This window comes from Pseudarthrobacter albicanus, assembly GCF_018224015.1.
In the GTDB taxonomy this organism is placed as follows: domain Bacteria; phylum Actinomycetota; class Actinomycetes; order Actinomycetales; family Micrococcaceae; genus Arthrobacter; species Arthrobacter albicanus.
Genome location: NZ_JAGPOT010000013.1, coordinates 1 through 57671, shown reverse-complemented (window position 1 = coordinate 57671; position 57671 = coordinate 1). Strand labels below are relative to the sequence as shown.

The 57671-nt window shown below is 65.9% G+C and carries 50 protein-coding genes and 2 tRNA genes (1 of these 52 running past the window's edge); 43 read left to right on the top strand and 9 right to left on the bottom strand.

Annotation, left to right across the window (positions count from 1 at the left end; genetic code table 11):
- From ilvN to metG, 6 genes are all read left to right on the top strand, one after another.
- Positions 1-57: the 3' end of an acetolactate synthase small subunit gene (gene ilvN, locus J9611_RS04795; RefSeq protein ID WP_211878190.1), read on the top strand. Its footprint begins 456 nt before the window's first position; 57 of the gene's 513 nt are visible here — the last part of the coding sequence; the start codon falls outside the window, past its left edge; the stop codon is at positions 55-57.
- Positions 58-148: 91 nt separating this feature from the next.
- On the top strand, positions 149-1174 hold the full coding sequence (ilvC, locus tag J9611_RS04790) for a ketol-acid reductoisomerase (protein WP_211878188.1): 1026 nt from the start codon (positions 149-151) through the stop codon (positions 1172-1174).
- A gap of 126 nt (positions 1175-1300) precedes the next feature.
- A complete protein-coding gene (gene serA / locus J9611_RS04785) occupies positions 1301-2890 on the top strand; it encodes a phosphoglycerate dehydrogenase (protein WP_211878186.1) in 1590 nt (529 codons plus the stop codon).
- Positions 2891-3108: 218 nt separating this feature from the next.
- A complete protein-coding gene (locus J9611_RS04780) occupies positions 3109-5898 on the top strand; it encodes an ABC transporter permease (protein WP_211878185.1) in 2790 nt (929 codons plus the stop codon).
- A complete protein-coding gene (locus J9611_RS04775) occupies positions 5895-6662 on the top strand; it encodes an ABC transporter ATP-binding protein (protein WP_211878183.1) in 768 nt (255 codons plus the stop codon). The genes J9611_RS04780 and J9611_RS04775 overlap by 4 nt, the downstream gene beginning before the upstream one ends.
- A 9-nt stretch (positions 6663-6671) precedes the next feature.
- Entirely contained in the window at positions 6672-8231 is a 1560-nt protein-coding gene (gene metG / locus J9611_RS04770) for a methionine--tRNA ligase (protein WP_211878181.1), read from the top strand.
- A 200-nt stretch (positions 8232-8431) separates the two neighbouring features.
- Here the strand turns inward: metG and rfbA are convergent, their stop codons facing one another.
- Positions 8432-9304 (bottom strand): glucose-1-phosphate thymidylyltransferase RfbA, encoded by an 873-nt coding sequence (gene rfbA, locus J9611_RS04765; protein WP_211878178.1) that lies wholly within the window; start codon positions 9302-9304, stop codon positions 8432-8434.
- A gap of 55 nt (positions 9305-9359) precedes the next feature.
- Between rfbA and rfbB the strand changes: the two genes are divergently transcribed.
- The 7 genes from rfbB (at position 9360) to J9611_RS04730 (ending at position 16214) form a co-directional block, all read left to right on the top strand.
- The gene (gene rfbB / locus J9611_RS04760; protein ID WP_211878176.1) at positions 9360-10358 is read left to right on the top strand and encodes a dTDP-glucose 4,6-dehydratase; all 999 of its coding nucleotides are present in this window, start codon (positions 9360-9362) and stop codon (positions 10356-10358) included.
- A gap of 3 nt (positions 10359-10361) precedes the next feature.
- A complete protein-coding gene (locus J9611_RS04755) occupies positions 10362-11768 on the top strand; it encodes a sugar nucleotide-binding protein (protein ID WP_211878174.1) in 1407 nt (468 codons plus the stop codon).
- A gap of 9 nt (positions 11769-11777) precedes the next feature.
- A complete protein-coding gene (locus J9611_RS04750) occupies positions 11778-12041 on the top strand; it encodes a DUF2304 domain-containing protein (RefSeq protein ID WP_211878172.1) in 264 nt (87 codons plus the stop codon).
- A 123-nt stretch (positions 12042-12164) separates the two neighbouring features.
- Positions 12165-13217 carry a 3-isopropylmalate dehydrogenase gene (locus J9611_RS04745; RefSeq protein ID WP_211878170.1) on the top strand — a complete coding sequence of 351 codons (1053 nt, stop codon included), beginning with the start codon at positions 12165-12167 and terminating at the stop codon, positions 13215-13217.
- 114 nt (positions 13218-13331) lie between these two features.
- Positions 13332-14444, top strand: a complete 1113-nt coding sequence (locus J9611_RS04740) for a branched-chain amino acid aminotransferase (protein ID WP_211878169.1) — start codon at positions 13332-13334, stop codon at positions 14442-14444.
- A gap of 194 nt (positions 14445-14638) precedes the next feature.
- Positions 14639-15427: an MBL fold metallo-hydrolase gene (locus J9611_RS04735; RefSeq protein ID WP_211878168.1), complete on the top strand. Its 789-nt coding sequence runs from the start codon at positions 14639-14641 to the stop codon at positions 15425-15427.
- 10 nt (positions 15428-15437) lie between these two features.
- Positions 15438-16214 (top strand): fumarylacetoacetate hydrolase family protein, encoded by a 777-nt coding sequence (locus tag J9611_RS04730; RefSeq protein WP_211878166.1) that lies wholly within the window; start codon positions 15438-15440, stop codon positions 16212-16214.
- A gap of 182 nt (positions 16215-16396) precedes the next feature.
- Here J9611_RS04730 and J9611_RS04725 read toward each other — a convergent pair whose 3' ends face one another.
- Complete coding sequence (locus J9611_RS04725) at positions 16397-16585, bottom strand: hypothetical protein (protein WP_211878164.1); 189 nt, start codon at positions 16583-16585, stop codon at positions 16397-16399.
- Positions 16586-16891: 306 nt separating this feature from the next.
- Between J9611_RS04725 and J9611_RS04720 the strand changes: the two genes are divergently transcribed.
- The 7 genes from J9611_RS04720 to J9611_RS04690 all read left to right on the top strand — a co-directional run bounded on the left by J9611_RS04720 (position 16892) and on the right by J9611_RS04690 (position 23792).
- On the top strand, positions 16892-17503 hold the full coding sequence (locus tag J9611_RS04720; RefSeq protein WP_211878162.1) for a PadR family transcriptional regulator: 612 nt from the start codon (positions 16892-16894) through the stop codon (positions 17501-17503).
- An 84-nt stretch (positions 17504-17587) separates the two neighbouring features.
- The gene (gene gltX / locus J9611_RS04715) at positions 17588-19123 is read left to right on the top strand and encodes a glutamate--tRNA ligase (protein ID WP_211878160.1); all 1536 of its coding nucleotides are present in this window, start codon (positions 17588-17590) and stop codon (positions 19121-19123) included.
- Positions 19124-19125: 2 nt separating this feature from the next.
- Positions 19126-19860 carry an HAD family hydrolase gene (locus tag J9611_RS04710; protein WP_211878224.1) on the top strand — a complete coding sequence of 245 codons (735 nt, stop codon included), beginning with the start codon at positions 19126-19128 and terminating at the stop codon, positions 19858-19860.
- Between the two features lie 135 nt (positions 19861-19995).
- Positions 19996-20067: transfer RNA gene (locus J9611_RS04705), tRNA-Gln, on the top strand.
- A gap of 128 nt (positions 20068-20195) precedes the next feature.
- Positions 20196-20268, top strand: a tRNA-Glu gene (locus J9611_RS04700).
- A 141-nt stretch (positions 20269-20409) separates the two neighbouring features.
- Complete coding sequence (locus tag J9611_RS04695; protein ID WP_211878158.1) at positions 20410-22182, top strand: dynamin family protein; 1773 nt, start codon at positions 20410-20412, stop codon at positions 22180-22182.
- Complete coding sequence (locus J9611_RS04690) at positions 22179-23792, top strand: GTPase (RefSeq protein WP_211878156.1); 1614 nt, start codon at positions 22179-22181, stop codon at positions 23790-23792. Before J9611_RS04695 ends, J9611_RS04690 begins: the two co-directional genes overlap by 4 nt.
- Before the next feature lie 45 nt (positions 23793-23837).
- On the opposite strand, the gene J9611_RS04685 is transcribed toward J9611_RS04690, so the two are convergent.
- Both J9611_RS04685 and J9611_RS04680 read right to left on the bottom strand, forming a co-directional pair.
- Entirely contained in the window at positions 23838-24374 is a 537-nt protein-coding gene (locus J9611_RS04685; RefSeq protein WP_211878154.1) for a DUF1697 domain-containing protein, read from the bottom strand.
- An 18-nt stretch (positions 24375-24392) separates the two neighbouring features.
- Entirely contained in the window at positions 24393-25112 is a 720-nt protein-coding gene (locus J9611_RS04680) for an IclR family transcriptional regulator (RefSeq protein ID WP_211878152.1), read from the bottom strand.
- Between the two features lie 124 nt (positions 25113-25236).
- On the opposite strand from J9611_RS04680, the gene leuC reads away from it, so the two are divergent.
- From leuC to J9611_RS04650, 6 genes are all read left to right on the top strand, one after another.
- Entirely contained in the window at positions 25237-26691 is a 1455-nt protein-coding gene (leuC, locus tag J9611_RS04675; protein WP_211878150.1) for a 3-isopropylmalate dehydratase large subunit, read from the top strand.
- 26 nt (positions 26692-26717) lie between these two features.
- Positions 26718-27320 carry a 3-isopropylmalate dehydratase small subunit gene (gene leuD / locus J9611_RS04670; RefSeq protein WP_211878148.1) on the top strand — a complete coding sequence of 201 codons (603 nt, stop codon included), beginning with the start codon at positions 26718-26720 and terminating at the stop codon, positions 27318-27320.
- A 158-nt stretch (positions 27321-27478) separates the two neighbouring features.
- A complete protein-coding gene (gene murA / locus J9611_RS04665; protein WP_211878146.1) occupies positions 27479-28804 on the top strand; it encodes a UDP-N-acetylglucosamine 1-carboxyvinyltransferase in 1326 nt (441 codons plus the stop codon).
- An 11-nt stretch (positions 28805-28815) separates the two neighbouring features.
- Complete coding sequence (locus tag J9611_RS04660) at positions 28816-29610, top strand: lysophospholipid acyltransferase family protein (RefSeq protein WP_211878144.1); 795 nt, start codon at positions 28816-28818, stop codon at positions 29608-29610.
- Positions 29607-30659: an NAD(P)H-dependent glycerol-3-phosphate dehydrogenase gene (locus J9611_RS04655; protein WP_211878142.1), complete on the top strand. Its 1053-nt coding sequence runs from the start codon at positions 29607-29609 to the stop codon at positions 30657-30659. The genes J9611_RS04660 and J9611_RS04655 overlap by 4 nt, the downstream gene beginning before the upstream one ends.
- A gap of 2 nt (positions 30660-30661) precedes the next feature.
- Positions 30662-31810, top strand: a complete 1149-nt coding sequence (locus J9611_RS04650) for a D-alanine--D-alanine ligase family protein (protein WP_211878141.1) — start codon at positions 30662-30664, stop codon at positions 31808-31810.
- Positions 31811-31862: 52 nt separating this feature from the next.
- Here J9611_RS04650 and J9611_RS04645 read toward each other — a convergent pair whose 3' ends face one another.
- Positions 31863-32324: a DUF3515 family protein gene (locus J9611_RS04645; protein WP_246527382.1), complete on the bottom strand. Its 462-nt coding sequence runs from the start codon at positions 32322-32324 to the stop codon at positions 31863-31865.
- A gap of 388 nt (positions 32325-32712) precedes the next feature.
- On the opposite strand from J9611_RS04645, the gene J9611_RS04640 reads away from it, so the two are divergent.
- From J9611_RS04640 to J9611_RS22460, 9 genes are all read left to right on the top strand, one after another.
- Positions 32713-33297 carry a hypothetical protein gene (locus J9611_RS04640; RefSeq protein ID WP_211878137.1) on the top strand — a complete coding sequence of 195 codons (585 nt, stop codon included), beginning with the start codon at positions 32713-32715 and terminating at the stop codon, positions 33295-33297.
- A 74-nt stretch (positions 33298-33371) separates the two neighbouring features.
- Entirely contained in the window at positions 33372-34556 is a 1185-nt protein-coding gene (locus J9611_RS04635) for a glycosyltransferase family 4 protein (RefSeq protein ID WP_246527379.1), read from the top strand.
- Positions 34557-34559: 3 nt separating this feature from the next.
- Complete coding sequence (locus tag J9611_RS04630; protein ID WP_211878133.1) at positions 34560-36308, top strand: glycosyltransferase family 4 protein; 1749 nt, start codon at positions 34560-34562, stop codon at positions 36306-36308.
- 59 nt (positions 36309-36367) lie between these two features.
- Positions 36368-37195, top strand: a complete 828-nt coding sequence (locus J9611_RS04625) for an ABC transporter permease (RefSeq protein ID WP_211878131.1) — start codon at positions 36368-36370, stop codon at positions 37193-37195.
- Complete coding sequence (locus J9611_RS04620) at positions 37182-38069, top strand: ABC transporter ATP-binding protein (RefSeq protein WP_211878129.1); 888 nt, start codon at positions 37182-37184, stop codon at positions 38067-38069. Before J9611_RS04625 ends, J9611_RS04620 begins: the two co-directional genes overlap by 14 nt.
- Entirely contained in the window at positions 38069-39976 is a 1908-nt protein-coding gene (locus J9611_RS04615) for a glycosyltransferase family protein (protein WP_211878127.1), read from the top strand. The genes J9611_RS04620 and J9611_RS04615 overlap by 1 nt, the downstream gene beginning before the upstream one ends.
- Positions 39963-41237 (top strand): UDP-N-acetyl-D-mannosamine dehydrogenase, encoded by a 1275-nt coding sequence (wecC, locus tag J9611_RS04610; protein ID WP_211878125.1) that lies wholly within the window; start codon positions 39963-39965, stop codon positions 41235-41237. Before J9611_RS04615 ends, wecC begins: the two co-directional genes overlap by 14 nt.
- Before the next feature lie 72 nt (positions 41238-41309).
- Complete coding sequence (locus tag J9611_RS04605; protein WP_211878123.1) at positions 41310-43178, top strand: glycosyltransferase; 1869 nt, start codon at positions 41310-41312, stop codon at positions 43176-43178.
- A gap of 188 nt (positions 43179-43366) precedes the next feature.
- Positions 43367-44710, top strand: a complete 1344-nt coding sequence (locus J9611_RS22460) for a glycosyltransferase (protein WP_211878121.1) — start codon at positions 43367-43369, stop codon at positions 44708-44710.
- Positions 44711-44828: 118 nt separating this feature from the next.
- Here J9611_RS22460 and J9611_RS04595 read toward each other — a convergent pair whose 3' ends face one another.
- A complete protein-coding gene (locus J9611_RS04595; protein ID WP_211878119.1) occupies positions 44829-46178 on the bottom strand; it encodes an endonuclease/exonuclease/phosphatase family protein in 1350 nt (449 codons plus the stop codon).
- A gap of 337 nt (positions 46179-46515) precedes the next feature.
- Here J9611_RS04595 and J9611_RS04590 point away from each other — a divergent pair, with 337 nt between their 5' ends.
- Positions 46516-47325 (top strand): fibronectin type III domain-containing protein, encoded by an 810-nt coding sequence (locus J9611_RS04590; RefSeq protein WP_211878117.1) that lies wholly within the window; start codon positions 46516-46518, stop codon positions 47323-47325.
- On the opposite strand, the gene J9611_RS04585 is transcribed toward J9611_RS04590, so the two are convergent.
- Positions 47322-49562 (bottom strand): helix-turn-helix domain-containing protein, encoded by a 2241-nt coding sequence (locus tag J9611_RS04585; protein ID WP_211878115.1) that lies wholly within the window; start codon positions 49560-49562, stop codon positions 47322-47324. The two genes, J9611_RS04590 and J9611_RS04585, sit on opposite strands and share 4 nt — an antisense overlap.
- On the opposite strand from J9611_RS04585, the gene J9611_RS04580 reads away from it, so the two are divergent.
- On the top strand, positions 49551-50888 hold the full coding sequence (locus J9611_RS04580; RefSeq protein ID WP_211878113.1) for an endonuclease/exonuclease/phosphatase family protein: 1338 nt from the start codon (positions 49551-49553) through the stop codon (positions 50886-50888). The two genes, J9611_RS04585 and J9611_RS04580, sit on opposite strands and share 12 nt — an antisense overlap.
- Positions 50889-51214: 326 nt before the next feature.
- On the top strand, positions 51215-51337 hold the full coding sequence (locus J9611_RS22275) for a hypothetical protein (protein ID WP_281414523.1): 123 nt from the start codon (positions 51215-51217) through the stop codon (positions 51335-51337).
- 59 nt (positions 51338-51396) lie between these two features.
- Here J9611_RS22275 and J9611_RS04575 read toward each other — a convergent pair whose 3' ends face one another.
- Complete coding sequence (locus tag J9611_RS04575) at positions 51397-51636, bottom strand: hypothetical protein (RefSeq protein WP_211878111.1); 240 nt, start codon at positions 51634-51636, stop codon at positions 51397-51399.
- A gap of 967 nt (positions 51637-52603) precedes the next feature.
- Here J9611_RS04575 and J9611_RS04570 point away from each other — a divergent pair.
- The 3 genes from J9611_RS04570 (at position 52604) to J9611_RS04560 (ending at position 54641) form a co-directional block, all read left to right on the top strand.
- Positions 52604-53518 (top strand): GT-D fold domain-containing glycosyltransferase, encoded by a 915-nt coding sequence (locus J9611_RS04570; protein ID WP_211878109.1) that lies wholly within the window; start codon positions 52604-52606, stop codon positions 53516-53518.
- A gap of 195 nt (positions 53519-53713) precedes the next feature.
- The gene (locus J9611_RS04565; protein ID WP_211878107.1) at positions 53714-54430 is read left to right on the top strand and encodes a hypothetical protein; all 717 of its coding nucleotides are present in this window, start codon (positions 53714-53716) and stop codon (positions 54428-54430) included.
- Positions 54431-54494: 64 nt separating this feature from the next.
- Complete coding sequence (locus J9611_RS04560) at positions 54495-54641, top strand: hypothetical protein (protein ID WP_211878105.1); 147 nt, start codon at positions 54495-54497, stop codon at positions 54639-54641.
- On the opposite strand, the gene J9611_RS04555 is transcribed toward J9611_RS04560, so the two are convergent.
- Entirely contained in the window at positions 54638-55939 is a 1302-nt protein-coding gene (locus J9611_RS04555) for an ISL3 family transposase (RefSeq protein ID WP_211878103.1), read from the bottom strand. The genes J9611_RS04560 and J9611_RS04555 overlap by 4 nt on opposite strands.
- A gap of 64 nt (positions 55940-56003) precedes the next feature.
- Here J9611_RS04555 and J9611_RS04550 point away from each other — a divergent pair, with 64 nt between their 5' ends.
- The gene (locus tag J9611_RS04550; RefSeq protein ID WP_372447761.1) at positions 56004-56666 is read left to right on the top strand and encodes a glycosyltransferase; all 663 of its coding nucleotides are present in this window, start codon (positions 56004-56006) and stop codon (positions 56664-56666) included.
- A gap of 250 nt (positions 56667-56916) precedes the next feature.
- Positions 56917-57671 (top strand): IS21 family transposase (gene istA, locus J9611_RS04545; protein WP_211878099.1); only part of this gene is annotated, 755 nt, incomplete at its 3' end.

Genomic DNA, 57671 nt, shown 5'->3' with positions numbered 1-57671 from the left:
CTGGCCGTGGGGCGGGGATCCCGCTCCATGAGTGACAGGGCCCTACGCAGCGCGTAAAACACCGCGTAAGGCACCGCGTAAGCCACCGCACCACCGAAGTTCCCCGATAAGCACCACAACACGAATCCACTCAAAAGGAGACACCCCAGTGACTGAAATGTTTTACGACGACGACGCCGACCTGTCGATCATCCAGGGCCGCACCGTCGCCGTCATCGGTTACGGCTCCCAGGGCCACGCCCACGCCCTCAGCCTCCGCGATTCCGGGGTTGACGTCCGCGTCGGCCTGAAGGAAGGCTCCAAGTCCCGCGCCAAGGCCGAGGCCGAGGGCCTGCGCGTCCTCAACGTCGCCGAGGCCGTCGCCGAAGCGGACCTCATCATGGTCCTCACCCCGGACCAGGTCCAGCGCCACGTCTACGCCGAGGACATCGCCCCGAACCTGCAGCCCGGCGACGCCCTGTTCTTCGGACACGGCTTCAACATCCGCTACGGCTACATCCAGCCGCCGGCCGACGTCGACGTCGCCCTCGTTGCCCCCAAGGGCCCGGGCCACATCGTGCGCCGCGAGTTCGAAGCAGGCCGCGGCGTGCCGGACCTGATCGCCGTCGAGCAGAACCCGTCCGGCAAGGCCAAGGAACTGGCCCTGTCCTACGCCAAGGCCATCGGCGGCACCCGCGCGGGCGTCATCGAGACCACTTTCACCGAAGAGACCGAAACCGACCTCTTCGGCGAGCAGGCCGTTCTCTGCGGCGGCGCTTCCCAGCTGATCCAGTACGGCTTCGAGACCCTCACCGAGGCCGGCTACAAGCCGGAGGTCGCCTACTTCGAGGTGCTGCACGAGCTCAAGCTCATCGTGGACCTCATGGTCGAAGGCGGCATCGCCAAGCAGCGCTGGAGCGTCTCGGACACCGCGGAATACGGCGACTACGTCTCCGGCCCGCGCGTTATCACCCCCCAGGTGAAGGAAAACATGAAGGCTGTCCTCAAGGACATCCAGGACGGCACCTTCGCCAAGCGCTTCATCGACGACCAGGACGCCGGAGCTCCGGAGTTCAAGGCGCTGCGCAAGAAGGGTGAGGACCACCCGATCGAGGCCACCGGCCGCGAGCTGCGCAAGCTGTTCTCCTGGATCAAGAACGAGGACGACTACACCGAAGGCTCGGTAGCCCGCTAAGGCTGCCGTTCAGGCGCCATTCACGAGGCAACAGTGAGGCCGGGTCCACGCTTAACAATGTGGGCCCGCCCTTTCCGTCAGCCTAGACTTGATTTATCCCCCGGACTGCAACGCAGAGGATCAGCCGTGTCAAAACCCGTAGTACTGCTCGCCGAAGAACTTTCGCCCGCCACAGTCGAGGCCCTCGGCCCGGACTTTGAAATCCGCCAGATCGACGGCGCCGACCGCTCCCAGCTGCTCTCTGCGATCGCAGACGTCGACGCCATCCTGGTCCGCTCCGCCACCCAGGTGGATGCCGAAGCCATTGCCGCCGCGAAGAACCTGAAGGTCATCGCCCGCGCCGGCGTCGGCCTGGACAACGTGGACATCAAGGCCGCCACGCAGGCAGGTGTCATGGTGGTCAACGCGCCCACCTCGAACATCGTCTCCGCCGCCGAACTCACCGTCGGCCACATCCTGAGCCTCGCCCGGCACATCCCGCAGGCCAGCGCCGCCCTCAAGGACGGCGAGTGGAAGCGGTCCAAGTACACCGGCATCGAACTGTTCGAGAAGAAGATCGGCATCATCGGCCTGGGCCGGATCGGCGCCCTCGTCGCGGCCCGCCTGCAGGGCTTCGATACCAAGATCCTCGCCTACGACCCCTACATCACCTCCGCCCGCGCCGCCCAGCTCGGCGTGCAGCCGGTGAGCCTGGACGAGCTCCTGGCGCAGTCGGACTTCATCACCATCCACATGCCCAAGACCCCCGAGACCGTCGGCATGCTCGGCGCCGAGGCCTTCGCGAAGATGAAGAAGACGGCCTACGTCGTCAACGTCGCCCGCGGCGGACTCGTGGACGAGGAGGCCCTCTACACCGCCCTCCAGGACGGCGAGATCGCCGGTGCCGCCGTCGACGTCTTCGTCAAGGAGCCCAGCACCGACCTGCCGTTCTTCAAACTCGACAACGTCGTGGTCACCCCGCACCTGGGCGCCTCCACCGACGAAGCGCAGGAGAAGGCCGGCGTCTCGGTCGCGAAGTCCGTCCGCCTGGCGCTGGCCGGTGAACTGGTGCCCGACGCCGTGAACGTCGCCGGGGGCGTCATCGCCGAGGACGTCCGCCCGGGCATCCCGCTGATCGAGAAGCTCGGCCGCATCTTCACGGCCATGACCCACGCCTCGCTGACGCAGGTCGACGTCGAGATTGCCGGCGAAATCGCCGCGCTCGATGTCAAAGTGCTGGAACTGGCTGCCCTCAAGGGCATCTTCGCCGACGTCGTGACCGAGACGGTTTCCTACGTCAACGCCCCGGTCATCGCCGAGCAGCGCGGGATCAATGTCCGCCTCATCACCACGTCCGAGACGGAGTCCTACCGGAACCTCCTGACCCTGCGCGGCGCGCTGAGCGACGGCAGCCAGATCTCGGTATCCGGAACCCTGACCGGGCCCAAGCAGGTGCAGAAGCTCGTGGGCCTCAACGGCTTCGAGGTGGAGATCCCGATCAGCGAGCACCTCGTGGTGGTTGCCTACGCGGACCGCCCCGGTGTGGTCGGCACGATCGGGCACATCCTCGGCATGAACAACATCAACATCGCCGGCATGCAGGTTGCGCGGCAGACGGAGGGCGGCCAGGTGCTGGCCCTCCTGACCGTCGACAGTTCCGTGCCGCAGCAGGTCCTTGAAGCGATCAAGGCCGGCATCGGCGCCGAGATGGTCCGCGAGGTTGATCTGGAGGACTAGCCCTTCCGCGCGGACGCGCGGCGCTGCACTGCCGGAAGCGGCTGCCGCCGTCGCGCGTCCGCGGATGGGCGGCCGGTCTGCGTACAATGGCTAGGTCCGAATTTTCGGAACCTGGCCGGCAGACCGGCCTTTACTTTTGCACGCCCGGCAGGGGACGCCTTCATTTCCGCTCGGGATGAACTGCGGCGTGCGCACGCAATCCAGCTTTCAGGAGCCCAATGAACGCCGTCCAGAGGTTCATCAGAAGCAGAGTGCTTCTGCTGACCGCGTCCATCTTGATCGCGGCCATGTGCCTGTCGGTCCTGGTCCAGGGCCAGTCGCAGGCGGCACTCAACCGGACCGTTGACCAGAACTCCCGGGGACTCTACGACATCCTCGTCCAGGTCAAGGCCAGCGACAACGCAGGGCTCATGCAGCCGGACATCGCCAACGGCCAGGGCGGCATCGGCTTCGACCAGCTGGATGCCATCCGGAAGCTGTCCGGCACATCGGTGGCAGCGCCGATCAGCCTCGTCTCACGCGTCACCCAGAACCTGGAATCCCCGCGCCTGGACGCCACGGACTACCTCGGCTACAACGCCGGCCTCGCAGGCACCTCGGGGGACCCCACCGCCACCGACCCGAGCAAATGGCCGGCCGCCGAGTCGGTCCTGAGCGATGCGCCCAAAAAGTACCGGCTCACCGCCAGTGCCGTCAGCTCCGATGGCGTCTCGGACCAGACCCTGTTCAAGACCACGGCGGAAGGCTCCCTCGGCAAGGCCAAGCTCATCCAGGAACAGGTCGCCGGCGGGAAGAACGTCCGAATCGCCGGCCCGGCCGGGGAGACCGGCATCAAGTTCCCGGCCCCGGCCGGCGGCTCCGAACACACCCTCTTCAACCTCTCCGTCTCGCTGCCGATGGCCCCGCAGGTGACCGAGTCCGTCGTCGCCGTCGACCCCGTCTCCGAACGCGCCCTGCTCGGCTCCGCGGGCGACTTCCTGGCCCCGCTGGAGAAGGCCCCCGCGGCGGACGCCCGCAACGCCGGGGCGGTTGGCCGGCACTTCGAGAGCCTCTTCAGCAGCGGCATCGGCATGGACCAGCTGAAGGAGGGCCCCGACTTCCTCGGCGTCAAGCTCAAGTACTGGGCCCCGCTGATGAGCCAGTACCAGCAGGCCAAGCGCAGCGGCCAGCTCACCGCCGACTCCCAGGCGATCCCGCTGATTGTCCGCTCCGGCACCTCGCTGGACCTGAAGTACTCGGTCAAGATCGAGGAAATCGACGGTTCCGGCAACGTCACCAAGGACGTCGGCACCGTGTCCCGTTCGCTGGACAAGGACTACCTGCCGTTCGTCTCCAAATCCCCGTTCGCCCTGGCCTGGCCCGGCTCCAAGGACCTGTCCCAGCTGCTGGGGGACACCGGCAGCTTCAGCCAGGGACTGTACAACCCCGCCACGTGGAGCACCGACTTCGCCGCCGCCCCCAAGTACACCGACGGGTCCACCGCCGCGAACGGCGCCGTCGGCAAGTCGGCCACGCCCGGGGAATGGGTGACCGTGAACCGGCTGCCGGAGAAGGCCGCCAACGGCGCACCCGTCGACCAGACCCAGCGCAACCCCGTGGACGAGCGGTCCTACCGGGACAACCTGGACACCGGCAAGAAGCTGGCCACACCGCTCGCAATGGTCTACGGCACCTTCGACCCGGCCAAGGTCCGGGAAGCTGCCGGCGACGTGAACCGGCTCCCCCTGGGCGGCTACGACCCCACCCCCTTCACCCTCACCAAGGACGCCGCCGGCAAGGACGTCGCACCCACCGGCCTCAAGCCCTCACTCAGCGCCACGGGCCTGGCCAGCCAGTCCGCCGGCGCCATCACCGACTTCTACGGCCTCGCCGCAGCCCGCGGCTTCGACCAGAACGCCTCGGTGATCGACGCCATCCGCGTCCGGGCCAAGGTCCCGGGCAGCTGGAAGCAGGCGCAGCCCGACGTCGAGCAGCTCGCCAACGAGATCAGGGACATGGGGCTGCAGGCGACCGTTGTTGCCGGCTCCGCCCGTGAGGACGCGAGCATTTTCGTCCCGGGGTACTCCAAGGACGACGCCGGCAAGGAGTCCGCGCTGGGCACCGTCCAGCAGTCGTGGGTCCGGCAGGACGCCGCGGACGCCGTCTCCGCCTCGCTCACCGGGACCAACCTGACCCTGCTGTTCCTGACCCTGTGCGGCGCGGCCCTGCTGACCGGGGCCTCGACCGTCAGCTACGTCCGCAAGCGGCGCAGCGAGGCAGGAACGCTGCGTGCCATGGGCTGGACCCAGCGCCGGATCCGCTCCTGGGTGCTGGCCGAATTCGGCGTCGGCGCAGCCTTCCTGGCCGTGGCCGGAACGGTCCTCAGCCTCGTCAGCTGGAACCCGGCCACCGCCATCGTCTCGGCCTCCGTCCTGGCACTGTACGTCGGCGCCGCGTACTTCGCCGCGCAGCAGCTGCGCCACCGCGAGGAAGTGGACCAGGAACCGCAGCACGACGAACGCCTGATCCCGGTCGATTCCGCGCTCACCTTCGCCAACCGGCAGCTGAGCACCAACAAGTTCAACACCGGAGCCCTGGCTGTCGCCGTCGGCGTCTTCGGCGCCGCGGCGGGCGGCCTGGCCGCGCTGCTGATCGACATCCCCCGGGCGGCCGGGGCCAGTGCGCTGTCCGGGCTTGCCGCGGCCAGCATCGTGCTGCCAAGCATCATCCTGGCCCTGGCCGGGGTGGCCGTAGGGCTCGTGCTGACCATGGTCACCGGCCGCTTCGAGCTGCAGGCCAAGCGCCAGTACCTCGGCACGCTGCAGGCGATGGGCTGGAATCCGGACATGCTGGGCCAGGTCCGCTTCTTCGAAAACGCCATGGTGGGGACCATCGCGCTGCCGCTGGGTGTCCTGGGCGCCCTCGGCATCGGCCTGCTCCTCGCCCCCTACGCCGCACTCTGGGCCGGTCTCGCCGGACTCGTGGCCGTACTCTGCTGGATTCCCATTGCAACGAAAGTAGTCAAATGACTAACGAGCTGAACCCTGACCGGGCGGCCCACGACCGGATGACCGCCAGCACCCGGAAGAGTGCACACAAGACCCGTGCCAACACCATCGTGAAGGCCGCGGACCACGCCACGCCGCTCGAGCTGAGCAACATCACCATCCACTACGGCGGCGGCAAGGGCGGTGCCGAGACCGTCGACGTCGTGGACGACTTCAACCTGACGCTGCACGCCGGCGAGATGCACTGCATCGCCGGCCGCAGCGGCTCCGGCAAGACCAGCATCCTGACCGTCAGCGCGGGCCTGACCCTGCCGACGTCGGGCCGGGTCTTCTGGGAAGGCGATTCGCTCGAAACCATGGGCGACGACGAGATCGCCGACCGCCGCCGGGCGCTGATCGGCTACGTCGACCAGGGCGGGGCCCTGATCGACGGCATGAGCGCGCTGGAAAACGTCCTGCTGCCGGCCGTGCCGGACGGCGAGGTGGACCAGCGCCGCGCCATGGCCAAGGACCTCCTGGACCTCGTGGGCCTCGGCCGGCGGATGCGCCACCGTCCCGCCCAGCTCTCCGGCGGTGAACGCCAGCGCGTGGCGATCGCCCGGGCGCTGATCCTCGGCACCCGCGTGCTGATCGTGGACGAGCCCACCGCCAGCCTGGACCGGGCCTCGGCCAACCGCATCATCAGCATCCTCAAGGACACGACGTCGGACGGAATCGCCGTCCTGGTCGCTTCACATGACCACGAACTCGTCCGGCAGACCGATACCCTGACCGAACTGATCTAGGTTTAACCAGTGACTTCAACTGACAAGACCCCGTTCTACATCACCACGGCCATCACGTACCCCAACGGGGTGCCGCATATCGGCCACGCCTACGAGTACATCGCTACCGATGCGATGGCACGCTTCAAGCGCCTGGACGGGCACGACGTCTTCTTCCTGACCGGAACGGACGAGCACGGCATGAAGATCGCCCAGGCCGCCGAGAAGGAAGGCGTCACGCCCAAGGAGCTGGTGGACCGGAACGCCGGGATCTACAAGGCGGCGCACGCGGCCCTGGGGATCTCCTACGACCGATTCATCCGCACCACCGACGCCGACCACTATGCGGCATCGCAGGCCATCTGGAAGAAGATGGAGGCCAACGGGGACATCTACCTGTCCAAGTACGAAGGCTGGTACTCGGTCCGCGACGAGGCGTATTACGGCGAAGACGAGACCGTGGTCAAGGACGACGGCCTGCGCTACTCGCGCGAATCGGACACCGAGGTCACGTGGACGGCCGAGGAGAGCTACTTCTTCCGGCTCTCCGCCTACCAGGACAAGCTGCTGGCGCTGTATGAGGCGCACCCGGAATTCGGTGCACCCCAGTCGCGGTTCAACGAGGTCATCAGCTTCGTCAAGCGCGGCCTGGAGGACCTGTCCATCAGCCGGACCACGTTCGACTGGGGCGTTCCGGTGCCGGGCAACGACAACCACGTCATGTATGTGTGGGTCGATGCGCTCACCAACTATCTCACCGGCGTCGGCTACCCGGACGTTGAGTCGGAATCCTTCAAGAAGTTCTGGCCGGCCGATGTCCATGTGATCGGCAAGGACATTTCCCGGTTCCATGCCATCTACTGGCCCGCCTTCCTGATGTCCGCCGGGCTGGAACTGCCCAAGCGGGTCATGATCCACGGCTTCCTGCAGAACAACGGCGTCAAGATGTCCAAGTCACTGGGCAACGTGGTGGCACCCGCGGACTTCGTGTCCCAGTACGGACTGGACCAGGTGCGGTTCTTCTTCCTCCGCGAGGTCCCGTTCGGCGCGGACGGCAACTACAACCACGAGGCAATCGTGGGCCGGATGAACTCCGACCTCGCCAACAACTTCGGCAACCTGGCCCAGCGTTCGCTGTCCATGGTGGCGAAGAACTGCGAAGGCCGCGTTCCCGTCCCCGGCGCGTTCTCCGCCGAGGACGCCGCGCTGCTGGGCCAGGCGAAGGGCCTGCTGGAAATCTCGCGCGCCGCCTTTGAGAAGCAGGAATTCAGCCGCGCCCTGGAGGCAATCTGGGGCGTCCTCGGTGACACCAACGCCTACTTCGCCGAGCAGGCCCCCTGGGTGCTGCGCAAGACCGACGTCGAGCGCATGAACACGGTCCTGTATGCCACCCTGGAGGTGCTGCGGATCGTGTCGATTCTGGCGCAGCCGGTGATGCCGACGGCGGCCGCTGCCATCCTGGACACGCTGGGCCAGCCCGAGGGTGAGGCGCGCCAGTTCGCGGCTCTTGAAACGCCCATCGCCGCGGGCACGGCCCTGCCCGCCCCGGCCCCGGTCTTCCCGAAGTACGAGGAGCCCGCCGAGGCCTAGAGATATGAAGGTAGCCCCCGGTTTGGGGCTGGAACCTCCGGTTCAAAGAGAGTCGTGGGTTGCCGTGTGAATCATGGTTTCGCTGGTAGAGCCACATTTGAATTTTTGGAGGTTCCAGCCATGTCCCAGACTACAAGCCATGGCCGGTCACCGGGGGCTCACACTGGGGAATACCGGTTCATGAACCGGTGCAGGAACCGCTAGGAGGCGGCGCTGCGGAGGAGTTCCAGCAGGTAGGTTCCGTAGCCGCTCTTGACCAGGCCTTCGGCGCGCACGCGCAGTTCGTCATCGCTCAGGTATCCCAGGCGCCACGCGATTTCCTCGGGGGCGCCGATCTTGAGTCCCTGACGGTTCTCGGTGGTGCGGACAAAGTTGGACGCATCGTTCAGGTCACTGAACGTACCGGTGTCCAGCCATGCGGTCCCGCGGGGCAGGATTTCGACATGGAGCTTGCCGCGTTCCAGGTAGGTGCGGTTCACGTCGGTGATTTCGAGTTCACCCCGGGGTGAGGGGCTCAGGTTCTTTGCAATGTCAACGACCTCGTTGTCGTAAAAGTACAGCCCCGGTACCGCGTAGTGGCTCTTGGGATTCTCCGGCTTCTCTTCCAGGGAGATGGCCTTTCCGGAGCCGTCGAATTCGACCACCCCGTACGCCGTCGGATCCGAAACCCAGTACCCGAAGACAGCGCCGCCGTCGATGTCCCCGAAACGTCGCAGCTGCGCGCCCATGCCGGGGCCATAGAAGATGTTGTCGCCCAGAATCAGGGCAACAGGTTCGTTGCCGATGTGCCCGGCGCCCAGGATGAAGGCCTGCGCCAGTCCGTCGGGCGAAGGCTGCTGCACATAGCTGAGGTTGACGCCGAACCGGGAGCCGTCGCCCAGCAGCCGCTGGAACTGCTCGGCGTCCTGCGGGGTGGTGATGATCAGGATGTCCCGGATGCCGGCGAGGATAAGGGTGGACAGCGGATAGTAGATCATCGGCTTGTCGTAAACGGGGACCAGCTGCTTGCTCACTCCCATGGTGATGGGATGGAGTCGGGAGCCGGTACCGCCGGCAAGTATTATTCCGCGCATGCCCCAATCATTGCCGTCACTAACGGCCGCAGCAAATCGGGTACCGTAAGGAATTATGCAGCGACTTCTCGTCACCGGCGGCGCCGGCTTCATCGGTTCCAACTTCGTGCACTATGTCATCGAAAACACGGGCCACAGCGTAACCGTTGTGGACAAGCTCACCTACGCGGGCAACCTGGAATCCCTGGCGGGGCTTCCGGTAGGGCGGTTCCGGTTCGTGCAGGGCGACATCACCGACGCGGAACTCGTCGACGGGCTGGTGGCGGACAGCGACGTCGTGGTCCACTACGCGGCCGAGTCACACAACGACAACTCCCTGCACGATCCGCGCCCGTTCCTGGACACGAACATCATCGGCACGTACACGCTGATCGAGGCCGCCCGGAAACACGCCAAGCGCTTCCACCACATCTCCACCGACGAGGTCTACGGCGACCTGGAACTGGTTGATCCGGAGCGGTTCACCGAGAGCACCCCGTACAACCCCTCCAGCCCGTACTCGTCGACGAAGGCGGCCTCCGACCTGCTGGTCCGGGCCTGGGTGCGGTCCTTCGGCCTGCAGGCCACGATCAGCAACTGCTCGAACAACTACGGCCCGTACCAGCACGTGGAGAAGTTCATTCCGCGCCAGATTACCAACGTCATCGACGGGATCCGCCCCAAGCTGTACGGCAAGGGCGAGAACGTGCGGGACTGGATCCATGCCAACGACCATTCGTCCGCTGTCCTGGCCATCATCGCCAAGGGCCGGATCGGCGAGACGTACCTGATCGGCGCCGACGGCGAGCAGAACAACAAGGACGTCGTGGAGCTGATCCTCAAGCACATGGACCAGGCCCCGGACGCCTATGACCATGTGGTGGACCGCCCCGGCCATGACCTGCGCTACGCCATCGATTCCGCCAAGCTCCGCACCGAGCTGGGCTGGGAGCCGCGGTTCTCCAACTTCGACGCCGGCATCGAGGACACCATCGCCTGGTACCGGGACCACCAGGACTGGTGGCGTCCGCAGAAGGCGGCAACGGAAGCCAAGTACACGGAACAGGGACAGTAGAGCATGCCGATCGAGTTCTCCAAACAGCTCACCGCGCACGAAACGTCAATCCCCGGCGTCGTCCTCTACGACCTTCCGGTCCACGGCGACAACCGCGGCTGGTTCAAGGAGAACTGGCAGCGGGAAAAAATGGTGGCCCTCGGCCTGCCGGACTTCCGCCCGGTGCAGAACAACATCTCCTTCAACGAAAAGGCCGGGACCACCCGCGGGATCCACGCCGAACCGTGGGACAAGTTCATTTCCGTGGCCACCGGCCGGATCTTCGGCGCCTGGGTGGACCTGCGCGAGGGCCCGTCCTTCGGCGCCGTCTTCACCGCGGACCTCGACCCCAGCCAGGCCATCTTCATCCCCCGGGGTGTGGGCAACGGGTTCCAGACCCTGGCGGACAACACCGCCTATACCTATCTGGTCAACGACCACTGGTCCGCGGACGCGCAGGGCCAGTACACCTTCCTGAACCTCGCGGACGAGTCCGCGGACATCGCCTGGCCCGTGCCGCTGGAGCAGGCCGAGCTCTCGGATAAGGACAAGGCCCACCCCCGCCTCGCGGAGGTGGTCCCGATGCCGGCGAAGAAGATCCTCGTGCTCGGCGCCGACGGCCAGCTCGGCAAGGCCCTCCGGGACCTGTACGACGGCGACGCGTCCGTCGAGTTCGCCGGCCGCAGTGAGTTCGACCTCGGGGCTGAGGCGTCGTTCACCACCAGGAACTGGAAAAACTACTCCACGATCATCAACGCGGCCGCCTACACCGCCGTCGACGCCGCCGAATCGCCGGAGGGGAGAACCGCTGCGTGGGCCATCAACGTCACCGCCGTCGCCAGGCTGGCCAGGACCGCCGTCGAACATGACCTGACCCTCGTCCATGTCTCATCCGACTATGTGTTCGACGGCGCGACCGGGAGCCACGCGGAAGACGAAGCACTCTCGCCGCTGGGCGTGTACGGCCAGACCAAGGCCGCGGGCGACGCCGTCGTCAGCGTCGTGCCCCGGCACTACATCGTGCGCACCAGCTGGGTCATCGGCGAAGGCAACAACTTCGTCCGCACCATGGCGTCCCTGGCCGACCGCGGCATTGAACCGTCCGTCGTCAACGACCAGACCGGCAGACTCAGCTTCACCCGGGACATCGCAGCCGGGATCCGTCACCTGCTCGAGACGGGCGCGGAGTTCGGCACCTATAACCTGTCCAACGACGGCGAGCCCCAGTCATGGGCGGATGTTGCCGCGGACGTCTATGAGCTGTCCGGCGCCGCCCGCACGGATGTCTCGGGCGTCAGTACGGCAGAGTACTTCGGCGGCAAAGACGCCGCCGCCAGGCCGCTGAACAGCGTGCTTGAGCTCGGGAAAATCCAGGCCACGGGATTTCGTCCGCCCAGCGCCTCCAGCCGTTTGGCCGCCTACCTGGACTAGCAGGCGCCGATGCGCGGCGGATCCAACGCAAGGCACCTGGCTGTGCGGCGCATTTTGCTGATGATGTTCGCGGTCGCGGCCGCCCTCTCCGTGTTCTTCCCCGAGGCACTCACCCGGGTGGCGACGTTCCTTGGCATCGGACGCGGAATCGACCTCGTCCTCTACGGTGCGGTCGTCTCATTGTTCGTTTTTATGGCAATCACGTACCAGCGCTTCCGCCAGGCCGAAACCGCCCACCGACGCTCCCTCACGTCTCGCCGCTCCGGGGATTGACCTGCGAAACCTGAGGGAGCGTCGGGGATTGACCTGCGAAAGCTGAGGGAGCGTCGGGGCCCGGGATGTTCGGATGGTGAGACAACTTGACCAGAATGTGGATCCCTTGGCTACCCTGAAAAGATGAGCGCATCCACGATTGACCTGGCAGTTATCCCCGGCGACGGCATCGGCCCGGAGGTCATAGCCGAAGCCCTGAAGGTCCTCGAAAAGGCTGCCGCCGCCGAGGGGATCGTGCTGGCGCAGACGCACTACAAGCTCGGCGCGGAGCACTGGCTCGAGACCGGCGAGACGCTGCCCGAGGAGACCCTCGCGGACCTTCGCACCCGGGACGCCATCCTCTTCGGAGCGGTCGGCGCGGCCCCCGGCGACACCCGGATACCCTCCGGCATCATCGAACGCGAGATGCTGCTCAAGCTGCGCTTCAGCCTGGACCACTTCGTCAACCTGCGCCCCTCCCGGCTCTACGCCGGCGTCGGCAGCCCGCTCGCCACCCCTGGCGAGATCGATTTCATCGTCGTCCGCGAAGGCACCGAAGGGCCCTACGTGGGCAACGGCGGGACCCTGCGCGCCGGCACGCCGCACGAGGTCGCCACCGAGGTGTCCCTGAACACCGCCTATGGCGTGGAACGGGTGGTCCGGGACGCCTTCCGCCGCGCCAATGACCGGCCGCGCAAGAAGCTGACCCTCGTGCACAAGCACAACGTCCTGGTTTTCGCGGGCCACCTCTGGAAGCGCACCGTTGAGGCCGTGGCCCAGGAATTCCCGGACGTCACCCACGACTACCTCCACGTCGACGCCGCCACGATCTTCCTGGTCACCGACCCGGCCCGCTTCGACGTGATCGTCACGGACAACCTCTTCGGCGACATCATCACCGACCTCGCGGCCGCGGTCACCGGCGGCATCGGCCTCGCCGCATCCGGGAACATCAACATGGAACGCACCGCGCCGTCCATGTTCGAACCGGTCCACGGGTCCGCCCCGGATATCGCCGGCCAGCAGAAGGCCGACCCCACCGCCGCCATCCTTTCCGCGGCGCTCCTGCTGGACCACCTCGGCCATGCCCGCGCGGCCAGGAAGATCGAGGCGGCGGTCGTCGCCGACATCGAAAACCGCGACGGCGGCTTCCGCAGCACGAGCACCATCGGTGACGCCATCGCGGCCGCCGTGTAGGCAGCGCCTGCGGCGTCTCGCAACCGGCGTAAGCTTGTTTCGAATCACCAAAATGCTGCCGCGGCCCGACGATGAACCACCTATGTACACCCGGCAGCCGACCGTGGAGGAACCATGACCCAGACTGCCCATGGCGTCGAATTCACCCAGCAGCTTTCGGCGACCCCGACGCCCGCTGAAGAGCGTGCCGCCATCCTGGCGGCCCCTGGTTTCGGCAACTACTTCACCGACCACACCGCGATCGTCGACTACAGCGTCGACCTCGAGGGGAAGGGCGGATGGCACGATGCGCGCGTCGAAGCCTACGGTCCCATCTCCCTGGACCCCTCCGCCGCGGTGCTGCACTACGGGCAGGAGATCTTCGAAGGGCTCAAGGCCTACCGCCACGCCGACGGCTCCATCTGGACGTTCCGCCCCGAGGCCAACGCCGCCCGGATGAACCAGTCCGCGCGCCGCCTGGCCCTCCCCGAAATCCCGGAAGACTACTTCCTCGGGGCCATCCGCCAGCTGGTCTCCGTGGACAAGGAATGGGTACCCTCCGGCGACGGCGAGGCCCTGTACCTGCGGCCGTTCATGATCGCCACCGAGGCCTTCCTCGGCGTCCGCGCGGCCCGTGAGGTGTCCTTCCGCGTCATCGCCTCGCCGGCGGGCAACTACTTCGGCGGCGAGCTGAAGCCGGTGTCGATCTGGATCTCGCGCGAGTACGCCCGCGCCGGCCGCGGCGGCACCGGTGCCGCCAAGTGCGGCGGCAACTACGCCGCCTCGCTCATCGCCCAGCAGGAGGCCGAGGCCCACGGCTGCAAGCAAGTCCTCTTCCTCGACCACTTCAACGACAACGCCGTCGAGGAGCTCGGCGGCATGAACGTCTTCTTCGTCATGAAGGACGGTTCGCTCGCCACCCCGGCGCTGACCGGGACCATTCTTGAGGGCGTCACCCGGTCCTCCGTGATGCAGGTGGCCAGGGACATGGGCCGGGCCGTCGCCGAGCGGAAGATCACCCTGGACGAGTGGCGCGACGGCGTGGTCTCCGGCGACATCGCCGAAGTCTTCGCCTGCGGCACCGCCGCCGTCATCACCCCGATCGGCGTCCTGAAGGACAATACGGAGTTCATCGGTTCCGAGGACGCCAAGGCGGGGGAGACCACCATGGCCATCCGCGCGACCCTCCTCGGCATCCAGACCGGCACCGTGGAAGACACCCACGGCTGGCTTACCCGCCTCGCCTAGGCAGTCTTCCAGGGTTTTTAAGCGTCCGACGGCGGCTCCCGCCATCCGGTGTACCACCGGAAGCGGAGGCCGCCGTCGCCGTTTAAGGCCCCGGTGAACGCACCGTGACATCACCGTCCAGCTGCTGGCGTAACCTGGCCGGCCCGCACGGCCGGCCCCGTGCCCTGCGGCCCGCCGGGTGCAAAAATGGAACCGTGACCACGGACAACCCTAGAATCCTCCGCAGCAGCGAACTGACGCGCTTCCGGCTGGCGCCCAATCCGGGACCGATGAGCCTGGCCGGCACCAACTCCTACCTGATCGCGGCCCCCGGCGCGGCAGGGACCGTCGTGGTGGATCCGGGGCCCCTCGACGAGGAGCACCTGCAGGAGCTGGCGCAGGCCGGAGCCGTGGAGCTCATCCTCATCACGCACCGGCACGCAGACCACACCGCCGCCGCCGCCCGTTTCGCCGAAATCACCGGCGCCCCCGTGCGCGCCGCGGACCCGGCCCACTGCCACGCGGGCAGCCCGCTGCGGGACGGCGAGGTCCTGCAGGGGGCCGGGGTGGAAATCAGGGTGCTGGCGACTCCGGGCCACACCTCCGATTCCGTCTCCTTCCACCTGCCCGACGACGGCCCTGCCGGCTCGGTGCTGACCGGGGACACCATCCTGGGGCAGGGGACCACGGTCCTGGATTACCCCGACGGCACCCTCGGCGACTACCTGGACTCCCTGGACCGGCTGGAGCGCCTCGGGCCGGCCATGGTCCTGCCCGCGCACGGTCCCGTGCTGCCGGCACTGGACACCGTGGCCCGCGCCTACCGTGACCACCGGCAGGAACGCCTCGCGCAGATCCGGGCCGCCCTGGAAATCCTCGGCCGGGACGCCGCGCCCGAAGCGGTGGCCGACGTCGTCTACGCCGACGTCGGCCCGGCGGTGCGCCGGGCGGCGGAACTCTCCGTGGCCGCCCAGCTCGACTATCTGCGGTCCCGCAGCAGGTAGGCTTGGGGCCATGCGCATCGCCCGGTTTGTAGTCGATTCTGATCCCCTCTACGGCATTGTTGACGGTGACCCCGGCAGCGAGGAAGTCACCGTCATCAAGGGCGACCCCTTCTTCCACGGCGTGGAGCGGACGGCCGAGACGCACAAGCTGGAGGACGTCCGCCTCCTGGCACCGATCATTCCCCGCAGCAAGGTCATCGGCGTCGGCCGCAACTTCGTGGAGCACGCCGAGGAACTCGGCAACGAGGTCCCGCAGCAGCCGCTGCTCTTCCTGAAGCCGAACACGTCCGTGATCGGCCCCAACGATCCGATCATCCTGCCGGAGTTCTCCGAGGAAGTGTCCTTCGAGGCCGAACTGTGCGTGGTCATCGGCCGGATCTGCAAGGACGTGCCCGAGGAGCGGGTCGACGACGTCGTCTTCGGCTACACCTGCGGCAACGACCTCACGGCCCGCGACGTCCAGAAGACGGACCTGCAGTGGGCCCGGGCCAAGGGCTTTGACACCTCGGCGCCGCTGGGGCCGTGGATCGAGACCGAACTCGACACCGAGGACCTGCGGATCCAGGGCCGGCTCAACGGCGAACTGCGCCAGGACGGCAGCACCAGCCAGATGATCCGCGGCGTCCGCGAACTCGTGTCCCTCGTCTCGCAGGCTTTCACCCTGCTGCCCGGCGACGTCATCATGACCGGCACCCCTGCGGGCGTCGGCCTCGTCCAGGCGGGGGACCGCTACGAGGTGGAGATCGAGGGCATCGGCCGGCTCTCCAACCCGGTGGTGCGCCGGTAGCGGGCATTTTCGTTGGTTCGTCGGGGGACTAGCGGGGCCAAGATCTCGTCGCGCCGGGAGGACATGCCCATTCGTCGCGCCCGCGACCGGACATAACCGGAATATGCCCATCCGCCGGCCCCGGCATGGGGCATGTCCTTGAGCCCGGCCACCCCGCCGCCCGGATCTGAACTCCCGGCTAACTAATGAAAATGCCCGCCAGCGCCCCGCCTGTGCGGATTTAATGCATGGTCGCGTGAACGGATGTCCCGTCTGGGGCAGGCGATGCCTTCGTTGGAGATGCGGCGCCAGGGTTTCAGCAGCACCTTGGAGTAGCCGTCCACGCGATTGTCGAACTTGTCGTAGGCGTCCGGCACGTCCTTGAGGGCCACTTCCTGCGAGACGATCCATGACGGGCCGGACTTGCCGCGGATTATCCGCGGGGGTCGGCGGGGTCCGCGGACGCCGCAGGGGACCGCCGTTGCCCGGCCATGCGGCTGCACCGTCACCGGCATACAAGCCGGGATGGTCCGGCCCCTGCGCCCCACCCAGTCGTCCCCCGTATCCGATTGCACTCCGCGTCTAATCGTCATCAAATCCACTCTTGACCGGCGATACTTACCGATATATCTTTAGGTATCGCCGAATGATCGGTGAGTATCAGAAAATCTCAACTGTAGTGGAAGGACGATGCCCCTATGAAAGGCATTCACGACAACAAATTCACCGGACTCGGACCGGAAAGGGAACGCTTCGAACGCGGCCGGAGCCGCCGCGGACCCCATGGACACGGCGGGTTCGGGCCGGGCGGCGGGTTCGGACCGGGCCGCGGATTCGGCCCGGGTTTTGGGCCGGGCTTTGGGCCCGGCGGATCACGCCGGGCCAGCAAGGGCGATGTCCGCTCGGCAATTCTCTCCCTCCTGGCCGAATCGCCATCCAACGGCTACGGGCTGATCAAGACGATCGCGGAGAAAACGTCCGGAGCCTGGCGGCCAAGCCCGGGCTCCGTTTACCCGACGCTGCAGCAGCTCGTCGATGAAGAACTCATCACACCGGTCGGCGATGGCCGGCGCACCGAGTTCACACTCACCGATGCCGGAAGGGCGTACGTCACCGACCACGCCGAGGAACTGGACAACGCGTGGAACACCGATCCCCAGGGCTCCGGGCCCGCGTTCCACCAGAGCGTGGGAAAGCTGATGGGAGTCATCCACCAGTTCCGTTTCTCGGCAACCGATGAACAACGCAAGGCCGCCATGGAAAAAATCGACGAAACGCGCCGCGCGCTGTACCACATCCTCGCCGACTAGATTCATGAGCCGCCGGCTGCCGGGCTCCCCGGCGGAACGGTGTTCGGAGTTCGCGTCCGGGCAGGCGGTAAAGTTGGAGTCACTATGACTACTCCTTCCGCGCCCCACACCGCCCCCAGCGAAGCCCCCGGCTCCGCGCTGTCCGCGGTCACCGCCGAGACCCCTGTCCGTGTCCGGTTCTGCCCGTCGCCCACCGGCACCCCGCACGTCGGCCTGATCCGCACCGCCCTTTTCAACTGGGCGCACGCCCGGCACACCAAGGGCACCTTCGTGTTCCGGATCGAGGACACGGACGCGGCGCGCGATTCAGAGGAGAGCTACCAGCAGCTGCTCGAGGCCCTCAAATGGCTCGGCATCAGCTGGGAGGAAGGCGTGGAAGTCGGCGGCCCGCACGAGCCGTACCGCCAGTCGCAGCGCCTGGACCTCTATAAGGACGTCGTCGCCAAGCTGATCGACGCCGGTTACGCCTACGAGTGCTACTCCTCGCCGGAGGAGGTCGAGGCACGCCACCGCGCGGCCGGCCGCGACCCCAAGCTCGGCTATGACAACTTCGACCGCGAACTCTCCGAGGAGCAGCTGGCGGCGTTCAAGGCCGAGGGCCGCCGGCCCGTGCTCCGCGTGCGGATGCCGGATGAGGATGTCACCTTCACCGACCTGGTCCGCGGCGAGATCACCTTCAAGCCCGGCAGCATCCCGGACTACGTCATTGTCCGGGCGGACGGATCCCCGCTGTACACCCTGGTCAACCCCGTCGACGACGCCCTGATGGGCATCACCCACGTGCTCCGCGGCGAGGACCTGCTCTCCTCCACCCCCCGGCAGGTCGTGCTGATCCGCGCGCTCATCGAGATCGGCGTCGCCAGCTACATGCCGGTCTTCGGGCACCTGCCCTACGTCATGGGCGAGGGCAACAAGAAGCTCTCCAAGCGGGACCCGCAGTCCAACCTGTTCCTGCTCCGGGACCGCGGCTTCATCCCCGAGGGCCTGCTCAACTACCTCTCCCTGCTCGGCTGGAGCCTGTCCGCGGACGAGGACATCTTCACCGTGGAGCAGCTGATCGAGCACTTCGACGTCAAGGATGTGCTGGCAAACCCGGCCCGCTTCGACATCAAGAAGGCCGAGGCCATCAACGGCACGCACATCCGGATGCTCCAGCCGGACGACTTCCGCGCCCGGCTGGTGCCATACCTGCAGGCCGCGGGCCTCGTGGGGGACACCCTCACCGCCCGCCAGCAGGAGATCCTCGGGGAGGCGGCACCGCTGATCCAGGAGCGCATCGCGCTGCTGGGCGAGGCCCCCGAACTGCTCGCCTTCCTGTTCAAGGACGACGGCGCGATCGACGTCGCCGATGACGCCCGCAAGGGTCTCCCGGAGAACCTGGCCGAGGTCCTCGACGCGGCCCTGGCGGCGCTTGAGCCCCTGGAAGACTGGAGCGCCGAAAACATCCAGGCCGCCCTGAAGGAAGCCCTCGTGGAGGGGCTCGGGGTCAAGCCGCGGCTGGCCTTCGGCCCGGTCCGCACGGCCGTGTCCGGCCGCCGGATCTCCCCGCCGCTGTTCGAATCAATGGTCATCCTGGGCATGGACTCGTCCCTGGCCCGGCTGCGGGCGTTCCGCGGCTGATGATGACCGCACCCGAGGCCGCGGACGGCGTCCTGGCCACCGGCCTCGGCGCCGTCCGCGGTGTCCTCTTCGACATCGATGACACCCTGGTGGACCTCGAGTTCGCCATGACGACGGCGCTGCGCGACGTCAGCGAGCACCTCCTGCCCGGCCTGGACCAGGCCGGGTGGGAGAAGTTCGGACGGATCTTCACCCACGAGACCACCCACTTCTACGACCGGTACCTGGCCGGCGAGCTGAGCTTCAACGAGCAACGCCTGCTCCGCGGCGGGGCCGCGCTGAGGCACTTCGGCGTGGAGCTGGAGCCGGGCGAGCCGGCGCAGCACTGGGTCAGCTCCTACGCGAGCCTCCAGCACAGCTACATCCGGGCCTTCGACGACGTCACGCCGCTGCTCGATGCCCTGGATGCCGCCGGCATCCCGTACGGGGCCGTGAGCAACAATGTCCACGACTACCAGCGCGTGAAACTGGACGCCGCCGGGCTGGCACGCATCAGCGTCCTGGTGGGCACCGACACCGTCGGCGTCCCGAAGCCGGATCCGGCCATTTACCTGGAGGGCGTCCGGCGCCTGGGTACCGGCGCCGGCGAAACGCTGTACATCGGGGACAACCGCCTGCTGGACGCTGAAGGCTCGACGGCGGCCGGCCTGCTGGGCGTCTGGCTGAACCGCGGCGGGGAGCCGGCCCCGGGCTTCCTCGGACGAGAGGTCGGCTCCCTGCTGGAGCTGCTGGCCTGACGGCAGCCGCACCTGCTGTGATGGAGCTAACGGCGCTCGATTTGTGCGCGGCAGAACTGTCGGGTAAAGTAATTACTCGTGCTGAGGCGCCGGGAGCGCGGGTTTTGACCCGGGAATCCGGCCCGAAAGTTCCATTGGGATATGGTGTAATTGGCAACACTACGGTTTCTGGTACCGTCATTCTAGGTTCGAGTCCTGGTATCCCAGCTCTGAAATCCGCGGAACTCCGCGGCTGATCAGGGGTTTTGAATCGGCTGGTCCGATTTGAAACGCTTGCTGAGTGTATGAAACAATCACTTGGCTGGACGGCAGAGATGCCGTCCTGGAAAGTACACGGCCCCATCGTATAGCGGCCTAGTACGCTGCCCTCTCACGGCGGTAACGCGGGTTCGAATCCCGCTGGGGTCACAGCTGAAACGGTCCCGGGCATCAGCCCGGGGCCGTTTTTCGCACCCCGGAAAGTTCCCCGGAGAGTCCACCGGAACCGGCTCCTTGCCGCGGAGAGCCCCGGCCGGCCCCCTGGTAGCCCCCAACTGGCATGATGATGCTGTGAGCGCCAACGAAACCCCCGGGAAGCAGCCGACGGCAGCGCGGTCCAGCGCCGCCGTCGAACTGCTCGAAGAAGTCCACCGCGACCTCGCGGCAAGCTCCCTCCCGCTCGCCCTCCCCGGCGCGGACGCCGCCCGGCGGGACATCCGCAACGCCCTCGCCCAGCTCGATGACTACATCCTGCCCCGCTTCCGCAGCCTCGACGCGCCCCTGCTCGCCGTGGTGGGCGGCTCCACCGGCGCCGGAAAATCCACGCTCGTCAACGCCCTGGCGGGGCACGCCGTCACCCGCGCCGGGGCCATCCGTCCCACCACCCGCCAGCCCCTCATGCTGCACCACCCCGACGACGCGGCCTGGTTCGAGGACCGGCGGGTGCTGCCGGGCCTGAGCCGGATCCGCGGCACCGCGGCCCGTGATCCGCTGCCCGCCAACCAGGCCGGACCGGCCCCCGGGGCCGGGGCCGTCTCCTCGCTCGTGCTGCTCGCCGACGCCGCGGTGCCCGCCGGGATCGCGGTGCTGGACGCCCCCGACGTCGACTCCGTCGCCGAGGACAACCGCAGGCTGGCCGGCCAGCTGCTGGCGGCCGCGGACCTGTGGATCTTTGTCACCACCGCCAACCGCTACGCCGACGCCGTGCCGTGGCGCCTGCTGCTGGACGCCGCGTCCCGCGACATCACCGTGGCCGTGGTGCTGGACCGTGTCCCCCCGGCGGCCGAAGAAGAAGTCAGCGCGGACCTGCAGGCCATGCTGGGCCGTGAGGGGCTGGGCGGAGCGCGCCTGTTCGTGGTGCCGGAAACCGCGCTGGACGCGATGGGGATGCTGCCGCCAGCCGCCGTGGAGCCGCTGCGGTCCTGGCTCGCTGACCTCGCCGCGGATGCCGCCGGCCGGGCGGACATTGCCCGCCGTACCCTGAACGGCACTGTCAGGGCGCTGGTCAGCCGGGTCGAGACGGTGGCGCAGGCCGCCGAGGCCCAGGAACGCGAGGCCGGGGTCCTCGCCCAGGAGGCCCGCGACGCCTACCAGGACGCCGTGGCCAGGATCCTGGAGGCCACCCGGGACGGGGCGCTCCTGCGTGGCGAGGTCCTGGCCCGCTGGCAGGACTTCGTCGGCACCGGCGAGTTCTTCCGGGCGATGGAACAGAACATCGGACGCCTCCGGGACCGTGTGGGCGCGTTCTTCCGGGGCGAGCCGACGCCCGCGGTCCGGGTGGAAACCGCGATCGAAACCGGGCTGCAGGCCGTGATCATCGATGAAGCCGCCAACGCCGCGGAACGAACCGACCAGCGGTGGCGTTCCGATCCGGCCGGCCGCCAGCTGCTGGGCGGCGACGACCTTTCCGGGACCGGCGCGGGCTTCGGCGACAAGGTGGCCGAGGAAATCCGGGCCTGGCAGGGGAGCCTGATGGAACTGATCCGGACCGATGGCCAGGACAGGCGCACCCAGGCCCGCTGGCTGTCCTTCGGCATCAACGGCCTGGGCGCCGCCCTCATGATCGTGGTGTTCTCGATGACCGCCGGACTGACCGGGCTGGAGATCGGCGTCGCCGGCGGGACCGCCGTCGTGGGCCAGCGGCTCCTGGAAGCGGTGTTCGGCGACGACGCCGTGCGCCGCCTGGCCAGGACCGCCCGGGATGACCTGCACGCCCGCTGCCAGGGCCTGCTGGCGGCCGAGCAGCAGCGTTTCCTGGCCCGGCTCGACCTCTCCGGGGGCGTACCGCCCGCCGTGCTGGCGGCGCACGCCGCGGCGCTGCGCCGGCTGGCGGTGTCCGCGTGAGCCGCCACGGAGCGGTCCGGGAAGCCCCAGCCCTGCAGCGCCGGCTCGAGGCCCTCGACGAGGCGCGGAACCTGGCCGCCGGCGTCCTGCCCCAGGAGACCCTGGACGAGGCGCTCCAGGTGCTGGACCGTGCCAGCTCCCGGCGCTCCCTCTCGGCAGGCCACACCGTGGTGGGCTTCTTTGGCGCCACGGGCAGCGGCAATTCATCGCTGTTCAACGCCGTCAGCGGGGCGGAAATCGCGACGGCGGCCGTCCGGCGCCCGACGACCTCCGAACCCCTTGCCGGTGTCTGGGGTGCCGACGGCAGCGGGGAGCTGCTGGACTGGCTTGAGGTCCCGAACCGCCACCACGCCGCCCCGGTCCCCGGGTTCGCCGACGAGGGCACCGGCCTGATCCTGCTGGACCTGCCGGACTTCGACTCCACGCAGGCAGCCCACCGGGAGATTGTGCAGCGGTTGGTGGGGCTCGTGGACGTGCTCGTCTGGGTGCTGGATCCGCAGAAGTACGCCGACGCGGCGGTGCACAATGATTTCCTGACGCCCCTGGCCTCCCACGGGGCCGTCACGCTGGTGGTGCTGAACCAGCTCGACAGGCTGCCCGCCAATGATGTCCGTCCGGTGCTGGAATCGCTCAAGGGCATCCTGGCGCGGGACGGCCTGGGCACGGTGCAGGTCCTCGGCGCCTCCGCCGTGGCGGGAACCGGGGTGGCGAAGGTCCGTGACGCCATCCGCCAGACGGCGATGCAACGGCAGGCCATCTCCCAGCGGCTCGCCGCGGACGTCGCCCGGGCCGCCGCCAACCTCGCCGCCGCCTCCGGAACAGGGGAGGCGGCAGGCGCCAGGGCTGCGAGCAAATCCAGGCTGGCGGAGCAGCTGGCCGTGGCCGCCAACGTCCCGCTCGTCGTCGACGCCGTGGTCCGCTCCTACCGGCAGGAAGCCACGCGCCGCACCGGCTGGCCGGTGACCCGCTGGCTGGTCCGGTTCCGCCCGGATCCGCTGCGCCGGCTGCACCTGCGCCGGGAAGGCACCTGTCCGGAGCTGAACCGGACCTCGCTGCCGCCGGCAGGGGCGCCCGAACGCGCGCGGACGGATGCCGCGGTCCGCGAGTTTGCGGACGCCGCGTCCGACGGCGCCCCCGGCCCCTGGCGCGCCGTCATCCGCGGCGCTGCCCGGGAAGGCCGGGACGGGCTCCCCGACGCGCTGGACCAGGCTGTTGCCTCCGCTGAGCTGAAAGCCGGCAGACCGTCCTGGTGGTGGACAGTGTTCAACGTCATCCAGTGGCTGGCGCTCCTGGCCGTCCTGGGCGGATTCGGATGGCTCGGCGTGCTGGCCGGGCTGGGCTACCTGCAGCTGCCCGTCCCCGAGGTGCCGCGGGTGCAGGGCTGGCCGGTACCGACGGTGATGATCGGCGGGGGAGTGCTGCTGGGCGTCATCCTTGCCGTCGCGGCGAAAGCCATCGCGGGCGCCTCCGCCCGGGCGCGTGGTGCGGCGGCCCGGAAACGGCTGAAGTCCGCCGTCGGCGCCGTGGCCGAGAAGTTCGTCGTGGAGCCGGTGGAACGGGAGGTCGGGCGGCTCGCGTCCTTCAACAAGGCCGTGGCGGCGGCGCGGTAGGGGCCAGGCCTGCCTACAACGACGCCTGCCTACAACGAGGCCGGCTTACAGCAACGCTGCGGCGTCGCGGACCTTGATCATGGTGCGCAGGTTCCGCGTGGTGGTGGCCGCCTTGTACTTCGGCTTCGAGGAGAGTTTGCTGAACGGGCTGTCGAGGGTTCCGCCGGCGGGCGCGAGCCAGGCCATGGCCTCCGGGCCCAGGCGGGCCAGCTCCGTTCCGTCCAGGGCACGTCCGGCTTCGTAGAGTTCGGCGAGCACGTCCGGGTCAGAGGCGAGGGTGAGATACGTGTGGGTGGTGGCGTCGTCCGCGGGGTAGGGGCAGGCTGCCACGAGTTCGGCCACGCGGGCTGCGGCCAGCACCACCACCCAGGCGTCGTAGCCGAAGGCCTCCCGGAGGCAGGCCTCGAATTCGGCCTTCACGCCGGCCGGATCAAGTCCGCTGGCGAGCACGACGTTGCCGCTGGCCAGCAGGGTCTTCACGCCGGAAAACGGCCGGGACTTCAAGGCTTCCCTGAGATCGGCCATCTTGATGTTGATGCCGCCCACGTTGATGCCGCGCAGGAACACCGCATAGCTGTTCATGGGCACAGCCTAGCTGTATCAGTCGCTGGTCTTGCGCAGCGCTTCGGTCAGGACGCGGGCGGCGTTGCAGACCACCTCGGCGTGCAGCCGCCCGGGCTGGCGGGTCAGCCGCTCGATCGGACCGGAAATCGACACGGCGGCGATCACCCGGCCGGACGGGCCGCGGACGGGGGCCGAAACGGAGGCGACGCCCGGCTCGCGTTCGCCCAGGCTCTGGCCCCAGCCCCGGCGTCGGACTCCGGCCAGGACGGTGGGCGTGAAGCGGGCGGACTGCAGCCCCTCCAGGAGGCGGTCGTGGTCCTCCCAGGCGAGCAGCACCTGGGCTGCGGAGCCGGCCTTCATGGACAGCTGGGTGCCGACGGGAATGGTGTCGCGCAGGCCGATGGGACGTTCGGCGGAGGCGACGCAGACCCGCCAGTCGCCCTGGCGGCGGAAGATCTGGGCGCTCTCGCCGGTGGCGTCACGCAACTGCATCAGCACGGGGCCCGCGGAGGCGATCAGCCGGTCCTCGCCGGCGGCGGAGGCCAGCTCCACAAGGCGGCTGCCGAGCACGAACCGGCCCTGGATGTCCCGGCTGACCAGCCGGTGGTGGACCAGCGCCAGGGCAAGCCGGTGCACGGTGGGCCGCGCCAGCCCCGTGGCGGCAACAAGCTGCGCCAGGGTGGTGGGGCCGGCCTCAAGTGCGTCAAGCACATGGGCCGCTTTATCGATGACGCCGACTCCACTAGAATTGTCCATGTAATGATATTGCCGTCTCAATATCTGAGATGCAAATCATTTCGCTGGCGCATTCAATGCGAGTGCTGATTCAGTGGAAACAACAAGCCCGCATGAACAAAAACAGCAGTGAAGGGAGATGGCCATGGCAAAGACATTGGCCGAGAAAGTCTGGGACGCGCACGTGGTGCGCAAGGGCGACGGCGAGGGAGCCAACGCCCAGCCGGACCTTCTCTACATCGACCTGCACCTGGTGCACGAGGTGACCTCCCCGCAGGCCTTCGAGGGCCTGCGCCTCGCCGGCCGGCAGCTGCGCCGCCCGGACCTCACCATCGCCACCGAGGACCACAACACCCCCACGCTGGACATCGACAAGCCCATCGCCGATCTCACCAGCCGGACCCAGATCCAGACCCTGCGCAACAACTGCCAGGAGTTCGGCGTCCGGCTGCACTCCCTCGGCGACGCCGAACAGGGGATCGTCCACGTGGTCGGTCCGCAGTTGGGCCTCACGCAGCCCGGCATGACCGTGGTCTGCGGCGATTCGCACACCTCCACGCACGGCGCCTTCGGAGCCCTGGCCATGGGCATCGGCACCTCCGAGGTGGAGCACGTCATGGCCACCCAGACGCTGTCCCTGAAACCGTTCAAGACCATGGCCATCAACGTCGAGGGCACGCTGCGCCCCGGCGTTTCCGCCAAGGACATCATCCTGGCCGTCATCGCCAAGATCGGCACCGGCGGAGGCCAGGGCTACGTCCTGGAATACCGCGGCTCCGCCATCCGGGCACTGTCCATGGAAGCCCGGATGACCATCTGCAACATGTCCATCGAGGCCGGCGCCCGCGCCGGCATGGTCGCCCCGGACCAGACGACCTACGACTACATGTACGGCCGCCCGCATGCGCCCCAGGGCGCCGAGTGGGACGCCGCCGTCGAATACTGGAACACCCTGCTCACCGACGAGGACGCCACGTTCGACGTCGAGGTGGACCTCGACGCCGACACGCTGGAACCCTTCGTGACCTGGGGCACCAACCCCGGCCAGGGCGTATCGCTGTCCTCCAAGGTCCCCTCGCCCGAAGACTTCGGCGACGAGAACGCCAAGGCCGCCGCTGAGCGGGCACTCTCCTACATGGGCCTGGCGGCCGGGACGCCGATGAAGGAAATCCGCGTGGATACGGTGTTCCTGGGCTCCTGCACCAACTCCCGGATGGAGGACCTCCGGGCCGCCGCGGACATCATCCGGGGGCGCCAGAAGGACCCGAACGTCCGGATGCTCGTCGTCCCCGGCTCGGCCCGGGTCCGCCTCGAGGCCGAGGCCGAAGGGCTGGACAAGGTCTTCACGGACTTCGGCGCCGAATGGCGCTTCGCCGGCTGCTCCATGTGCCTGGGCATGAACCCGGACCAGCTGGAACCGGGGGAGCGCTGCGCCTCCACCTCCAACCGCAACTTCGAGGGACGCCAGGGCAAGGGCGGCCGCACCCACCTGGTCTCCCCTGTCGTGGCAGCGGCGACGGCGGTGCGCGGCACCCTGAGCTCGCCGTCCGACCTGGAGCCCGCTCAGGACTCCGCCGCCTTCCGCATCGACGCAGCGTAACTCCACACAGCCTAGAAGGATCCGCCATGGAAAAGTTCACCACCCACACCGGAATCGGCGTGCCGCTGCGCCAGAGCAACGTCGACACCGACCAGATCATCCCCGCCGTCTACCTCAAGCGCATCACCCGCACGGGCTTCGAGGATGCCCTGTTCGCGGCCTGGCGCAAGGATCCGGCGTTCATCCTGAACCAGGAGCCGTTCAGCGCCGGCTCCGTGCTCGTGGCTGGCCCGGACTTCGGCACCGGCTCGTCCCGGGAGCACGCCGTCTGGGCGCTGAAGGACTACGGCTTCAAGACAGTGCTGTCCTCGCGCTTCGCGGACATCTTCCGCGGCAACTCCGGCAAGCAGGGGCTGCTGGCCGCCGAGCTGGCCCAGGATGACATCGAACTCATCTGGAAGGAGCTGGAAAACGCCCCGGGCACCCCGGTCACGGTGGACCTCGTCTCCAAGACGGTCCAGTGCGGCAACCTCGTGGCGCCGTTCGAGATCGACGACTACACCCGCTGGCGCCTGCTGGAAGGCCTCGACGACATCGGGCTGACGCTCAAGCACGAGGAAGACATCACCGCCTTCGAGGCCACCCGGCCCGTATTCAAGCCGTTGACGCTGCCGGCCAAGCTGTCCTGACCCAACCATGTCCTGGCCCACCCCCGTCCAGCTCCTTTCCCGGCGCCCCTCGATCTCTGCCGGAGCGGCCCGTATTTCAGATCGGTAACGCAAGCTCCTATGCTTAGCTGGAGCCTTTGTAGGGATTTGGGGGCGAGTAGTCGTGAGGAAACCGGTAAATGAGTAGTGTTCTGACAATCCGCGGAGGCGTCCCGCTGACTGGCCGCGTCACCGTCCGCGGGGCCAAGAATCTCGTCCCCAAGGCGATGGTTGCCGCCCTGCTGGGCAACGAGCCCTCCGTGCTGCGCAACGTCCCCGAAATCAAGGACGTCGAGGTTGTCACCAGCCTGCTCCAGATCCACGGTGTCACCGTCGAGAAGGACCCCGTCACCGGGGACCTCACGCTGGACCCGAAGGGCGCCAGAACGGCCTCCAGCACGGCCATCGACGCCCACGCCGGCGATTCACGCATCCCGATCCTGCTGTGCGGACCGTTGATCCATGCCCTCGGCGAGGCCTTCATCCCGGACCTGGGCGGCTGCAAGATCGGCGACCGCCCCATCGACTACCACCTCAACGTCCTGCGCCAGTTCGGTGCCGTGGTGGAAAAGCGCCCCGGCGGCATCCACATTTCGGCGCCCAACGGACTCCACGGCGCCAAGATCGCCCTGCCGTATCCGTCCGTCGGCGCCACGGAGCAGGTGCTGCTCAGCGCCACGCGGGCCGAAGGCATCACCGAGCTCTCCGGCGCGGCGACCGAGCCCGAAATCGTCGACCTCATTGCCGTGCTGCAGAAAATGGGCGCGATCATCAGCGTCCAGACGGACCGCACCATCAGGATCGAAGGCGTCCGGGACCTCGGCGGCTACAACCACCGAGCCCTCTCCGACCGCAACGAATCGGCATCCTGGGCCTCCGCCGCGCTCGTCACGCGGGGCGACATCTTCGTGGAGGGCGCCACCCAGCGCGACATGATGACGTTCCTGAACACCTACCGCAAGGTCGGCGGCGGAATGGACATCGGCGACGACGGCATCCGCTTCTACCACCGCGGCGGCAAGCTCAACCCGCTGGTCCTCGAAACGGACGTCCACCCCGGCTTCATGACGGACTGGCAGCAGCCCCTGATCGTCGCCCTGACCCAGGCCGAGGGCGTCTCCATCGTCCACGAAACCGTCTACGAGAACCGCTTCGGCTTCACCGAGGCCCTGATCCGGATGGGCGCCAACATCCAGGTCCACCGCGAATGCCTCGGCAGCGTGCCGTGCCGCTTCGGCCAGCGCAACTTCCTGCACTCCGCCGTGATTTCCGGGCCGTCCCAGCTCAAGGGCACCGATATCGACGTGCCCGACCTCCGCGGCGGCTTCAGCCACCTGATCGCGGCCCTCGCCGCCACCGGCACGTCACGGGTCACCGGAATCGACATCATCAACCGCGGCTACGAGCGCTTCACGGAGAAACTCGCGGGCCTGGGCGCCGATTTCGACATCACGTCGGCCAAGTAGCTGGGACTGAAGTGAAGGAATCGGCGAAGAGCCACATCACCTTTGTCGTTGTCGCCGGGATCGTCCGGCCCGTCATGAACCTGCTGATGAACAAGAAGTGGGAAGGCCTCGAAAACCTCCCGGCCGGCGGCTTCATCGCCGTTCCCAACCACTGCACCGAGATCGACCCGCTGGTGGTGGGGCACCTGCTCTACAACCAGAAGCGGATGCCGCACTTCCTGGCCAAGGCCGGCCTGTTCAAGGTGCCGCTGGTCGGGGCGGTGCTGCGCGCGGTCAAACAGATCCCGGTGGAACGCTCGACGGCGGGGGCCCACCGCTCGCTGCAGCTCGCCCGGGAAGTGGTGGACGAGGGCGGCGCCATCGTCATCTACCCCGAGGGGACGCTCACGCGGGACCCGGAGCTGTGGCCGATGAAGGGCCACACCGGTGCCGCCCGGATGGCGCTGGAGGGCGGCATCCCCCTCGTTCCCATGGCCCACTGGGGAGCCCATGAGGTCTTTCCCCGCTACGCCAAGCGGCTACACATCCTCCCGCGCAAGACCTCCCGCGTTCTTGTGGGTCCCCCCGTGGACCTCAGCGCCTTTTCCGGCCGTCCGCTGGACAAGGCGACCCTCACCGAGGCCACCAACGTCATCATGGACGCCATCACCGGGCTGCTCGCCACCCTGCGCGGCGAAGAGCCGCCGGCGCTGCGCTGGGACCCCTCGGCGCACAAGCAGGCAAAGCATGGCCGGTTCGTCGCGCGCGGGGAAACTGACGGCCGTACCGGCACTACACGAGAAAATACTGGGGACTTTAGCGAATGACCATCAACCTAACCCGTGGACCCTCTGCAACCACCGTAGCCGTCCTCGGGGCAGGCTCCTGGGGGACCACTTTTGCGAAGATCCTCGCCGACGCGGCCGCCGCTTCCGGAGCCGACGGCAACATCCGCCTCTGGGGCCGGCGCCGGGAAGTCGTGGACCAGATCAACACGCTGCACCGGAACGAGCAGTACCTCAAGGACATTGCCCTCCCGCCCGCCATCACCGCCTCGACCGACGTCGCAGAGGTCCTCGCGGGGGCGGAGCTGGTGGTCCTGGCCGTCCCCGCGCAGACCCTGCGCCCGCAGCTGCGCGAATGGAAACACCTGGTGGCGCCCGGCGCCCTCGTGGTGTCCCTCATGAAGGGCCTGGAGCTGCATTCCGACTCACGCATGAGCGAAGTCATCTGCGAGGAGCTCGGCATCATGGCCACCCGGGTGGCCGTGGTTTCCGGACCCAACCTGGCCATGGAGATCGCCCGGGAAGAACCCACCGCCTCCGTGGTGGCCTGCACAGATTCTGCGGTCGCAGCCCGGGTCGCCCGGAGCTGCACCGCACCCTACTTCCGCCCGTACACCACCACCGACGTGGTCGGCGTCGAAATCGGCGGCATCGTCAAGAACATCATTGCGCTGGCCGTCGGCATCTGCGAGGGAAAGAAGATGGGCGACAACACCAAGGCCTCCGTCATCACGCGAGGACTGGCCGAGACCTCCCGGCTGACGCTCGCCCTGGGCGGCGAGGCGCGGACGATGGCAGGACTTGCAGGCCTGGGCGACCTCGTGGCGACCTGCTCCTCGCCGCTGTCCCGCAACCACACCGCCGGCCGGCTGCTGGGCACGGGACTGACCCTGGAACAGGTCACCGCGGAAATGACGCAGACCGCCGAAGGGATCAAATCGGCCCAGGCCGTGCACGAACTCGCCGGAAAACTCGACGTCGAGATGCCCATCACCGCCGCCGTCGTCGCCGTGCTGGCCGGAAAACTGTCCGTAGACGAACTGGGACCGCTGCTGCTGTCCCGGGACCTGAAAGCTGAAGGCGATTACTGAGAGTGTCGGAAAATAACGTGACCACAGAGGGCCGCGCAGGCCAGTCCAGGCCCCGGGTGGCGGTGCTCTTCGGCGGCCGCTCGAGCGAACACGCCGTCAGCTGCGTGACCGCGGCCGGGGTGCTCGGGGCGATCGACAGGGACAAGTACGAGGTGATCCCCATCGGCATCGCCAAGACCGGCCAGTGGGTGCTCGCCTCCGGCGACGTCCAGGACTGGTCGCTGGCGGCGTCCTCGCTGCCTGAGGTGGAATCCTCGGCGCAGACCGTGACCCTGGCCGAGATCGGCGGCGAACACCAGCTGATCGTGGCCTCCCCGAACGAGGTCCCGCTGGAACTGGGGTCCGTTGACGTCGTCTTCCCGCTGCTGCACGGGCCGTTCGGCGAGGACGGGACCATCCAGGGCTTCCTGGAGCTCTCCGACACCCGCTACGTCGGCGCCGGCGTGCTGGCCTCCGCCGTCGGCATGGACAAGCACTTCATGAAGGTGGTCTTTGAATCCGCCGGGCTCCGTGTGGGGCCGTACGTCGCGGTGACGGACCGGCAGTGGCGCAAGGATCCCGAGACGGTCCGCAAGCGCGTGGACCGGCTCGGCTTCCCGGTGTTCGTGAAGCCGGCCCGGGCGGGATCCTCCATGGGCATCTCCAAGGTCGACTCCATGGAGGGCCTGGACGCCGCGATCGAGGTGGCCCGCGGGCACGATCCGAAGCTGGTCATCGAGGCCGGCATCACGGGCCGCGAGATCGAATGCGCCGTGCTGGAGGGCCGGGGAACCGATGCTCCCCGGACGTCCATGCCCGGCGAGATCTCCGTGGCCGGCCGCGGGCACGAGTTCTATGACTTCAACGCCAAATACGTGGAGGACGACGCCGCCGCGCTGAGCTGCCCGGCCGACCTCCCCGAGGAAGCGATCGCCCGGGTCCGCGAACTGGCCGCCGTCGCGTTCGACGCCGTCGGCGCCGAGGGGCTGAGCCGGGTCGACTTCTTCTACACGCCCGAGGGCGAGCTGATCATCAACGAGATCAACACCATGCCAGGGTTCACGCCGAAGAGCATGTACCCGCAGATGTGGAAGGCCTCGGGGATGGGCTACGCGGAGCTGATCGACGAGCTCATCCACCTGGCGCTGCACCGCAGGACCGGCCTGCGGTAGGGCGTTTTCTCCGGTGGTCGAGCGGGTGCCGGTGGTCGAGCCTGTCGAGACCCTACTTGCTGGTCGGCAGGTTCTGCAGGTCTTCCTGGCCCACGCAGTTCCGCGTCGCGGCGATCTTCGCGGCGGGGACGGCCAGATCGGCCAGCACCGTGGCCGAACTGATCTTGTCCGGATCCATCAGGATCTCCGTGGCCGGCTCGCGCCCGAACGTGGTCAGCGTCCACACCGGGCTGCCCTCCTTGATGACCCAGTCGACGCCGTTCACGGTGACGCAGCGGTCCGTGGTGGGTCCGGGGACGTTGACGCCGCAGCGCAGGACCACGAGGGAGGGATCACCCCACGCCGCCGTCGCCTGGCTGTTCGTCTTCCGCAGCCTGGCCTCGCCGATGGCGTCGGGCAGGGCCAGCATCATCGGCGCGCAGGCCGCACTGGCGGCATCCTTCGCGGGCGCGACGTCCACCACCGGCGAACAGCCGCTCAGCACAAGCCCTGCGGCGGCTGCGGCCGCCAGCATACGGAGGTGCGGACGGACGGAACCCTGGGCGCGGAGCTGGTGCATCCTCCAAGCCTATCCCGGCCGGCGGAGGGTGGCCGCCCGGGGAGGTGCGGACGGGAAACGAGTATAAATTCATGGGCTGGACAGAACCATCGAGTACACTGTGAAGATCATAAATTTCTAGGGCTTTGCCGACGTCGCCGTCTGCGTGGGCCTCAAGACCACGCCAGCCGAATTTATCTTGCACCTGGGGGAGGGACTGTCGATGACATCGCGCAGCCGTAAATCAAGGTCAGCACCTGCCGTAGTGGCGGCGTTGCTGCTCATTTTGGGCTTCACCGGTACAGGTGCCGCTTATGCCGAGGATCCGGTTGTTCCCGGTCCCGCAACAGCCAGTATTGTGCCCGTGCCCGTGCCCGTGCCCGTGCCCGTGCCCGTGCCCGTGCCCGTGACCCCGACAGACCCGGCCCCGGTTGTCAGCCCTGATCCCACTCCGGTGGTCAGCCCTGATCCCACTCCGGTGGTCAGCCCTGATCCCGCGCCGGTGACCCCGGCCGGGCCGGGCACCGCGGCGCCCACCCCGGAACCTGCGCCCGCTGTTGATCCGCTGCCCTCCGCCGACGCCTCCCCGCCGCAGGCCCCGGAGGCCCCGGCTCCGGCCGTCGTCACCCCGCCCGCCGTAGCGCCGGTGGTCCAGCCGCCCGCGGCTGAGCCTGCCAGCGTTGAAGAGACCAGCGCCGAGGCAACGGAGCCGGCCGCGCCAACGGCCAACCCTGAGCCCTCGCCACCGGCGCCCCAACCGGCTGCCCTGAAGCCTGTCGCACTTCCCGCAATCGTGCAGTCCCAGGTCCAGGCCGCGGTAGCCGTTGCCAGCGGCAGTCCGCTGATCGTTCAGGTGATGACGGTGCTCATCCTCCTGGGAATCGGCCTCGCCTATTTCCGTTTCCTGGGTTCGAAAAAAGTCAGCGCCGCGCGGTCAGGCAAGTCGTAACAAATATGCTAGATAAAGTCATTGCCGGACCTGCCACGGGTGGGTCCGGTCCGGATGCCGTGCGGATCTCGCTTTTGACCCACTCCTACTGGCCGGAGCAGAGTCCGCCCCAGCGGCGCTGGACCGCCATGATCAAGGAATTCTCCCGCTCGGGCTGGCACGTGGACGTCATCGCGCCGGTGGCGCATTACCCGTTCGGCCGGCGGGTCCTGCCGCGGTCGAAGGCTGGGCGCCCCTTCCAGACGCAAAAAGGGCAGTTCACGGAGCTCGTCCGCCGGGTCCCGTACCTGCGGCACGGCAACTCACGGGCTGGGCGCCTCATCGACCAATGCTTTTCGGCCCTGCTGTCCGTCCCGGTGGGACTGGCCGGGCCCCGTCCCGACGTCGTCATCGTCACCGCCCCCAGCCTTCCGTCCCTTGCCGCCGGTTACCTGCTGGCCAGGCTGCGGCGGGTGCCGCTGATCGTGGAAATGCGGGACGCCTGGCCTGACCTCGCCCGCGACGCCCGGATTATCCAGGGAAGCGTCAAGAGCGTGGTGGAACTCGTGGTGGACTTCGTACAGCAGAGGGCCGATCTTGTGGTCACGGTGACTGAAGGATTCGCTGAAACGCTGCGGGCACGCGGAGTCCGAAATGTTGCAACCATCAGCAACGGAGTCCATCTGGACGCCATCCCGGTCATGGACGCGCCGGATCTGGACAAGCCCATTTTTGAAGCTCTCTACCTGGGCAACCACGGCGAGAGCCAGCGGCTGGACGTGGCCATCCGGGCGAGCGCGCTGATGGGCGATTCGATGCACCTGCACATGGTGGGTCACGGGACCCAGCGGCCGGCGCTGGAGAAGCTCGCCCGCGAATTAAAGGCGCCGGTGACCTTCCACGCGCCTCTTCACGGCGCGGCAATGATGGAACGCTACGCGTCGGCGGACACCTGCCTGGTGTCCCTGCGCGATGACTGGAAATCCTTTGAGACCACCGTTCCGTCCAAGACCTATGAAGTGTTGGCCCTTGGGCGGCACGTTACCGCCATCGTGCGGGGCGAGGCGGCCCGGATTATCGCCGACGCCGGCGCCGGAAACATCGTGGCATGCGACCCCGAGGCGGTGGCAGCGCTGTGGCGTGAACTTGCCGCAGACCGGGGCCGCCTTGTCCGGAGCGGCGACGGCCGCCAGTGGGTCAAGACGCATGCCGAATATGAACACCTGGCCGGCCGCTACATGGAACTTATTTCCGACCTCCTCGCCGAAGCCCGTTCCTAGCAGATGATCCAGCTCCTCAAGAACGTCCGGCTCGCCGCGGGCGTCATCAGCCAGCACCTCACCGACGACCCGGTCCTGCTGTACCTCCAGACCACGCGGCGCCTGCCCGCCGTCGTCCGTCCACTTGGCCGCCTTGCGTGCGCTGTATTCCCTAAAAAGTCCGTGGCGGTTCCGGTGCTGCTTGCAGCGCTGGGAAACGGCGACGACGCCGATGTGAAGCGCCGGCTTGAGCTTGCCGTCCGCGGGGGCGCCAAGGGGGAGCAAGCCCGCCGGCTGGCTGATATCGCCCTGGCCGCCGGCCTGCCGGAGCTTTCGGACACCTTGTTGGCCGCGGCAGGCGGTGCTTCCGGTCTGAAGGCCGCGCAGGCGCGCAGGCTCTGGCATGAGGGGGACCTCACCGGAGCCGTCGCCGTCCTCGACGGCTCCGGCCCGGCAGGACGGCGGCAGCAGGCACGCCTTGCCGGTGAGGCGGCGGTCTACGCAGGTTTTGCCCCTTCGCTGGACCGGCAGCCGTTCACCCCGGTTCCCGGCCGGGTCCTGTATTTGCTGACCAATTCCCTTCCCCACACCGCCAGCGGCTACGCCCAGCGGTCCCACTCCATCATGGTGGCGCAGCAGGAAGCGGGGTGGGATGTCCTTGCCGTCACCCGGCTGGCCTACCCGGTGCAGGTGGGCAAGTTCCTGGCGCGGGCAAGCGACGTCGTGGATGGTGTCCGCTACCGCCGGCTCCTCCCGGTCAGGCTGGCCCCGGCGATGGATGCGCGCCTGCAGCAACAGGCCGAAGAGCTGCTCAGCGTGGCGCTGGAGTTCAAGCCAAGCGTCCTGCACACCACGACACACTTCGTCAACGGACTGGTTGTCCGCGCGGTGGCCGAGGCCTTGGGGATCCCCTGGGTCTATGAGGTCCGCGGACAGTTGGCGGACACCTGGGCAGCGACCCGGGGGCCGGGGGCCCGGGACAGCGAAAAGTACCGGCTGTTCCAGGACCGCGAAGCCGACGTCATGCGGGACGCCGACGTGGTGGTGACGCTGGGGCAGGCCATGAAAGCCAATATTGTCGCCGCGGGCATCCCCGAGGAGAAAGTCGTCATCGTGCCGAACGCGGTGGGCGGCGCCTTCCTCGAGGAGCCGGGCGATGCCGCCAGCGCCCGCCGCGAACTGGGGCTGCCCGAGGCGGGCCAGTACATCGGCACGGTCAGCAGCCTCGTGGCGTATGAAGGCCTGGATGACCTGGTGAAGGCCTTCGCCCTCCTGGCGCCGGAATTTCCGCAGCTGCGCCTGCTGATCGTCGGTGACGGTGTGTCCGGACCCGCCTTGCAGGAGCAGGTCCGGATTCTGGGACTTGCGGACAGGGCGGTGTTCACCGGGCGTGTCCCGCGGGAGCAGACGCCCCTCTACCACCAGGCGCTGGACGTGTTTGTGGTCCCGCGCAAGGACCTGGAGGTCACCCGTGCCGTGACGCCCCTCAAGCCGGTCGAGGCACTGGCGAGCGCGCGGCCAGTGGTTGGAAGTGACCTGCCCGCACTTCGGGAGATAATAGACGACGGCGGCAACGGGCTTCTGGCCCGTGCCGCGTCCCCAGACGAACTGGCACGCACGATCTCGGCGCTGCTCTCCAATGGGAGCCGCAGGGCATCGATGGGGCAAACTGGGCGGGCTGCAGTTCTCGCCGAGAGGACCTGGGCGGCCAACGCCAACGCCCTGGCCACCCGATACGCCGGGCTGCACCATGAACATGAGGAGAACCAGTAGTGTCCGCAGATAGTGCAATTGACCCGGAGCCGGTGGCCGTACGACCCCTCTCCGTGGATATGCGGCGGCTGACCCGTGTCGGTTCGCGGCCAAGTTTCCTGGACTATCTTGTCCAGCTCTGGGACTTCCGGCAGTTTATTTTTTACGATGCCCGTGCCCGCGTTCAAAGCGGTACGCGCCGGGACCGCCTCGGCAGCGCCTGGCTGATCCTGAACCCTATCTTCAATGGCTTGACCTATTACTTGATTTTCGGGCTGCTGCTGAAGACGAGCCGCGGCATCGAGAACTTCGTGGGATACCTTGTGGTGGGGATCTTCGTCTTCCAGTTCAGCTCCGGTGCCATCACCTCCGGCGCGCGCTCCATCCGCAGCAACAAGTCCGTGGTGCAGGCATTCAACTTCCCGCGCGCGGCGCTCCCGATCGGCGCGAACCTGCGTGAATTGCTGTCTGCTGTGCCGCTGCTCCTGGCGATGCTGCTGATCGTCGTCGTGTTGCCGCCGGCGGAAAAGATCACCTGGCTGTGGCTATTGATCGTTCCGGCCATACTTCTGCAGTCACTTTTCAACCTTGGAGTGGGTCTCATTCTTGCCCGCATTATCTCCCGGGTCCACGACGTCACGCATCTGCTTCCCTTTGCGACCAGGGCCTGGATGTACTGCTCCGCCATCTTCTACACCTATGACCGCTTCATCAACAATCCCGAGATGCTCACCGCCATCAAGCTCAACCCCTTGTTCAACGTGATCGACATCATCCGGGACTGTGTCCTTTATGCCAGGGTTCCCCAGTGGCAGTCCTGGGCCATTCTGGCTGCCTGGGCGCTGGGGGCGCTGGCCGTGGGCCTGGTCTATTTCTGGAAAGGGGAGGAGTCCTATGGACGCGGCTGAGCAGGAAATCTTCATCGAGGGGCATCCCTGCGTGGTTGTGGACAGCGTCCAGATGCGCTACCGCGTTCCGTCCACTGCGGCAGATGAGGTGGATGGTGAACAGGCCGGGCCCCGCTTTCTGCGCCGTGCCGTCAGGAAGCCCAACATGGTGACCGTCCACGCCCTGAACGAGCTCTCCCTGGTGGTTGAACGCGGCGAGTCAGTGGGGATCATCGGCCGGAACGGATCCGGCAAGAGCACCCTCATGAAGATCATCTGCGGCCAATCCAAGCCAACGGCGGGGGCCGTGTACGCCTCCAGTACGCCCATCATGCTCGGCGTTAATGCAGCCCTGGTCCAGGACCTTTCCGGCGATCAGAACGTGATCCTCGGGTGCCTTGCCATGGGGATGAGCAGGGCAGAAGTGGACGCGAAGTTCAGCAGCATCGTGGAACTTTCGGGACTTGAGAAGTCCATCCATCTGCCCATGAAGTCCTACTCCTCGGGCATGTCATCGCGCCTGCGTTTTGCGATCGCGGCCAGCGTTGACCCCGAGATCCTGTTGGTGGATGAGGCCCTCAATACCGGTGATGCGCAGTTTGCGGACCGCAGCAAGCTGCGCATGGCCGAACTGCGCGAACAGGCCGGCTGTGTCTTCCTCGTCAGCCACAGTCTGGACACCATCAAGGACATGTGCACGCGGGCGGTCTGGCTGGACAAGGGCGACCTCATCATGGATGGGGACCCGGATGGAGCCATCAGGGCCTATCAGGACTTCACCCGTCACCTTTCCAAGGGCAACAATATTTCAGCCACAAAGATTCTCGACGATGCCAAAGCCGGGCTGGTGGCCACCGAGGTCCGCGGACGGTCCTCACGCCGGAGCCGAGGCTGATGGCGGGTTTCCAGCAGCTCCGTACCGGGCTCTGGCATCTGCGGACCGGCGGACCGGCCCAGTTCAACACGTGGCGCTCACGCCGGCGGATCGAACAGGGCTTCGCCGCGCCCCGGAACGTCCAGGGAGTGGAGGCGGCATGGGCAGGCCGCGGACGTAAGCGGCGGCTCTCGCTCGTGCCGGCGAACCTGCCGCAGCAGCAGCCTTTCAGGCCGGACGTCCGCGCCGGGGTGATCCTTGATGACTTTTCCGCGCTGGCCTTCGGCTACGAATGGTCCACCACCCCGGTCCACCCGCACACCTGGCGCAGTGACCTGGAATCCGACGGCGTTGATCTCTTGTTTGTCGAGTCGGCCTGGTCCGGAAACGGCGGACTGTGGCGAGGAAAACTCGCAGGACCGCACGGCCCAAGTACGGAATTCCGCGAGCTGGTCCAATGGTGCCGGCAGCAGGGCATCCCCACGGTCTTCTGGAACAAAGAGGATCCGCCCCACTATGATGACTTCCTGCCCGCAGCACAGCTGTTCGATCAGGTCTTCACCTCCGATTCCGGCCGTATTGCGCAGTACCAAGTGGATCTCGGGCATCAGCGCGTCGCTGTGCTTCCCTTCGCGGCCCAGCCGGCGATCCATAACCCGGTGAGGCCGGGGCACGGCCGGCACAGCAGGGATATTGCCTTCGCCGGAATGTACTTTGCCCACAAGTATCCCGAGCGGCGCGCCCAGATGGACCTCGTGCTCGGTGGCGCCCTGGATGCGTCAGCCAGGATGAACACGGGGCTGGAGATCTTCTCGCGCCAGTTGGGCGGCAAGGCCGAGTACCAGTTCCCGGCGCCGCTGGACGCACGAGTGGTCGGCTCGCTGAGCTATCCGCAGGCGCTTTCCGCCTACAAGGCCTACAGGGTCTTCCTCAACGTCAACTCCGTCGTGGACTCGCCCAGCATGTGTGCCCGGCGCATCTTTGAAATCTCAGCCTCCGGAACACCTGTGGTGACAGCCCCGAGCCAGGCCATGGAACAGTTCTTCAGCCCGGAAGCGGTCCCCGTGGCCGCCACCCGCAAGGAAGCCGAGCACCTGACCCGGGCCCTGGTTTCCAACCCGGAGCTGAACGACCGCACGGCGCACCTGGCCCAACGCAGCATCTGGGCTGCCCACACCTATGCCCACCGGGCAGAGACGGTGCTGCAACACGCTGTGCCGGGAAGTGCCAGGGGCGTCACGCGGCCGTCAGTCTCGGTGCTGCTGCCCACCATCAGGCCGCAGAACCTGGAACGGGTCTTCCGCACACTGGCCGGACAGCGCGGCGTTGATCCCGAATTGGTGCTGCTCACTCACGGCTTCCGGCTCTCCACCGAACGGTTGGCTGAACTCTCCGAGGAGTTCGGGCTCCGGAACGTGGTGCTTCTGGAGGCAACGCGGGAGGTCTCGCTGGGGGAGTGCCTGAACAGATGCGCCGCCGCGGCCAGCGGGCAGGTCCTGACCAAGATGGACGACGACGACCACTACGGGCCGCACTACCTCAGTGACCAGCTTCATGCGCTGTCCTACTCAGGCGCCGACGTCGTGGGGAAGCAGGCGCACTATATGCACCTGGAGACCTCGAATGCCGCGATCCTGCGGTTCGCGGCCAGGGAGCACCGCTTTACCGACTTCGTGATGGGGCCGACCATCATGGCCCGCAGGGAGGTCTTCACCGCCCACCCGTTCCAGCACGTCGCGGTCGGTGAGGACACCGGATTTCTCCGGGCCGCCCATGCCGCGGGCCGGATCATCTACTCGGCTGACCGCTTCAACTACTTCCAGGTCCGCACCGTGGATGGGCACACCTGGCAGGTCGAGGATGCGGAACTGCTTGCCTCCGGCGAGCTCAAATTCTATGGAAAGTTATATGAACATGTTGACATCTAGCACTCTGGCGACGGAGGCCCCGATCAGGACGGTCGCCGTCGTCGGACTCGGCTACATCGGACTGCCCACGGCGGCCATCCTGGCCACCAACGGACTCGAGGTGATTGGCGTCGACGTCAATCCGAGCACCGTGGACGCCATCAACAACGGCGACGTGCCGTTTGTGGAACCGGACTTGAGCATCCACGTCGCGGGCGCGGTCAGCCAGGGCCGGCTGCGGGCTCAGCTCGAAACCCCCAGCGCGGATGCCTACATCGTGGCGGTGCCGACGCCGTTCAAGGCAGACAAGTCCGCGGATATGTCCTACATCGCCGCGGCGGCGCGCGCCATCGCCCCCACGTTGAGTGGCGGCGAACTGGTGATCCTGGAATCAACGTCGCCCCCCGGCAGCACGCGCAGGCTCGCCGAGCTGCTTCTGGGACTGCGCCCCGATCTCAGCCTCGATGGCCAGGACGGCAAGCCGGTGCTCCTGGTGGCACACTGCCCCGAGCGGGTGCTGCCTGGCCGGATCATGATTGAGCTGGTAACGAACGACCGCGTGGTGGGCGGCCTCACGTCCGAGGCTGCCGAGGCAGCCGCGGCGCTCTACGCGGTGTTCTGCCAGGGCGAGATCCACCTGACGGACGCTGCCACGGCGGAGATGTCGAAGCTCGTGGAGAACGCCTACCGCGATGTTAACATCGCGTTTGCGAATGAGCTCTCCCTCATCAGCGACAAGCTGGACATCGACGTCTGGGAACTCATCCGCCTGGCTAACCACCACCCCCGCGTCAACATCCTCCAGCCCGGTCCCGGAGTCGGCGGCCACTGCATCGCAGTGGACCCATGGTTCATCGTGGCGGCCGATCCCGAGAATTCCACCCTGATCCGGACCGCGCGGGAAGTCAACGACCGCAAGCCCGGCTACATCGTGGAACAGGTCCGGAAGGCCGTGGGCGACGTCAGCCGCCCGGTTATTGCCTGCCTTGGCCTGGCCTTCAAGGCCAATATCGACGACGTCCGCGAGTCGCCGGCGGTGGAGATCGTCCGGCGTGTGGCCACTCTGCACCCGGATGCCGAGATTCTCGTGGCGGCACCGCATAACGATCATCTGCCGCAGGAACTGGCCGCGATACCCAACATCCGCCTCGTCGAGACGGATAAAGCGGTTGAGGCTGCCGGCGTGGTGGTGTTGTTGGTCGATCACGACAAGTTCCGTGAGATTGAACCGGACGCCCTCCAGGGCAAACAGATTGTCGATACCCGCGGCTTCTGGCGCTGAAAAAATACATCGGAACTCGCACTCGACGGTGGCCTCAAAGGTTCACTGTGCAGAAAGGAAAATGGGGACTAGTTGAACTCTGAACCAACAGCCAGGCTGCTTCCGGCCGGCAGGCATTTTGCCGTGACCTGGAGCCTGCCGGCAGAATTCGCAGGACGAACGAACGCAATGCTGCATCGTTCACGCTCCTTCGCCTCCGAAGGGGGAGCGCCCGTTGACATCCTGACCTTCGACGACTTCCGGGACTACTCCGCTCTCCGCGGCGTCCTGGAAGAACGGGGCTTCCTCTCGGAGGGCACCCGCATCCTGAATCTCTGGGAAGACCTGCCGGCTATGGCTGCACTGGACGGGTCACCGTCAGCTCAGGCCGCTGCCACCGAGGCTGACGCCTTTGCTGCGTACTCTCCCTTGTCCACCCAGAATGCCCCGGACCTCGTCGAACTGGAGGGCCCGCACAAGCGTCTGGCCCGCTACGCGGACGATGGGAAGACGCTGTTGCAGGTCGATCATTTTCGCGCGGACGGATCGCTCCTCTTGTCTGACCGGCACGACGCGAAGCAACTGGGGGTACACGGAGGCCGGTCACTGACGCTTTGTGATTCCGCGGGTCTTCCCCTGCAGGATTGGGGATCCGCATGGGGCTTGTATCGCTCCTGGCTGGACTATGTCGTGGCAGGGGAACAAGCGTACTTCGTGGTGGACAATAAGAATACTGCTCGCTTCATGGCGAGTTATCAGCGAGACACGGCCGTTGTGTTTTACCAGGTCCATGAAAGCCATCTGGAAGACGCCACCGCGGGTTTCGCTTCAGAAATGACCGCGTCTGCTCAGGAAGTTTTCCCGCGGCTGGACAACTTCGACGGCGTTGTCTTCCTCACTGAGCAGCAGGCGACTGACGTGCGCAAAAGGCAATCTGACGTTGGACGCACTTACGTCATCCCGAACGGAAGGTCCCTTGAATCTGCACCAGAATCCATGGGCACGCGAAAAGCGCGGGCAGGAATGCAGGCAGCGACTCTCAGTCACCGAAAGCGCGTTGACCACTCCGTCCGGGCCATTCACCTCGCGAATTCCCTCCTCCCGGCTCCTGTCGGGCTAAGCGTTTTCGGTGACGGATCCCAGCGCGCCCAGTTGGAGAAGCTGATCGTCGACCTGCAGGAACGCGACAACGTTCAGCTAATGGGTCACGTCACGAACGCTCAGTCTCATTTCAAGGAAGCGTCGTTTTCGTTGCTGACCAGCACCTCGGAGGCCTTGCCTCTGGTCATTGTGGAGAGCATGGCGGCGGGCTGTATCCCTATCGCTTACGACCTGCCGTACGGCCCCGCGTCCGTCATCACTCACGGTGTTGATGGATTCCTCGTGGAGTACGGCAACGTCGAGGAGCTCGCCCGCTGCATCGCCGCTTTTGTCGACATGCCGCCGCTCCAAATGGAACAGATGCGCAGCGCCGCGCGGCGGAGGGCTGACGACTTCTCCGATAAGAAGGTTGTGCAGCAGTGGGTTGAGGCCATGAAGCATGCGGCCGAGCGCAAACGGGCCAGGAAAACGGATCACACCGTCGAGATTGAAGACTCATCGTGTTTGTACGGGTCCGGCGGAGACCTGGAGGTCCGGGCCACGTTGAAGCTGCGGCTGCAGCAGCCGACATGGCAGGAGGACATCCCGGGGTTTTATGGCAGGCTGCGGATCAGGCCGGGTGAAGCGTTCTTCCGGGCTGCGGCCGGGAACATTACCCGGGATTCATCAGGTACGTATTCCGTCGGATTCGCATTCGAGCCGGATATCCTTGCCGCCATAGGAAGCCGCACAGTGGACGTTTACCTTGAAACCCGGCTAGGTGGGGCAACTGCCGTGACTCGGATGCCATTGGCGGACGCCAAGGCTGCTCCGCGCCCGTATGCCACGGCGCACGGCAACATGAGCATCAGCTTCGCCTAACCTGATACTTGAACAACCACAGATACGAGCCAGAAATGCCTTCAGCAAATAACGAAACCCAGTCGCCGATAGAGATGCCGGCGGGTTACCATTGCGCCGTCACGTGGGGGATACCCGTAGACTTCGGCGGGATGACCAGCGCTCTTCTTCGGCGTTCGCGGGCATTTGTCCGCGAAGCCGGAGTACCCGTGGACATTCTCACTTTCGAGTATGACAACACCCTCGATGATGTGCGCTGTGAGATGCAGGTTGCCGGCGAACTGGTTCCGGGTATGCGCCTGCGGAACCTTTGGGAAGAACTTGCCGCCCTGCCGGACCAAGGGCTGTCCGTGGCCCGCGCAGACAAGAACCTTACGGGAACTTTTGCTCCAGTCTCCGACGAAGAACCTCATACCCAGGAACTTTCGGAAGGGTCCCTGGGGCGCAAAATACGCGTCGATGCGGCCGCGGATAAAACACTCCAGGTGGACTATTTCCGTGCCGACGGGAGTCTGTTCGTCTCGGATCAGCGTGACGTCAACGAACCTGGCACAGAGGGCGGGCGGCTTATCACCCTGTGCGACCACAACGGGGAACCCGTAGCAGCCTGGAACAGGATGTGGCCGCTGTATCTTTTCTGGCTGGACACAGTTGTGGGCAACCGGGAAACATTCATGATTGTGGACAGTAAGTCCACCGCCAATTTTATTACGCGTTTCCGCCGGGACAATGTAGTGACCCTGCACCTGGTTCACAATTCGCACATGGCATCCGGCCAAGTTCCCCCGCACGGGGAGCTGAGTTCAGTGCGCCGTTATGTCTTCGAACGGCTCAATACGTACGACGGGATCGTGCTGCTGACCAAGCGCCAGAAAGACGACGTTGATTTGGCCTTCGGGAACCCTGGCAACACGTTCGTTGTGCCCAACAGCACCGAGCTCCCGGAAAGCCTGCCAACGTCAGCCGGGCGTTCCCAGACCCACGGGGTGATGCTGGCAAGTCTGACAAGCCGCAAGCGGGTGGACCACGCCATTAGGGGAATCGGCAAGGCAAACACCCTGGCAGGCGGGCCGTTTGACCTGACCATTTATGGACAAGGTCCGGTCCGGGAACAAATGGCGGCCTTGATTTCCAAGCTGGGATTGAATGACAGCGTCCACCTCGGCGGCTTCGACAGCGAGCCGAGGGCGCGGCTCTCGGAGGCCTCCTTCGTGCTCCTGACGAGTCGAATGGAGGGTCTTCCGCTGGTGCTCCTGGAGGCGATGAGCGTCGGTTGTATTCCGATTGCTTATGACATGCCTTACGGACCTGCCGACATTATCGTTGACGGCGTCAATGGTTATTTGGTCGAGGCCGGGGACATCGAAGGCCTGGCCGGGCGGATCGCCCGGCAGGGCTCGCTTTCAACTGACGAGCTGGCGTCCATGCGGCAGGCCGCCAGGGAAACTGCCGAGCGCTTTGACGACCACTCAGTGACATCCCAGTGGGCCACCGTAATGTCGATGGCCGTGGACCGCAAGCTCGACCAGATGGCGGGTTCAGTCCCGCGATAGTCTCACGAGCCAGGAACCGCAGAGGACCCGTGGTCCTGTTGGGCTGGCATGGATTCTTCTGAAATCCGGCCGCTAACAGAACCGCGGGTCCTCAATTCATGTCCGAGGTGACCGACTCCTAGGGGAGCTGGACCGTTGCCTTGACCATGTTGTGATCAGAGGGAATGGTACCGATGAAGTTCCCACTGGAATCAACATCTACCACCGTGCGCCATTCAACCACGCGCATTTTCGAAGTGAAGATGTAGTCCATGTAGGTCCCGTTGCCCCAGGCGTTGCGGGCGTTGGCCAGACGGTGGAAAGCGTTGAAGCTGTCATAGTTTGCCGCAACCGTCTTCTCGGCTGTAGCCGTCCCGCTGGGCTGATCGGTGGCGTACGTGTTGCCGAGCGGATCAACGTAACCGGCCGCAGTCAGGACGTCATAGGGTGCATTGGTCGGCGCCGTCCATTTATGCGAGTTCAGGTCTCCCACCATGAGCACGGGGAGATTCTGCGGATTTCGTTTCTTGATTTCTGCAGTGATGGCCTGCGTCTGTTTCGTGCGCAAGGACTGGTAGTCGGTTCCGCTGCCGAGTTGCAAATGTGCGTCGCCGACGAAGAATTGCTTGTTTGTCGACTTTTGGACGAAGATGCCCCAGGCCAGGTAGCGGGGGTTGTCTGTTGCTTGGATTACCGGCAGCGCCAGGGATCCTTGGCTGACCAAGGAGACGTTGGTGGCGTTGTAGAAAAGCTTGGTGCCTTGCGAGGCGCCCTTGTCGGCATAGACGCAAGCGGTGGGTGTCGTGTCCTTCACGCAGTTGTTTCGTTTTGAATTGGTCAGCTGGTAATTTGCACCGGCCGCCTGCAGCCGCTCTTGGAGGTCCTCAAACTGGGAGACGCCGCCGGGCCGGGAGTCATCCTTAAGCCAGCCCTGGGAGGCTTCCTGCATTCCGATCACATCCGGCATCTGGGCTTTAATGTTACTGACCACGGCTGACCGGCGGCCGGACCACGTCAGCTCGTTCGCGGCCGCCGCGAAGCAGTTGGCACACTTCACGTTGTAGCTTGCAACCGTCAGTGGATTGACTACCGGGGCAATAACCAGTGCAGTCTTCGTCGTGGTTGTTATGACGGCTGAATAGGGGCTTAAGCTCGTGGTTCCATCTGCAGAGATGACTCTGACCCGTACGTAATAGGTGGTGTTGCTTTTCAGTCCCCGTATCTCGGTGGACGTTGTTGTATACCGGTTGTATGTCGAGTCCGAAAAGTCAGACTTGGTGGAATATTGGACGCGATATCTCGGCGCGCCGCTAACGGCGTTCCACGAAATGAAGACCGACGTGCTTGTTTGAGCGGGTGATTTGAGACCGGACGGGGCGGGAGTCGCCGCAAACGCTCCCGGGGCGCCGGACAGAAGGAGAAGTATTGCCGTGATCAGAACGGAAAGCGGGCGAAGACGAAATGTCGAGCCACGACTGTTTTTTGGCATGCGAGACCTTATCAGTGGGACTTTGGGCACCTGAAGGGCGGCATAGAGCGCGACTAAAAGGTGCGATTAGCGACAGAAGTTGCCGGCGGACACCATAGTGTCGCACGAGTGAATCAATATGTACACCGCGCAAGGGACATTCTGTGATTTAGGTCTCGTGATTACGGCAGTCAGGCGGTCTTTGCGCATCCAGTGACTAATTCAGACCTGCTCCGGGCCCGCAGTCCGCGCCCTGCATGCCTAACGGATTCGCTCTACGTGCCGATAGTTAGGGATAGAACTCGCACCCACGGAATCGATGCGTCGGATGATTCCATATCGAAAGCACGGTCCCGAAATGGCGAACATCTGGCAACGATCGGCCGCCGGCAGGAAATACCTTATTGCGGTGATTGCCTCCACCCTTGTGCTGTTGATGGCGGGGACTTCGGCTCACGCACTGTCACCGGGCCTCGCCACCGAGGCGACGCCCGCGTTTGCGGTGCCTGTGGGGGTGAAGTCCACGGGGCAGACGGATACCTCGGTGAGTTTGTCATGGGTGAAGTCGGCGAATGTGCCGCGGTACCGGGTGCAGGCGTACAGCAAGGCGGATATGAGTGACTCGCTGTATTTCCGGTTCACTGATTCCGTGGCGGTGATCCGGAACCTGGTCAAGAGCACGACGTATCAGTTCCGGGTCCGGGGGATTGCAGATGACGGGACGACATTGACGGGTTATTCGGCTCCGGTTTCGGCGACGACGGCGGCAGCGCCCGCGTTTGCGGTGCCCAGCGGTCTGAAGGCGACCCCCACAAGCCACAGCTCCGCGAACGTCTCCTGGAACCCTGTCGCAAACGCCGTGGGCTACCGGGTACAGACTTTCAGCAAGGCGGACATGAGCGATTCGGGCTTCACCCGTTTCACCGCCTCTTCCGGCACCATCAACGGACTCAAGCCCGAAACAACGTATTTTGCCCGGGTGCGCGTAATCGACGCTGCGGGCGTGAACCTGACGGCGTATTCGCCAACGGTGACGTTCACTACGCCGGTTGACCCCTATCCCACTCCCGCGGGGTTTAGTGCAACAGCCACGCACCGGACAGTGAACCTGAAGTGGAACGCGGTGCCCAACGCTCCGGGGTACAGGACTCTGGACATAGCGTTTTAATTGTTGGCTGACGTTTCGCGGTTTTTGACCTCGAATCGCAGGATCCGGTCTGTGCCGGGGTACCGGGTTTCGGTGGTGGTGAGGTGGGCGCAGAGTGCGGCGATCGCGGCGGTGGCCCGGCGGGTGGGGAGCGGGTCGAGGCGGATGGTGAGGTAGCCGTCCTGGCTGGGGTCGATGTCCCCGCTGCCGGTGAGGGCCTGGCGGACCAGCGCGTGGGCCTCATCGTCGGCTCGGGCGTAGCCGGTGTTGATGCGGACCTCCCTCGCCAGTGTTGACGCGGTGTTGAACGCGGCCATCCGGATCGCATGCGTGAGCAGTTTCGTTTCGGTGTCCAGGACCTGCTGTCCCGGGGCAATGTCGCCCAGCGGCAGCCGGGCCGGGATTCCCTGGTGCGCGGCCTGGGCCTGTTGGAGGGCTGTTTCGGCGGCGAACAGGTCCGCGGTGATCGCGTTGTGCCCGGCGTTGGTGATCAGGACCGTGGCCATTCCCGGCGCCGGGGTCCGGGCGGCCAGCAACGCCGCATCGGTGTCGGCCAGGACCTTCTCGTAGTGGGTTTTGGCGGCGAGGACTTCCTGGTAGGCCTTGCGTTTGGCCGGGTTCGGCACCGACCGTTCCGGATCGTCATCGGTGCTGGCATAGGCGTCGTGGGAATCCAGCGCGAAACGTATCCGGGCGTAGCGGAAGTAGTTCTCCTGCCGCCATCTGGCCGCCATCCGGTAGATGACCTCCCCGGCCGGCATGCCGGTGTCGGTGGTGAGGATGTGGATCTGCCGTGACCCGCCTCCGGGGACCTTGACCTGGCGGCTGAGCTGGCGCATCGCGAACACTTCCCCGGTCGTCCCGATGGGGACCTCAACGTTGGTGTCGGCCGCATTCCAGGACCGGGTTTCACCGTGCCCGTCCGTGTGGGCGACCTCGGTGAACAGGGAATTTTCGATGTCGTCCGTGGTGCCCTTGCGCCAGGTCAGCACGTCAAAGCCCTTCCCGGCCATGTGTTGGAACAGGGCCGGGGACCAACCTCCCCGGTCAAAACCGACCAGCACCCTCCGGTCATCGCCGATGATGGCCCGCAGGGTGGGAAGCAGCCGGCGCAGTTCCCCGGTCAGGGCCGCCCCGGGCTCGGCCATGACCACCAGCACCGGGGCCCCGGCAGCGTCGGCGACCCAGGTCTCCTCGGTCGCCGGGACCGGGAACTTCAACCTCGTGGAGTGGACCTTGCCGATCTTCCTGGTCCCCTGGTAGGCGCGCACGTGCCCGTCAACGTAGAGCACCGCGGCCAGATCCCCACCCTCGTCAGCGCTGCCGTGGAGGTGCCAGGTTGCCATCGCGGTGAGCAGGTCCCCGGCCTTGCCGGTCGCGGCCAGGGCAGCGGTTTTGCGGCGGAGCGTTTTCACTTCCGGCGCCCGGTCCAGGCCCAGCACCCTGCCCATCGATACCGGGTCGATCCGGGTGGTCCCCTCGGCCCGCGGTTCCCCGGCCAGGGCTTGGAACACGGCGCCGGTGAGGATCGTGTCCAGACCGTAAAACCCGTTCGGCAGCGCCCCGAAGACGTCCTTCGAACACTCCAGTAATCCCGTTGCCTGAAGGGCGGGCAGGGCCAGGAACAGTCCGGCCAGCGGCACCCGGGCCGCCGGGGCGAACACCGGCGCCGCGCACTCGATCAGTCCGGTCCGGGCAGCAGCCCGCTCCCCGGAACGGTCCACAGGCTCAGGCAGCACCGGCAACCCGGCTGCTGGTTCCGCTTCCGCACATGTGGCGCGCGCATCCTGCTTCACCGGTTCCGGACCGGTTGACACCGGCATGGCCAGTGTCCGTCGCACACTGAATTCGGAGACACCCACCTTTGCCCCGATCGCCCGCAGCGACAGTCCGGTGGCCCGCAAGGCACAGATTTCGGACTTCTTCGGTTCCGTCAGCCGGCTGGGCCCCTTCGGGCCGGGCTTTTCCGGGGCCAGGCCCAGCACCCCTTCCGCGGCCAGGAACTGACGCCAGCGCCACAAAGTGATCGCCTCAACGCCGAACGCGGCAGCGATCTCCGCCACCGAAGCGGCTTTGATGTCCGCCAGTTTCGCCGCCGCGAACCGTCGGGTCGCGACATCCCCGTCGTCCCAGGCATAGGAGAGTTCCCCGTGAACGAACACACGTCCGCCCTTGGCATCCTCCAGCAGTGACGCCGCGAGACCTATCGGCACCGCTCCGGCATCCATTGCTTTGGGAAGAGGCAGTTGGGCAGTCATCACGCTCATCATCCCACCCCTCCCAAGCCGACCAATCTATTACTTAGATTTTATCGCACTCGGGGCGAAATTAACAGCCATCGCATGGAGCAAAAGACCGGAATCGTGCGGAAACCGTTCAAGCGGAATCACCCTATGTCTAGAGTCCTGGGGTATCGAGTGGCGTTTTCCAGCCGCCCGGACATGTCGAAGCCAACCTTGCGTCGCTACGCCGGCATGAGGGCGGCCGAAACGCGGGGGCTGAACCCCTCAACCACGTATTACTTCCGGGTTCGGGCCATCGACGGCGCCGGGGTGTCACTCAGCGCCTACACTCCGGTCCTGGCCATCAAGACCCAGCCGCTGCCGCCGGCTCCGGCGCCTCTGGTATCCCCGCTCACCGTGGCGAGCTTCAACGTCATGTGCGCCAACTGCGTCGCGGAGGATGACGAGAATCCGAATGCGCTTTCCTGGGCCGGGCGGCGCGGAGCTGTAGTCAGCACCATCAAGTCGCGAATGCCCGATATTCTCGGTGTCCAGGAAGCCTCTCAGGGCTGGCTCGATGAGCCGGGGCATGCCGGAGGGCTCTCACAGTTCGAGGACCTGCTGCAGAGGCTGAAATCTGCGGGCGCTCAATATGAACTCACCAACACGCAACGGAACAACTGCGTAAACTCCACGACGCCGGATGGCTGCGTTTTCCAGGATCGGGGGGCCTCGCAGGGAACGCGGATCTTCTACAACCCCGCTGCTGTACAAGTCATCCGGTCGGGTTCCAGCGCCCTGCCAGCGAGCAGCGTCCCGGAAAACCGGCGCTATTTCGCCTGGGCCGTTGTGAAGCAGAAATCCACAGGCAAAACCTTCTTCTTCGGTGACACGCACTTGTCCTCCAGCAAGGCCGCCGGCTTCTACGAGCTGCGAAAGAGGCAGGCGGAGGCCATCGTCTCGGTAATTAAGACGCAAAACAGGGCCGGCCTGCCCGTTGTTGTCACCGGCGACTTGAACTCCAGCAAATGGCTGAAACCGTCAAACGCCCCCTACGACGTCCTCACGGCAGCAGGACTCGTGGATCCCCTCGGTAACGACTACCTGCAGGAATTCCCGAGTATGGGCGCAACGGCAGAGAAGCGGATCAACACCCACCTGAACAGCTGGAACGGCCTGGGGACCGTCCCGAGGGCCAACGCCAATCCGGCCGCCAACGGAACCTACATCGATTACATTTTTACGTCCAAGATGCGGGTTGGGGAGTGGGAAACTGTCGCCAGCCTGGACGCCAAGGGCAACTACGCTGGCGTATTTCCTTCCGATCACAACATGGTTGTGGCGAAGGTGGGCCTGCCTTAACTGCATCATGGTGGACGCAACGGCCCCTCTGAAGGCCTCGACTTCGCGTAGTTGCGGGCTTGAATCTCTCACGTGACGTTCGTGGTTCCTGATGAAATCCCCTGCCCGGTGAATGATCAGACCGATGTTTGGGCGCCTCTGGGCATAATGCGGGCAGGTGCTAAATGGCCGTGTTCTTCGCCTCCACTCTCGCCGTCTTTGCGTGACGCGATCAAGCGCGCCGGGCTCAAGCACCGACCCCATGACCTGCGGACGGCCCTTGCAATTGAGATGCAGGAAGCGGGGTCAGCGACTTCGTAGTGAAGCGCTGCATACGGCACTCGAAAATGGACACCACTACGATCTATCTGAAGTTCCGGCCCGAGAGCATCCGGCAGGGCTTCGACCAGCTGCCCGCCATCACGTTGCCCGAGAGATCGGGCAGCCGCCAGCTACCAGCCGCGGCCTGAGAACGAAGTGCTGGCCGACAACAGCTGATTCCCCCGGACAAAGCGGAGTCGTTCCGGAGCTACATCGATTGCGTCGGCTGGTCCGTTCCCGGTTCTGGTAGCTTCTTGCGCGGCGGAGTGTCCGTTGTTGGCGGCTGATCAACCTTAGTCTCCTGCTTTTGGACCTGTTCAATGATCCTGTAATCGTCCTCCGGCGACAGCTGCTGGTGGCCGGACATGAACATATTGATGACGGTCAGGAGTACGGCGATCCATTGCGCAACCCCTGCTCCCTTGGGCCCGATAGCGGCGTCGATCATGGAGACTAGGGCGGGAGCCTGATTCTCAACAGTCTTCCGCAGCTTTGCCGCCACATTCGCCGGATCGGCATCTGCCCGAATCGCCTGGTACCCCCCACATCAATGCCGACTGGAGTCGAAGCATCTGGGCTGGCGTAGGCGATAGAATCGCCGTGACCTTGCCCGATGCATCCGAACGGTAGTGGCCGGCGATCATCGCGGCGTCAGCCCCGCACTTCGGGCACTCGACACGGTTATTGATGAACGTAATGGCGGAGCGCCGTCCCAGGCTCACGATCCCGGACACAAGGAACGGGCCATGCTTCGGACAGTTTGCAACTAAGTGAGTCTTGCAGAAGGATACGGACGCGGCCGAACATCAAAGCCGAAAGGAAGCCCGGGGGCCGCTTGCCCCACTGGATGTGCCGCAGATTCTCCGGCAGCGCCGGTACCCCTCGATATGCCATTCGGAATCCGTGACGCGGCGGACGTTTGCCGGCGGGGATCCAAGCCCAGTGAACGTGCCTGTCGTCATCGAGCCAGGACACCAGAATGCGGGACGGATTCCACCGGTCGGCGTGCGCGTAGAAATCGATAGCCTCTCCGCTCGCCAGCGGTAGGCTGGCTACCACCTTCGGGCGTCTCCCGTGCTCCCATGACCTGGCGTCCTCCGGGTTGTGCCCGGGGTTAGGCTTCACGAGGTCGTATGTCGCGCCGCCGAGGGTAAAGGATGTCATGCGGAAAATGGTAGCGGTGGTGGGGCCTTAGAATCGTTTGTTATGGATGAGTAGACTAAGACAAAGCCCAAGACCGCCTCGGAAGCAATCGCCCCGTAAGCGCGCTTGAAAGCGTTTATGTCCAGGAGGTGCTGGCAGCGAAAATGGACAAGGTCGGTAGCGTCTTCACGTCTGACCTCCATGAAGCGATTGCCGAGGCGAGACTCTGCGCGTTGTAAGATTGCGAGTCACACATCAACCAGGGGAGAGTCTTGACCAGCCAGCTTGAAACCATGTTAACGCCCTTCGCGGCCATCTCTGACCACCTCGCGGAGCAGAACAAGCTGCTCGCGGATGTAGCGTCCCAGCTGAAAACTCAGACAGAGCTGGCAACCAAGACACATTGGGAAGCTAACAAGACGCGCCTCACGGTGGAGAGCTTGAAGACCATTCTCGGAGCCCCGCTCCTCAGCCAAGTCCGTGCGGCGATCATCCCCAAGCAGTTGGGGTTCATGGAGACGCTGGATCTGATCCGGGATGAGGAGTTGAGCTTCGCGCGCTTCGGCGACGGGGAGTTCAGGATGATGACCCGGCTCGACTTCAACGTGTCGTTCCAGAAGAACTCTGCTCGCCTTCAGCAGGGTTTGAAGGAAGCCATTAAAGGTGAAGGCGCTCCTAAGCTCTTGGTCGGTATGCCTAACGTCTTCGTTGATCTTCACTGGACGACGGTTTACCACGAGGTCTGGGATCAGGTTGAGCCAATGCTGGATGCCACCGAGCGTTTCGGCAACAGTCACGTGTCCCGGCCCCTCATGTTCCAGGCGTTCGGTCAGGAGGCCGTCGAGGGCTGGAAGTCTTTGTGGGCTGGCAAAAATGTTGCCATCGTGACGGGGCACGGATCCCGGTTCGATTTGGAGCCGGCTTTGTTCGACAGTGTCGCTTCAACGCGCTTCGAATATTCCATGCCGCGGGATGCCTTTAATGACATAGAAGACCTTAGCCGGCGCCTCGCGGATGGTAAGGACGACCTGGTTCTCATCTCCCTGGGACCGGCAGGTACGGTCTTGGCTCACCGGTTGGCGCAGCTCGGCAAACGCGCCTTGGACATTGGACACCTGAGCAGCAGCTACAACAACGTGATTAACGGTGGTGCTTTCCCAGAGCACACACCTATCGCACGAAGCTGAGCGGGGGGACGACGCGCAGATGACCAAAAGGCCCTTACCCTACGCGGGGTGAGGGCATTTTTCTGCTATGACCGGGGCCGCGTCGCGACGTGGGGTGCGGCAGAGATGAAACGCGCGGGCGTCGGCCTCGGTCCAAGCAAAACCTCGCGCCGTCATCGTATCCGCCCCCGCAATCGCCTGCTGTATGCTTGGCGGATGCTTTCAGAACCTCAGAATCCCCACGTTTACGTTGCCATGTTCGGTGGTATGCCCGAGCATCCGACAGGGCTGGGAATGTCCGTCCTCCGCCGGGCCGAAGCGCTAGCCAAGGCGTCGGTCTCCACCGAGATTCTGATAGACAAGTTCTACTGCGACTATGACCGGCACACTTCGCGGCTCATGGACCGCCTTGAGGACCTCATCACGTTCCGCAGCCTTCACCACGACTTGGCCGGGCAATCCGTCTACCCCGCCGACGTCGAGTACACCGCCCCCCTCGGGACTGGCGAGGCGTGGGATTACGTGCAGGACAACAAGAACGCCGAGGTCCAGCGCGGCTACGAGGGCGGGGAATACAAACACTTCGTCTGGTGGCGCGGGCAGAAGGTTAACTTCATCGACCACATGCGGGGTCGCACACGGCTCCGGCGGGAATGGCATGACGAGGCGGGCGCGGTGTGCAAAGTCGAGATGATGAATGCCGACAACAAGACCGAGGTCATCCGCTACATCCGCCGCGATGGGACCTGTTATATGGAGGAGATCGTGGACCCCGGCTCCGGGCGGGTCCGGGGGTATCGTGGTCAACCGCCAAGGCGACGCGAGCCTGTTCTTCCAAGACTCCGTAGATCTCTTCGCGTACTGGATGCAAGAGTTCGTGCTAGTGGGCGACGCCATCCCTGTCATCATCTCCGAGTACGGAACGAGGCGTAGGGCCCTTGAACGGTTGCAGCGGGAGAACGGTGCCCGGGTGATCTACACGGTGCATAACAACCACTTGGCTGAGCCTCACAAGTACGGCAGCGGGACCAGGCCGGACATGCGGGACCTCATCGAGCACATCCCCACGTTCGACGCTGTCGTTGTCCTGACTGAGGAGCAGCGGCAGGACCTTTGGGGCCCTCCTGACTCTTCCGTGGGTTAGTTTCGGCCGGGGAGCACCGGTTTGTGACCTCCGAGGCTGAGCATTGCGAGGGCGATGAGTGCTTCGGGTGATTTGAAGCCGAAGGCGATGCGGGTGATGAGTCTGATCTTGGTGTTCATCGATTCGACGCGTCCGTTGGAGAGTCCGTGTTCGATGGCGGCGAGGATCGCGGCGCGGTGGTTGACGATGCTGCGTTGGAGCTTCACGAACGCGGGGATCCGGCACCGGCGCGCCCAGGCAACCCATTTATCGAGGGCTTCGGCGGCTTCGTGGTGGGGTAGTTTGAAAATGACCCGGAGACCTTCCTTGAGGTAGTAGGCCCGGCCGAGGGCGGGGTCGGTCTGCACGATCCAGGCGAGCTTGACCTGCTGCTTCTCGGTCAGGTTCTCCGGGTTCTTCCAGAGCGCGTAGCGGGAGTTCTTCAGACCGGCTGCGCGGGCACTGTCCGGGCGGGCCGGCGCGTCTTTCGCGGGCCGGCCGCGGCCGCGCCTGGCCTCGGTGGTCCGGGCTGCCTTCCGGGCGTCGTTCCACGCGCCCCGGCGCACCTCGTCGAGGGCTTCGGTGGCCCATTTGACGACATGGAACGGGTCGGCGCAGCGGACCGCATTCGGGCACCGCCGGGCCACGACAACGGCGATCCACGCGGCCCCGTCGGCGGAAACATGGGAGATCCGGGCGCAGCGTTCTGCCCCGAGGGCGTCGAAGAACGTGCCCAGGGTGGCCTTGTCCTGGCCCGGCGCCGCCCAGACCAGCCGGCCGCTGTCGTGGTCGACGACGACGGTCAGATACTTGTGGCCGCGCTTGTAGGAGATCTCGTCAATACCGATCCGCCTCAGGCCGGCGAACTGGTCGTGGACCTTGCTGGTATCGTCCCAGACCCGGGTGATGATCGCCCCGACAGTGCGCCAGGCGATACGCATCAGCTCCGTGATGGCGGTCTTGGACGTTTGCGTGGCCAGCCAGGCGACCTGCGCGTCGAAATGGCGGGTGTGGCCGGCCTGATGCCGGGCCCAGGGCACGGCGGCCACGGTCACGCCGTGGACCCGGCAGGACACCCTCGGGGCGTAGGCTTCCAACTCGACCCGGATCGCCCCGGCGTCCAGTGCCCGCCAGCGCCGTCGCCCCTGGCCCTGGTCGTATTTCGGGCAACGGCGGAGGCAGATCCCGCACCGGTTGCGCATCGAGCCTGTCGGCCTGACCGAGGCGACCAGAACCCCGGATTCATCGTCAAATTCGATGGCCTCGACGACCGTTTTCTCGACACCGAGCATTGTTCGCCATAGTCTTGCATTTCGCACGCCGTTTTCCCGTCTGAAAGTTTCTGTTCCTTGAACAGTCAGAAACCTAGACAGGAAGCGGCGTGTGGTCGTTAAGGCGCTCCGGAAACGCCCACGGAAGAGTCAGGAGAGCCACCTTTGGAAGCAATTCGGCTACCAGGAATCCATCCACGTCATCCCGCACCACATGGCGCCCGCGACAGGGGTGGGCCCGCGCGACCCAAAGAAGGTTGTCATGGTCAGCCGCTTCGATCACGTCAAGGGGCAAATTCCTGTACTGTCGGCGTTCAAGGAAGTCCTGAAGATTGTGCCTGATGCGCAGCTGGAGCTGTACGGGCGTGGCGCCGACGAGCGGAAGATCCGGGACGAGATCGACAGGCTGGGGCTGGGCGATTCGGTGAATATTCCCGGCTTCACTGCGGACGCGTCTCAAGTTTTCTCTGAAGCCGCCGTGTCCATCGTCGCATCCACCTACGAGGGCTTCTGCCTCTCCATGGGGGAGAGCATGGCCGCCGGTTGCGTGCCCGTCTCCTATGGCTTCAAGTACGGGCCGCAGGACCTCATCCGACCCGGGATTGACGCGATGCTCGTGGAACCAGGGAACGTCAAAGACCTCGCCGACTCGATCTCGTTCCTGCTTCTGAACGAGGAGCACCGCGAGCGCATGTCGCAGGCAAGCACTACGATTGTGGATCGAATCTCGGAAGCAAGGCTCATTGACGAGTGGCGGAAAATCCTCGGCTACTAACGAAAAGAGAAGCCCCGCACACCGGTCAAGGTGCGCGGGGCTTCTTCGTGCCTTAGCCGCAATACCGTTCAGTTAAGGGTTGCTGAGGTATTCTGAATATTGGCCTTCAGGGGGTCCAGAGGTGGTGCGGGTGAGCGCCGTGGTCGGAATCCCGATTGGCGTGGGTGAGCGCCAGTGTCGGTGTGGGTGAGCGCCATCTGTAAGGCTCCTTCCACCACGTGAGGGCCACGTGGCGGAAGGATTACCGGCAATGGTACGGAAGATCAAGGCGAAACTGGTTTTGCGGTTTCGCAATCAAGGCCTATCGGGCAGGGCTATCTCGTCTGCTCAGGGCATGTCTCGGCACAGCGTTCAGGCGGTGATCGAGGCTGCTGATCGGGCAGGGCTCGGCTGGGATGACGTTGCTGATTTGTCTGATGGTGAGGTTTATCTGGCGCTATTTCCCGGCCGCGGGGTGCGCGAGAGCGTGTTTATGCAGCCGGACTGGGGCCAGGTGCACCGGGAGCTGGCCAGGGTTGGGGTGACGTTGAAGCTGCTGCACCAGGAGTATGTCGACGCATCCAGTCGGGCGGGGCAAGCGGCGATGAGTTATGACCGGTTCTGCAGGCTTTATGGCGATCACGCGATGGTCACTGGCGCCTCGTCCCGGGTCGGCCACAAGGCCGGCCGCAGCATCGAGGTCGACTGGTCCGGGCCGACGATGCAGCTGGTCGATCCGGCAACGGGAGAGGTCTCGAAGGTGTATTTGTTCGTCGCGTGTCTGCCGTTCAGCAGGTATGCGTTCGTGGAGGCGTGCCTGGATATGCGGCAGGATTCGTGGCTGCGCGCGCATGCGGAGATGTTCGCGTTCTTCGGCGGCACGGTCCCGCGGCTCGTGCCCGACAATCTCAAGACCGGGGTGATCTCTCATCCGCGCGAGGGCGAGGTCGTGCTCAACGACGCGTATCGGGAGATGGCGGCGCATTATTCAGCGGCGGTACTACCGGGCCGAGTGAGGCACCCGAA

Coding starts and splice junctions, on each gene's coding strand:
- J9611_RS04780 (WP_211878185.1), top strand. CDS start 3,109: ATGAACGCCGTCCAGAGGTTCATCAGAAGCAGAGTGCTTCTGCTGACC.
- J9611_RS04775 (WP_211878183.1), top strand. CDS start 5,895: ATGACTAACGAGCTGAACCCTGACCGGGCGGCCCACGACCGGATGACC.
- rfbA (WP_211878178.1), bottom strand. CDS start 9,304: ATGCGCGGAATAATACTTGCCGGCGGTACCGGCTCCCGACTCCATCCC.
- rfbB (WP_211878176.1), top strand. CDS start 9,360: ATGCAGCGACTTCTCGTCACCGGCGGCGCCGGCTTCATCGGTTCCAAC.
- J9611_RS04755 (WP_211878174.1), top strand. CDS start 10,362: ATGCCGATCGAGTTCTCCAAACAGCTCACCGCGCACGAAACGTCAATC.
- J9611_RS04750 (WP_211878172.1), top strand. CDS start 11,778: ATGCGCGGCGGATCCAACGCAAGGCACCTGGCTGTGCGGCGCATTTTG.
- J9611_RS04745 (WP_211878170.1), top strand. CDS start 12,165: ATGAGCGCATCCACGATTGACCTGGCAGTTATCCCCGGCGACGGCATC.
- J9611_RS04740 (WP_211878169.1), top strand. CDS start 13,332: ATGACCCAGACTGCCCATGGCGTCGAATTCACCCAGCAGCTTTCGGCG.
- J9611_RS04730 (WP_211878166.1), top strand. CDS start 15,438: ATGCGCATCGCCCGGTTTGTAGTCGATTCTGATCCCCTCTACGGCATT.
- J9611_RS04720 (WP_211878162.1), top strand. CDS start 16,892: ATGAAAGGCATTCACGACAACAAATTCACCGGACTCGGACCGGAAAGG.
- gltX (WP_211878160.1), top strand. CDS start 17,588: ATGACTACTCCTTCCGCGCCCCACACCGCCCCCAGCGAAGCCCCCGGC.
- J9611_RS04710 (WP_211878224.1), top strand. CDS start 19,126: ATGACCGCACCCGAGGCCGCGGACGGCGTCCTGGCCACCGGCCTCGGC.
- J9611_RS04685 (WP_211878154.1), bottom strand. CDS start 24,374: ATGAACAGCTATGCGGTGTTCCTGCGCGGCATCAACGTGGGCGGCATC.
- J9611_RS04680 (WP_211878152.1), bottom strand. CDS start 25,112: ATGGACAATTCTAGTGGAGTCGGCGTCATCGATAAAGCGGCCCATGTG.
- leuC (WP_211878150.1), top strand. CDS start 25,237: ATGGCAAAGACATTGGCCGAGAAAGTCTGGGACGCGCACGTGGTGCGC.
- leuD (WP_211878148.1), top strand. CDS start 26,718: ATGGAAAAGTTCACCACCCACACCGGAATCGGCGTGCCGCTGCGCCAG.
- murA (WP_211878146.1), top strand. CDS start 27,479: ATGAGTAGTGTTCTGACAATCCGCGGAGGCGTCCCGCTGACTGGCCGC.
- J9611_RS04655 (WP_211878142.1), top strand. CDS start 29,607: ATGACCATCAACCTAACCCGTGGACCCTCTGCAACCACCGTAGCCGTC.
- J9611_RS04645 (WP_246527382.1), bottom strand. CDS start 32,324: ATGCTGGCGGCCGCAGCCGCCGCAGGGCTTGTGCTGAGCGGCTGTTCG.
- J9611_RS04630 (WP_211878133.1), top strand. CDS start 34,560: ATGATCCAGCTCCTCAAGAACGTCCGGCTCGCCGCGGGCGTCATCAGC.
- J9611_RS04625 (WP_211878131.1), top strand. CDS start 36,368: ATGCGGCGGCTGACCCGTGTCGGTTCGCGGCCAAGTTTCCTGGACTAT.
- J9611_RS04620 (WP_211878129.1), top strand. CDS start 37,182: ATGGACGCGGCTGAGCAGGAAATCTTCATCGAGGGGCATCCCTGCGTG.
- J9611_RS04615 (WP_211878127.1), top strand. CDS start 38,069: ATGGCGGGTTTCCAGCAGCTCCGTACCGGGCTCTGGCATCTGCGGACC.
- wecC (WP_211878125.1), top strand. CDS start 39,963: ATGTTGACATCTAGCACTCTGGCGACGGAGGCCCCGATCAGGACGGTC.
- J9611_RS04595 (WP_211878119.1), bottom strand. CDS start 46,178: ATGCCAAAAAACAGTCGTGGCTCGACATTTCGTCTTCGCCCGCTTTCC.
- J9611_RS04590 (WP_211878117.1), top strand. CDS start 46,516: ATGGCGAACATCTGGCAACGATCGGCCGCCGGCAGGAAATACCTTATT.
- J9611_RS04585 (WP_211878115.1), bottom strand. CDS start 49,562: ATGACTGCCCAACTGCCTCTTCCCAAAGCAATGGATGCCGGAGCGGTG.
- J9611_RS22275 (WP_281414523.1), top strand. CDS start 51,215: ATGGACACCACTACGATCTATCTGAAGTTCCGGCCCGAGAGCATCCGG.
- J9611_RS04575 (WP_211878111.1), bottom strand. CDS start 51,636: ATGATCGACGCCGCTATCGGGCCCAAGGGAGCAGGGGTTGCGCAATGG.
- J9611_RS04565 (WP_211878107.1), top strand. CDS start 53,714: ATGCTTTCAGAACCTCAGAATCCCCACGTTTACGTTGCCATGTTCGGT.